This window comes from Oscillatoria sp. HE19RPO, from assembly GCF_024220515.1.
Lineage (GTDB): Bacteria > Cyanobacteriota > Cyanobacteriia > Cyanobacteriales > Laspinemataceae > Laspinema.
On sequence record NZ_JAMXOT010000051.1, the window covers coordinates 1 to 57,671 of the forward strand.

Annotated in this window: 45 protein-coding genes (1 of these 45 running past the window's edge); 24 read left to right on the forward strand and 21 right to left on the reverse strand. The window is 47.8% G+C overall.

The window, feature by feature from the left end:
- Nucleotides 1-125: 125 nt before the first annotated feature.
- Nucleotides 126-1,031 (reverse strand): hypothetical protein, encoded by a 906-nt coding sequence (locus NG833_RS05795; protein ID WP_254564362.1) that lies wholly within the window; start codon nt 1,029-1,031, stop codon nt 126-128.
- A 115-nt stretch (nt 1,032-1,146) separates the two neighbouring features.
- Between NG833_RS05795 and NG833_RS05800 the strand changes: the two genes are divergently transcribed.
- Nucleotides 1,147-2,052, forward strand: coding sequence for a metallophosphoesterase (locus NG833_RS05800; protein ID WP_254564363.1), 906 nt, complete (start codon nt 1,147-1,149; stop codon nt 2,050-2,052).
- A gap of 347 nt (nt 2,053-2,399) precedes the next feature.
- Here the strand turns inward: NG833_RS05800 and NG833_RS05805 are convergent, their stop codons facing one another.
- Nucleotides 2,400-3,242, reverse strand: coding sequence for a DNA adenine methylase (locus tag NG833_RS05805; RefSeq protein WP_254564364.1), 843 nt, complete (start codon nt 3,240-3,242; stop codon nt 2,400-2,402).
- Nucleotides 3,243-3,866: 624 nt separating this feature from the next.
- On the opposite strand from NG833_RS05805, the gene NG833_RS05810 reads away from it, so the two are divergent.
- The 7 genes from NG833_RS05810 (at nt 3,867) to NG833_RS05840 (ending at nt 8,610) form a co-directional block, all read left to right on the forward strand.
- Nucleotides 3,867-4,226, forward strand: a complete 360-nt coding sequence (locus NG833_RS05810) for a hypothetical protein (protein ID WP_015150844.1) — start codon at nt 3,867-3,869, stop codon at nt 4,224-4,226.
- Nucleotides 4,227-4,260: 34 nt separating this feature from the next.
- Entirely contained in the window at nt 4,261-4,650 is a 390-nt protein-coding gene (locus NG833_RS05815; RefSeq protein ID WP_254564365.1) for an ADP-ribosylglycohydrolase family protein, read from the forward strand.
- Complete coding sequence (locus NG833_RS05820; protein ID WP_254564366.1) at nt 4,592-4,819, forward strand: ADP-ribosylglycohydrolase family protein; 228 nt, start codon at nt 4,592-4,594, stop codon at nt 4,817-4,819. The genes NG833_RS05815 and NG833_RS05820 overlap by 59 nt, the downstream gene beginning before the upstream one ends.
- A 27-nt stretch (nt 4,820-4,846) precedes the next feature.
- Nucleotides 4,847-5,053, forward strand: a complete 207-nt coding sequence (locus NG833_RS05825; RefSeq protein ID WP_254564367.1) for a DUF751 family protein — start codon at nt 4,847-4,849, stop codon at nt 5,051-5,053.
- 605 nt (nt 5,054-5,658) lie between these two features.
- Entirely contained in the window at nt 5,659-6,087 is a 429-nt protein-coding gene (gene rbfA, locus NG833_RS05830; protein ID WP_254564368.1) for a 30S ribosome-binding factor RbfA, read from the forward strand.
- Between the two features lie 10 nt (nt 6,088-6,097).
- On the forward strand, nt 6,098-7,750 hold the full coding sequence (locus tag NG833_RS05835; RefSeq protein WP_254564415.1) for a glycoside hydrolase family 3 N-terminal domain-containing protein: 1,653 nt from the start codon (nt 6,098-6,100) through the stop codon (nt 7,748-7,750).
- Between the two features lie 629 nt (nt 7,751-8,379).
- Nucleotides 8,380-8,610 carry a DUF4327 family protein gene (locus NG833_RS05840; RefSeq protein WP_254564369.1) on the forward strand — a complete coding sequence of 77 codons (231 nt, stop codon included), beginning with the start codon at nt 8,380-8,382 and terminating at the stop codon, nt 8,608-8,610.
- 590 nt (nt 8,611-9,200) lie between these two features.
- On the opposite strand, the gene NG833_RS05845 is transcribed toward NG833_RS05840, so the two are convergent.
- The 5 genes from NG833_RS05845 to NG833_RS05865 form a co-directional block, all read right to left on the reverse strand.
- Entirely contained in the window at nt 9,201-9,599 is a 399-nt protein-coding gene (locus NG833_RS05845; protein WP_254564370.1) for a hypothetical protein, read from the reverse strand.
- A gap of 168 nt (nt 9,600-9,767) precedes the next feature.
- Complete coding sequence (gene proB / locus NG833_RS05850; protein WP_254564371.1) at nt 9,768-10,928, reverse strand: glutamate 5-kinase; 1,161 nt, start codon at nt 10,926-10,928, stop codon at nt 9,768-9,770.
- Between the two features lie 263 nt (nt 10,929-11,191).
- Nucleotides 11,192-11,716: a YqeG family HAD IIIA-type phosphatase gene (locus tag NG833_RS05855; RefSeq protein ID WP_254564372.1), complete on the reverse strand. Its 525-nt coding sequence runs from the start codon at nt 11,714-11,716 to the stop codon at nt 11,192-11,194.
- Nucleotides 11,717-11,942: 226 nt separating this feature from the next.
- Nucleotides 11,943-13,061, reverse strand: a complete 1,119-nt coding sequence (gene mltG, locus NG833_RS05860) for an endolytic transglycosylase MltG (RefSeq protein WP_254564373.1) — start codon at nt 13,059-13,061, stop codon at nt 11,943-11,945.
- Between the two features lie 504 nt (nt 13,062-13,565).
- Nucleotides 13,566-14,147, reverse strand: a complete 582-nt coding sequence (locus tag NG833_RS05865) for a DUF3727 domain-containing protein (protein WP_254564374.1) — start codon at nt 14,145-14,147, stop codon at nt 13,566-13,568.
- A gap of 564 nt (nt 14,148-14,711) precedes the next feature.
- Here NG833_RS05865 and NG833_RS05870 point away from each other — a divergent pair.
- Entirely contained in the window at nt 14,712-15,743 is a 1,032-nt protein-coding gene (locus NG833_RS05870) for a RodZ family helix-turn-helix domain-containing protein (RefSeq protein ID WP_254564375.1), read from the forward strand.
- A gap of 48 nt (nt 15,744-15,791) precedes the next feature.
- Here NG833_RS05870 and NG833_RS05875 read toward each other — a convergent pair whose 3' ends face one another.
- Nucleotides 15,792-16,400, reverse strand: a complete 609-nt coding sequence (locus tag NG833_RS05875; RefSeq protein WP_254564376.1) for a DUF3611 family protein — start codon at nt 16,398-16,400, stop codon at nt 15,792-15,794.
- Nucleotides 16,401-17,754: 1,354 nt separating this feature from the next.
- Here NG833_RS05875 and NG833_RS05880 point away from each other — a divergent pair.
- Nucleotides 17,755-18,162, forward strand: coding sequence for a PadR family transcriptional regulator (locus tag NG833_RS05880; protein WP_254564377.1), 408 nt, complete (start codon nt 17,755-17,757; stop codon nt 18,160-18,162).
- Nucleotides 18,163-18,467: 305 nt separating this feature from the next.
- On the opposite strand, the gene NG833_RS05885 is transcribed toward NG833_RS05880, so the two are convergent.
- On the reverse strand, nt 18,468-19,760 hold the full coding sequence (locus tag NG833_RS05885) for a tetratricopeptide repeat protein (RefSeq protein ID WP_254564378.1): 1,293 nt from the start codon (nt 19,758-19,760) through the stop codon (nt 18,468-18,470).
- Between the two features lie 575 nt (nt 19,761-20,335).
- Here NG833_RS05885 and dnaX point away from each other — a divergent pair.
- Nucleotides 20,336-23,554, forward strand: a complete 3,219-nt coding sequence (gene dnaX / locus NG833_RS30940; protein ID WP_254564379.1) for a DNA polymerase III subunit gamma/tau — start codon at nt 20,336-20,338, stop codon at nt 23,552-23,554.
- Nucleotides 23,555-23,639: 85 nt separating this feature from the next.
- On the opposite strand, the gene NG833_RS05895 is transcribed toward dnaX, so the two are convergent.
- Complete coding sequence (locus NG833_RS05895) at nt 23,640-25,061, reverse strand: glycosyltransferase family 2 protein (RefSeq protein WP_254564380.1); 1,422 nt, start codon at nt 25,059-25,061, stop codon at nt 23,640-23,642.
- Nucleotides 25,062-26,342: 1,281 nt separating this feature from the next.
- Between NG833_RS05895 and ebsA the strand changes: the two genes are divergently transcribed.
- The 3 genes from ebsA (at nt 26,343) to lepB (ending at nt 30,812) form a co-directional block, all read left to right on the forward strand.
- Complete coding sequence (gene ebsA, locus NG833_RS05900) at nt 26,343-26,723, forward strand: type IV pilus biogenesis protein EbsA (protein WP_254564416.1); 381 nt, start codon at nt 26,343-26,345, stop codon at nt 26,721-26,723.
- 174 nt (nt 26,724-26,897) lie between these two features.
- Entirely contained in the window at nt 26,898-28,001 is a 1,104-nt protein-coding gene (locus NG833_RS05905) for a DRTGG domain-containing protein (protein WP_254564381.1), read from the forward strand.
- A gap of 177 nt (nt 28,002-28,178) precedes the next feature.
- Nucleotides 28,179-30,812: a signal peptidase I gene (lepB, locus tag NG833_RS05910; protein ID WP_254564382.1), complete on the forward strand. Its 2,634-nt coding sequence runs from the start codon at nt 28,179-28,181 to the stop codon at nt 30,810-30,812.
- Nucleotides 30,813-31,141: 329 nt separating this feature from the next.
- Here lepB and NG833_RS05915 read toward each other — a convergent pair whose 3' ends face one another.
- Nucleotides 31,142-32,581 (reverse strand): carotenoid oxygenase family protein, encoded by a 1,440-nt coding sequence (locus NG833_RS05915; RefSeq protein WP_254564383.1) that lies wholly within the window; start codon nt 32,579-32,581, stop codon nt 31,142-31,144.
- Between the two features lie 80 nt (nt 32,582-32,661).
- Here NG833_RS05915 and NG833_RS05920 point away from each other — a divergent pair, with 80 nt between their 5' ends.
- The 3 genes from NG833_RS05920 to NG833_RS05930 all read left to right on the forward strand — a co-directional run bounded on the left by NG833_RS05920 (nt 32,662) and on the right by NG833_RS05930 (nt 34,532).
- Nucleotides 32,662-33,168, forward strand: a complete 507-nt coding sequence (locus tag NG833_RS05920; protein WP_015150823.1) for a hypothetical protein — start codon at nt 32,662-32,664, stop codon at nt 33,166-33,168.
- A gap of 324 nt (nt 33,169-33,492) precedes the next feature.
- On the forward strand, nt 33,493-33,984 hold the full coding sequence (locus NG833_RS05925; protein WP_254564384.1) for a YajQ family cyclic di-GMP-binding protein: 492 nt from the start codon (nt 33,493-33,495) through the stop codon (nt 33,982-33,984).
- A gap of 95 nt (nt 33,985-34,079) precedes the next feature.
- A complete protein-coding gene (locus NG833_RS05930) occupies nt 34,080-34,532 on the forward strand; it encodes a YidH family protein (RefSeq protein WP_254564385.1) in 453 nt (150 codons plus the stop codon).
- A 309-nt stretch (nt 34,533-34,841) separates the two neighbouring features.
- Here the strand turns inward: NG833_RS05930 and cbiD are convergent, their stop codons facing one another.
- From cbiD to NG833_RS05945, 3 genes are all read right to left on the reverse strand, one after another.
- The gene (cbiD, locus tag NG833_RS05935; protein ID WP_254564386.1) at nt 34,842-35,912 is read right to left on the reverse strand and encodes a cobalt-precorrin-5B (C(1))-methyltransferase CbiD; all 1,071 of its coding nucleotides are present in this window, start codon (nt 35,910-35,912) and stop codon (nt 34,842-34,844) included.
- A 58-nt stretch (nt 35,913-35,970) separates the two neighbouring features.
- Nucleotides 35,971-36,858, reverse strand: coding sequence for a tetratricopeptide repeat protein (locus NG833_RS05940; protein WP_254564387.1), 888 nt, complete (start codon nt 36,856-36,858; stop codon nt 35,971-35,973).
- Between the two features lie 478 nt (nt 36,859-37,336).
- On the reverse strand, nt 37,337-37,801 hold the full coding sequence (locus NG833_RS05945) for a hypothetical protein (protein ID WP_254564388.1): 465 nt from the start codon (nt 37,799-37,801) through the stop codon (nt 37,337-37,339).
- Between the two features lie 633 nt (nt 37,802-38,434).
- Between NG833_RS05945 and NG833_RS05950 the strand changes: the two genes are divergently transcribed.
- On the forward strand, nt 38,435-38,755 hold the full coding sequence (locus tag NG833_RS05950) for an RNA-binding protein (protein WP_254564389.1): 321 nt from the start codon (nt 38,435-38,437) through the stop codon (nt 38,753-38,755).
- Nucleotides 38,756-39,155: 400 nt separating this feature from the next.
- On the opposite strand, the gene NG833_RS05955 is transcribed toward NG833_RS05950, so the two are convergent.
- The 3 genes from NG833_RS05955 to NG833_RS05965 all read right to left on the reverse strand — a co-directional run bounded on the left by NG833_RS05955 (nt 39,156) and on the right by NG833_RS05965 (nt 45,161).
- Entirely contained in the window at nt 39,156-39,674 is a 519-nt protein-coding gene (locus NG833_RS05955; protein WP_254564390.1) for a hypothetical protein, read from the reverse strand.
- 4 nt (nt 39,675-39,678) lie between these two features.
- Nucleotides 39,679-42,822: an efflux RND transporter permease subunit gene (locus NG833_RS05960; protein ID WP_254564391.1), complete on the reverse strand. Its 3,144-nt coding sequence runs from the start codon at nt 42,820-42,822 to the stop codon at nt 39,679-39,681.
- A gap of 179 nt (nt 42,823-43,001) precedes the next feature.
- Nucleotides 43,002-45,161: an efflux RND transporter periplasmic adaptor subunit gene (locus NG833_RS05965; RefSeq protein WP_254564392.1), complete on the reverse strand. Its 2,160-nt coding sequence runs from the start codon at nt 45,159-45,161 to the stop codon at nt 43,002-43,004.
- 266 nt (nt 45,162-45,427) lie between these two features.
- On the opposite strand from NG833_RS05965, the gene NG833_RS05970 reads away from it, so the two are divergent.
- A complete protein-coding gene (locus NG833_RS05970; RefSeq protein WP_254564393.1) occupies nt 45,428-46,336 on the forward strand; it encodes a cation diffusion facilitator family transporter in 909 nt (302 codons plus the stop codon).
- On the opposite strand, the gene rppB is transcribed toward NG833_RS05970, so the two are convergent.
- Both rppB and rppA read right to left on the reverse strand, forming a co-directional pair.
- Nucleotides 46,337-47,677 carry a two-component system sensor histidine kinase RppB gene (rppB, locus tag NG833_RS05975; RefSeq protein ID WP_254564394.1) on the reverse strand — a complete coding sequence of 447 codons (1,341 nt, stop codon included), beginning with the start codon at nt 47,675-47,677 and terminating at the stop codon, nt 46,337-46,339.
- A gap of 21 nt (nt 47,678-47,698) precedes the next feature.
- Nucleotides 47,699-48,409 (reverse strand): two-component system response regulator RppA, encoded by a 711-nt coding sequence (gene rppA / locus NG833_RS05980; RefSeq protein WP_254564395.1) that lies wholly within the window; start codon nt 48,407-48,409, stop codon nt 47,699-47,701.
- Between the two features lie 363 nt (nt 48,410-48,772).
- Between rppA and NG833_RS05985 the strand changes: the two genes are divergently transcribed.
- On the forward strand, nt 48,773-49,102 hold the full coding sequence (locus NG833_RS05985; RefSeq protein WP_254564396.1) for a four-helix bundle copper-binding protein: 330 nt from the start codon (nt 48,773-48,775) through the stop codon (nt 49,100-49,102).
- Between the two features lie 811 nt (nt 49,103-49,913).
- Here NG833_RS05985 and NG833_RS05990 read toward each other — a convergent pair.
- A complete protein-coding gene (locus NG833_RS05990; protein WP_254564397.1) occupies nt 49,914-50,207 on the reverse strand; it encodes a hypothetical protein in 294 nt (97 codons plus the stop codon).
- A 73-nt stretch (nt 50,208-50,280) separates the two neighbouring features.
- Here NG833_RS05990 and NG833_RS05995 point away from each other — a divergent pair, with 73 nt between their 5' ends.
- The 3 genes from NG833_RS05995 to NG833_RS06005 all read left to right on the forward strand — a co-directional run bounded on the left by NG833_RS05995 (nt 50,281) and on the right by NG833_RS06005 (nt 52,302).
- Nucleotides 50,281-50,487, forward strand: a complete 207-nt coding sequence (locus NG833_RS05995; protein WP_254564398.1) for a hypothetical protein — start codon at nt 50,281-50,283, stop codon at nt 50,485-50,487.
- A 205-nt stretch (nt 50,488-50,692) separates the two neighbouring features.
- Nucleotides 50,693-50,980 carry an NfeD family protein gene (locus NG833_RS06000; RefSeq protein WP_254564399.1) on the forward strand — a complete coding sequence of 96 codons (288 nt, stop codon included), beginning with the start codon at nt 50,693-50,695 and terminating at the stop codon, nt 50,978-50,980.
- A gap of 473 nt (nt 50,981-51,453) precedes the next feature.
- Nucleotides 51,454-52,302 (forward strand): M48 family metallopeptidase, encoded by an 849-nt coding sequence (locus NG833_RS06005; protein WP_254564400.1) that lies wholly within the window; start codon nt 51,454-51,456, stop codon nt 52,300-52,302.
- 239 nt (nt 52,303-52,541) lie between these two features.
- On the opposite strand, the gene NG833_RS06010 is transcribed toward NG833_RS06005, so the two are convergent.
- Nucleotides 52,542-53,576: an AI-2E family transporter gene (locus NG833_RS06010; protein WP_254564401.1), complete on the reverse strand. Its 1,035-nt coding sequence runs from the start codon at nt 53,574-53,576 to the stop codon at nt 52,542-52,544.
- Between the two features lie 843 nt (nt 53,577-54,419).
- On the opposite strand from NG833_RS06010, the gene NG833_RS06015 reads away from it, so the two are divergent.
- Nucleotides 54,420-57,671 carry the 5' portion of a S8 family serine peptidase gene (locus tag NG833_RS06015; protein WP_254564402.1) on the forward strand. The gene runs 2,517 nt beyond the window's last position, so only the first 3,252 of its 5,769 coding nucleotides appear in the window; its start codon is at nt 54,420-54,422; its stop codon lies beyond the right edge, outside the window.

Sequence of the window (57,671 nt, forward strand, 5' to 3'; positions counted from 1 at the left end):
CGCAATGCTTGCGCCCTCCGGAGGGCGCAAGCATTGCGCCCCTACAATCTACACACCTTGACAGGGCTACCCCTGAAGGGGTTATTTAAGGACTTGTTGCAGTTTTAGCTAACTCCCTAAACCCCTCATTCTTGCTGCCGTTTGACAATAATCATCCTTGTCCCAACCACGGGACTGCGAGCTACCAAATTCCCTTGAGAATCGGCAATTTCCACCGTTCTAAAATCCAATTCTTTCCCCCGCACGAAGATTTGCTCGGCTAACTTATCTTGGCGAGAGGCGGTGATGTTGTACCACTCATCGCTAATCCGAACGAGCAACTCAGAGGCCCCAAAATTGGCTTGAATCGAGGCGATCGGAATATCTGCATCTTCAGTTACTTGTGCAACTTGGCTCTGAATCGCCGCAATGAGGGTTTGTTCCGGGGTTAAAGGAGCGGGTGGCGTTTCCACCACAGGAGGCGCTTTTTTAGGCTTGGGTGCCTCTTTCGGGGGGATGACTGGGGGTGGTTCTTTCTGAACTGGAGGGAGTTTCGGTGCTGGGGTGGGAACCTCGGAAACCGGGGGGAACTCCGTCGGAGGCATTTCCGAGACTTCTGATGAGGCAGGAGGGGGAACTTGTGCCACTTCTGCGGGTTTGGGGAAGAGGACGCTGGTTGTCGTCCAAGTAATTACTACCACAATCAAGGCGATCGCCCCAGTTAATCCCCAATCGGACAAGGTTTGATTGAGTGCTCTCGGCAACAAGGCGCGAATCGGCGCTAAAATTTGGGATAAAACCGTCGGTTGCCGTTCTACCCCAAGACCCTCTATCCTAACTTGGGCGGGAGTCTCGGATGGGGGAATCGGTTCCGCTTCCAGAGTCTCGACGACCCCTTCTAACAGTTGAATCATCGATCGCAACGTGGCGATCGCCAGTGCTTTGAATCCCGATGGCGGAGGTTTCGGCGCAGGCGGCACAGGTGGAGACGAGTTTGCCGGTGTTGGGATTTGAGGGTCTGACTCTGGTGGAGTTGGCGGATCTTGTGACATCTTTTTCTAGGCGATCGACAAAGACAACAGGGAATACTGTAAAGGTGCGGCCATCCTTGGATTAATCTATCATTTTGTTTGAAATGTCCCCTAATTCTTGCAAATTCCCGAACCAATGAACGTGACACGCCGAGAATTTTTACTGGCTGGACTTAGTGCCTTAACCTTTGCTATCCTAGGCAAATCTCTCAGGGGGCTAACGAAAGAGAGGTCAGAGACTGAGTTGGATTTGATACCACCATCCCCAGATACCTTGCTGCTGCGGTTTGTCGCCGTGGCAGATACGGGTGCGGGTAATGAGGGTCAATATGCAGTCGGACGGGCGATCGCCCGTTACCATGAGCATAATCCTTTTGATTTAGTCTTGCTCGCCGGAGATAATATCTACAATCATGGCGAAATTGAGAAAATAGAGCGCGTTTTTGAGCAACCCTACCGATCGCTCCTCGATGCCCAGGTTAAATTTTATGCCTGTCTGGGCAATCATGATATTAGAACGAATAATGGCAACGATCAAGTCCAATATCCGGGCTTTAATATGCAAGGGCGCTACTATAGTTTGCGCCGAGATCAAGTAGAGTTTTTTGTCCTGGATACCAACCGAAATGCCAATTGGCAGAGTCAGTTACCTTGGTTAGAGACTCAACTCCAACAGAGTGATGCACCGTGGAAAATTGTCATGGGACATCATCCCCTCTATACCTCTGGGTTACATTTAGGCAGTCGATTCCTCCGTCGGAAACTGATGCCTTTATTCCTAGAACATGGGGTGGCACTCTATATTAATGGACATAATCATAACTACGAACGAAGTCGGGCGATCGGGAATACCACCTATTTAACTTGTGGTGCCGGTGCAAAAACCCGCCGGGTGGGACGTTCCAGTTGGACGGCGCGATCGGCGAGTCAACTCAGTTTTGCTGCCGTTGAAATTTACAGCGATCGCCTTCACATCACCGGCATTGACCAAAATAACCGAACCTTCGACCGAGGCGCGATCGCAATTCTAAATGATGTGTAAATAAAATAGCGAGCAAGATGCTCGCACTCCTTAGCAATCTTAAATGATGTGTAAATAAAATAGCGAGCAAGATGCTCGCACTCCTTAGTTTCCCCCCCCAGAGTTCAATCATTTCCCCCTGTTCGTAGTAACGACTTCAGTCGTTTCCCCCAGTTCGTAGTAACGACTTCAGTCGTTCCCCTTCCAAGAGTTCAATCATCCCCCCCAGTTCGTAGTAACGACTTCAGTCGTTCCCCTTCCAAGAGTTCAATCATTCCCCCCAGTTCGTAGTAACGACTTCAGTCGTTCCCCCTCCAATGTTTCCTCATCATCCCAACCCAACAACCCAACTTCATCCCCTATCCCAATCAATAGGAAGTCACAACCACTTCAGAAATTTTCCCCCGATGAGTTCCTTTAGAATTAATCGATCGCGCTGCGGAAACTTCATGAATTGGAAACTCCTCATAAAGCTCTCGAATAAACGGACAATCCGAATTCGACAGCATCACTTTCACCCCTCGACTCGCCAGTTCCGCAAACACATCCCGTAACCGAAATTGGTCCTCTTCATCAAAATTATAGCGACTATACGACGTAAATTGACTTGTATTACTCAGAGGATAATAAGGCGGGTCAAAATAGACAAAATCTTGGTCAGTTTTGGCCTCCTCCAGCACCTTATAAAAATCCCGAACTTCTAATTGCACAGATTGCAAAGCCTGGGAGTCCGCCCGCAGTAACTCCGCATTACAAATGGTGGGATTTTTATATCGGCCAATCGGCACATTAAATTGCCCTTTAGAATTTTCTCGATACAATCCATTAAAACAAGTTTTGTTTAAATAAATAATTCGAGCGGCTTTTTTGACTGGCTTTTGGTTTTTCTGAGCTCTAATTTTATAATAATATTCAGAATTATGTTTGCGGTGATGAGATTCTAACTCTTTGATTAAAGCCTCTACGTCAGTTTGGACGCAGCGATACATATTAATCAACTCTTCATTGACATCGGATAAAACAGCCTGAAACCCCGAAGAATGCGCTTGAAATAGATAGAAAAAAACTGCCCCACCCCCTAAAAATGGCTCGTAATAGTTTGTAAACTGCGGGGGAAATAGGGGTTGATATTGTTGAAGCAGTTGGGTTTTGCCCCCAGCCCATTTCAGAAAAGGGCGCGGTAAAACTGTTAATGTAGTCGGATCGTTCATCTATACCTAAAAGTGTAACTAATTTTGTAGCAACGTCCTCCCTTTTGGGTGAACCGAACTCAATTGATGAACTCAAGGATTGCCCTTGATATTGTTTTGCGGGAGTTGGGAGAGGGGAAATAGGGGTGATCCGGTTTGGGCGATCGCACCCCAGGAAACGAATCCCCTCAACGATACCTCCCCCCCTTTCCTGCATCACTCCCGCGCCCTTGCCTAGGCAATTCTGTCGCAATTTGGGGCTGTCTCAATCCCAACCCAACTCCAAAAGTTCATGAATCCCTAACATACCACGATCGCGACTAGAATTCTGCGGTAGATCCCCCGGGAAAAACCAGGAGTAATCATTGATACGACAGGTGAAAACCGATTTTGGCATAATGGGTGTGGAACCCCCATTCCTTCAACGGGAGTGACCCACTCCAGAAAGGACTTCGCCCTCGAATTGTCTCAATTCGTATCAAAACCTTGAGTCCTTTCGGTCTAAAATAGATACGCCCACTGCAATGAGATGGCAGTACAGCGGGTTGAATCAGTCAGATAGATCCATCCTTTCTCCCGAAAGCGCGATCGCTGCTTCAACTGAGTCCTTGCTTACGATCATGTATTTTCCAGGAGGTTTTCCAGATGGATTCTCAGGATGTTATCCAAGCTATAGATCGCATTTTACCCGACCCTCAAATCTTTGAAGATGTCAATAATATGTTGCAAAAATACCGGGCTTCCGGCCAGAAAAAAGTTCAACTAGAAGATGAAGATATCAGTGTCGCCATCCCCGAAGGGGTGCAAATTGATATTGTAACAAAAGCCTTTTTTAATGAATATTTTGATATTAATTTAGGAACAGGGTATCGGGTTCAGGTGGCAATGGGCGGAATTCAAAAACAAAAACGCGGCAGAGTCTATCCAGAACTCTGTTTTGCTACATTATTTTATGATGCCACCGGAAAAATGTTAATGATTGATTTTCATCAAAACATGATATAATTAATGGCTTATATAGAAAATTAATCTAATATAAATGAGCAGGCCAAAGGTATCCCGTTTAGAACAATTTAAGGGCTGTTTGATTGGACAGTGCCTCGGTGATGCTGTGGGCTGCCGTGTTGAAGGCTATGCTGAAGAAGTTTGTCAAAATTATGTAAATTACGAACTCAAACCCAAGCGAATTCGAGACCGCGATCGCTTCCCCTTTCCCTTTGGTCAATACACCGATGATTCCCAACTCGCCCGCGAACTCATCCAAAGTTACATCGCCTGTGGCCAATTCGACCCCGCAGACTATGCTCAACGCATTGGAGCAATTTTCACCGAAGAACGCATCGTCGGACGAGGACAGCCTCTATTCCTTCTTGAAAACCCCCGAGGATTACTGGGAAACCATCTGCACTGCGATTATCGTAGGGGGTGACGTGGACACCACCGCAGCGATGGCCGGGGCAATTTCCGGGGCCTATCTCGGATTGGATGCCATTCCCCGGGAACTGGCGGTGAATCTCAATGACCAAGGGACTTGGAAATTTACCGAACTGGTGCAACTCGCGGAACAATGCTACGGGGTACAATGCAAACAGACTTAGCCGCTCCTGTTCAGAATCTGAATTTTTATGTTTGATGACTTTTGGAGTAATATCCTTCGCTACCCGCGCTATTTTGTCACGATCATTCTGGGTATCTTCTTTGCCCTGTTCGGTTGGGTTAAACCCCTGTTGCAAAAACCCGTGACTGCGATCGCCTTAGTCACTTTAGTGGTGACTGCCCTAATTTTTGTCGGATTGACCTTACGAGGGATGTTGGGATTGGCCGTAAGCTAGAGCATCGGGACAGTTTTGTTTAGATCCCAGGGATCGGAAACCGGGTTTTTGACCCAGATTTTGCCTCAAATTTAAGTACACCTCCAGTCCCCTCCCCTTCGCAAGGGGAGGGTTAGGGTCTTACAAGGGTAGGTTTTTTAGGCGGTAAATTTTTCAACAAGTTTTGGGTTCTCTTAGCCCTCCCCTTGGCAAGGGGAGGGTTGGGTGGGGTCCTCTTTACCCTAGATTAGAGGAAAGAGGTTTAATCCTTTACCTAATGAGGGTTTCATCGCCAATTCGGGTATCAAAAGTGGGTTTTTTGCGAACTGGGTGGACCCCACCCTAACCCTCCCCTTGGCAAGGGGAGGGGACCGGAAGGAAGTCCCCTTACTCTTAGGTAAATCACCCTGAACGTAAAAAATGTACCTTTGTAAGAGGGTTAGGGTGGGGTCCTCCTGACGTGGCCTAAGCCAAGTCACGAGGAATGAGTGGGTGAAGGGTGTCGGCGGTGACGCGGTTTGCTGTTGTAGCGGTAGCACGGATTAAAACTCTACACTACAAACAGGTGGATGCATTCAAATGCCACCTAAACAGATGAGTACCATGCAAACAAGGGAATCAATATTATGGCTACCGATCGTCGAGTAGAGCGTGTCGCGTCCTTGATTAAGCGCGAAGTCAGTTTAATGTTAATCGGCGACATTAAAGATGACCGAGTGGGTGCGGGAATGGTGAGCGTCACCGATGTTAATGTCTCCGGTGACCTCCAACACGCCAAGATTTTCGTCAGTATCTATGGCAGTGACGAAGCGCGGGCCGAAACAATGGAAGGGTTACAAGCAGCCACTGGATATATCCGCAGGGAACTCGGTCACCGCGTGCGATTGCGTCGGACTCCAGAGGTGATATTTTTAGAAGACCGATCCATTGAACGCGGGACGCGCATCCTAACACTGCTCAATCAAATCAGTGAAGAACGCAAACAGCATCATCCCGAGGGGGATGAGGAAGATGTGGATTTAAACGAGAGCGAAATTTCAGAAACTGAGGGTTAAATCTGTGGATATGTCGGATCTGATCCCGGCACTGCCGGATCTCGAAACCTTATCGTTAGAAGAACAGGTGGCGCAGTTGTTCGTCGTGCGAGCATCTGGACATCTGTTTGACCACCAAATCGAATATCCTGATTGGGAACCCCCAGCAGCACAGTTGCAGAAGCTGGTGCAGGAACAGGGCGTGGGGGGCGTGATTTTGGTGGGAGGCAGTGCGGGTGATTTGATGTTGCGATCGCAGCAGTTGCAATCCTGGGCGAAATATCCCCTGGTGATCGCTGCCGATATCGAGGAAGGTGTCGGACAGCGATTTGCTGGTGCAACTTGGTTTCCCCCGCCCATGGCGATCGCCAAGATTGCTGCAACAGAACCCTCGAAAGCTCAGGGTTATGCCACAGCAATGGGAGCCTATACCGCCCAGGAAGCCCTCGCCGTCGGGATTAATTGGGTCCTCGCCCCGGTGGTGGATGTGAATAACAATCCCGAAAATCCGGTGATTAATGTCCGTGCCTTTGGGGAAAATTCTGAAACTGCCAGTGAGTTAGCCCTAGCGTTTATGCGCGGTGCACAGAAATATCCAGTCCTCACCTGTGCCAAGCATTTTCCCGGACATGGGGATACCAGTGTGGATTCTCATATCGAGTTGCCGGTGTTGCGCCATTCTCTAGAACGACTAGAGTCGGTGGAACTTCCGCCATTTCAACGGGCGATCGCCGCTGGAGTCGATGCGGTGATGAGTGCTCACCTCTGTATTGAAGCCTGGGACTCGGAATATCCGGCGACTCTTTCCTCAAAGATTTTAACGGGACAGTTACGCCAACGGTTCGGGTTTGAGGGGTTAATTGTTACTGATGCTTTGGTGATGGGGGCGATCGCTAAACGGTATGGTCCAAATGAAGCCCCAATTTTAGCCTTAGAAGCTGGGGCGGATATTTTATTGATGCCTGTGGACCCAGCCGAGGCGATTACTGCCCTCTGTGATGCGGTCAAATCCGGTCGCATATCCCGCGATCGCATTCTCCAATCCGTAACCCGCATTTGGAAGGCGAAACAAAAACTCTTCTCTCCTTCGACAGTGGTCAATCCTCCGACTTCCCCCACCGCCCAACTGATTAATTTGTCTACTCCTGGGGCGATCAACTGTGTAGAACAGATTTTGCGGGAGTCTCAGCAAATGGGGGGGTCTTTGCCTTTATCCGTCCCTCCACCGGAATCCGGGGAGTATAGGAATAATTTATTGGTAACTGACTCTCTGGTTAATAGTGCGTTTCTGAATAAACAAGCCCCGGCGATCGTCATGCCGAAGTCTCAAGGCTATCAATTTCAGGGCGTGGATTGTTCTACACCCTGCCGAGGGCAAGACTTGAAGGCAATGGGAACGGTCAAAACTTTACTGCAAGTCTTTATCCGGGGTAATCCGTTTGGGGGACCCGCCCAGGTGACCCGCCTTGCCCGGGAATGGCTGACTCAATTATTAGAAACGGGACAATTGCAGGCGGTGGTGATTTACGGGAGTCCCTACGTTTTGGACGAATTTAAGGCCCTGTTGCCTCCATCGATTCCGTTTGTGTTTTCTTATGGTCAAATGGGGGCCGCCCAGGCGATCGCCCTGGAAACTGTATTCGGACTGACTCCCACCCCCACCCAACCCAATCCGTTCTACTAAGGCGACAGATGAAATCTGCACCGGGAGTAAAAAGCTTGTATTGCTTTCTATTGCTACAGTTACCGGCGCTACCGGCATCGGATTTCCATCGGATCTAATCTAGTTTATTCCTAGAAAGCGGTGATCCCTATCCGGTTAATCTCCGGGTGATCCGGAGTCCGGTTTTGATAGACCTTTGAAAACCCGCACCCTTGAGGGCGTCGGTTTTTATAGACTTTGAAAATCGGATTTCGGATCGGGACCGGCTAGAGAAGCAGCTAATCTGCTGAAGTTTATATAAAGTTGCTTCCACAAATATCCCTACAACTATCCCCCTGTATAAACTTGGGCATCTCCCTACTCTACTTTAGACTGAAATAATGCAATCATTAATCATTCCGAAACGGCCCGGGAAAGTACATCGAAAAAATTTATCTACCTGAAGGTGCATAATTCTTCATATTTTATTAAGATAAGTAGGAGTCAATTAGCGCGACAATAACAATGCTGCTGTATAGAATGTAACAAATACCCGAGAGACAGCCCAGTAGTCTCCCGTCTTCAACGAGCTATTATGAATTATTCACCTAGCTGGGGGGTGGTCACAGATATACCGTTGATTAAAGAATCTATCTAGCGAGGTTTTAAAGATGGCTCCATCTACATCTACCGTTCAATATTCCATCGAGTTTATCAAAGAAGAAGCTCGAACCTTGGTCAAAAATGGCTTTGTGGGCCGACAACAACCGATCTATACCCTCTGCCAATACATCCCAGCGCGGGAATGGGCCGTGGTTGAATCTGAATTAGAAAAATACGATTTCTTACTGCGCGATCGCATTGTGGATCTCATGGGTCGCGAAGACTGGGACAACGATTAAATAAAAAATGGTACATCATATCAAACAAGAGGACTCCTGTCAATAACAAGTTAAATCAATTTGACTTTTTATTGACAGGGCATATCCCGATCTAAACCAGAAGTGGTTTACGCTGAAATTCCGGTGGTTGTGCGATCGCCTTCTGGCCTCCTCCGGAGGTCGTTATACGGAAAACCCCAGGCCACGAATTCCCCTTCTGGTTTTAACCGGACACTCAACAGCCCCAAGCAAGACTGAAAAATTTTTCCCGGACATTCCCTCACCTCATCCCCTGACGTCTAGTCTAGGGTTACAGTAGAGGGAAGACAAACCCGGTTTATTCACAAAATTTTAGGCCAATGAAGGCCAAAAAAAGGGCCAGGAACCCAGTGTCTGACTCTACAGATCTAACACTGTACCGGGTTCCTACTTGTGCTAAGTATTTGAGCTGGACGCCCCTCTGGGAACCGAGAGCGCCGGGACAGTATCGGGAAGACAACAGGGTTTCTGGATCAACTGTGTTACGAATCAGCAGTTGGCTGTCACAAAAACCGGGTTTTGGTCCCTAGGCTTAAAGACCATACCGGCGTTCTCGCACCCAGAGCTTAACGTTACGAATCTTTCTGCTGTAAATTTTCTAACTCAGACCGCAACGCTGCAATTTGAGCGGTTAAGTCTTGTAAATCTTGGTAGACTTCCGGATTAGTTGCCGAAGTAGGCGGGGATGACGGAGGCTCAGAACTTGGCGCAGAGGGAGTGGCAGAGGATGGGGGTTCCCCGGGCGATCGCTGATGATCGATCAGGGTATCCACAAAATTGCGGGCTTCCCGTTCGGTCAGTTCTCCTTTTTCAGCCCATTTTTTGGTCAAATCCTTGGCATCTAGTTTTAAATCCGCCAGATTTTCTTCTCGTTTTTGGGCGTCTTGAATGCTTTCGAGTAGGGAAGCCGTCGCGCCTACCCCAACTCGAAATCCGGTTTGTAAAAATTCCATAACGTTATCGGGGTTCATCGTCTATGTTCTTCCGTGTTGTAGAAGTATTTTTAGTGTAACGACCTACAAGAGATCAGAAACCGGGTTTTTGACTGGGATTGGGGGTTACATGGCAAGGATTTTGTAAAAAACCCGGTGGTCTTCTCTTGAGGGGACCGGCGTCCTCAAGCAACAGTCAAGCCGCTTTCAGTGCAGGGGGTCGGTGTTGTTCAACTCGGCGGCATCGCTACTGGAACCGCTTAAAACTAAGTTATCCCGGTGGATTACCGTGTCGGCAACAATATAACCTAAAATTTCGGGAATTTCATCAGACTTTCGTCCGCGAATGCGATCGAGTTCGTCACTGCTATAGTTAACCAGTCCCCGAGCAATTTCCCGACCCGAGCGATCGCACAGTTGCACCGCATCCGCCGCCTCAAATTCTCCGAACACCTCCAGGATACCTGCGGCGAGGAGAGACTTTCCCCCTTGACAGATAGCCCGCACTGCCCCTTCATCTAAATAAAGTTTACCCGAGGGAATCACCGCATTAGCCAGCCAGCGCTTGCGGGCGTTACTCGTGCTCTTTTGCGGTGCAAAATGGGTGCCGATCGCCTCCCCCTGCAAAATCTTCTCCAAGTTACGCGGGGATTGAGACGAGGTAATCACCGTGCGGACTCCGGCACCTGTGGCAATGCGGGCCGCCTCAATTTTAGTCATCATTCCCCCAGTCCCCCAATTGCTGCCACTGCCTCCGGTTTCCACCTGTAACTGCCGCAACTCATCGAGATGTTGAACCAGGGTAATCGGTTGGGCGTCGGGATGGCTGCGGGGGTCTGCGGAGTAGAGGCGATCGACATCGGTCATCAGAAACAGCCATTCCGCTTCGACTAAGCTGGCAACCATTGCCGAGAGGGTATCATTGTCGCCGAATTTGAGTTCTTCGGTGGCTACTGTATCATTTTCGTTGACAATCGGGATGACCCCGAGGCGGAGTAATTCTTGAAAGGTGTTGTAAGCGTTGACGTAGCGACTGCGTTGGACTAAATCGCTGCGTGTGAGGAGGACTTGGGCGATCGGCTGTTGCAGGGTGGTAAACAGGTCATCATAAACCCGCATTAAACGGCCCTGACCGACTGCAGCCACCGCTTGTTTGAGGGCGATCGTCCGGGGACGCTCTTTTAATCCCAGACGAGCACAGCCGACCCCCACGGCACCGGAGGAGACTAAGATGACGCGGTGCCCTTGGTGACGGAGGGCGCTGAGGGTTTCAATCAGGGCGGCAATGGTGGCGATCGCCAGGTTGCCAGTGCTCTCCTGGGTGAGACTAGAGGTGCCAATTTTGACGACTAGGGTTTGCAGGTTCATAAAAAAAGCGCGATCGTTGGGGATGAAGTCCGGGTTACCAGTGGATGACCGGATCCAATTGTAAAGCGCCCGCCTTGATTTCGGTGAAGGCAGGCGCTTGGTTTTTATAAAACTGAATGATCGGGAGGGCCTTGCTCAAGGCTACCCCCTATAAACTCATCTTGATGCCGCTTGATAATTTGGTGTCAGCCTCAATATTTTAAGATGCAAAGATGCAGCGCTCTATAGGGTTTTTTAAAGGGGTGTTCCAGCTCAATGACCTATTACTTCTTCTGAGCGAGGGAAGCGCCGAGGATTTGAGATAACCAGACTTCCAGCGATCGCACCGGATGCTTGGTTTGCATGATTTCCCCGGGTTCCACCATCGGTTCTACCAAAATGGTAAACATTCCCAAGCGGTTACCAGCGAGGACATCGGTAAAGAGGCGATCGCCCACCATTGCCACCTTTTCCACCGGCAGATTCATCCCCGTCACCGCCTGTCGTAACTTGCGCCGCGAGGGTTTGGCTGCACCTGTAATATAGGGCAGATTTAAAGAGCGAGCAATCCCACCGATGCGAGCTTCACTGATATTATTGCTAACCAACCACAAGGTAGCAACCGGGCGAATTTGTTCAACCCACTGCCGGAGATACTCAGACACTTGAATTTCTCGAAGGGGGACGAGGGTTTCATCCACATCCAAAACCAGACCCTTGAGGTCATATTCTTTAACGATTTCTGGTGTCAGGCTTAAAATTGAGTCCCCTAAAAATAAATCGGGCTCTAAAAGTTTTCCCCAAGACATAGTAATTGACCTTCGCTGACTAACACTAACCACCGCCCTAGAACCTGCCGTGACCCAATAATTTGGTTTGACAGCGCGATCGCCGGGTTCACCAGGATGCGTTTTAGAAACGGCATTCCCCGCAGAATGATTTTGACATATTAAGGTGGCATAGCCCACGGCGATCGCCCTCAATTCTCAGAAATCCCCCCAGGAGCTTGTGCGAAGGGCTACTGGGGGAATATCATTACCGTAACGTCGGGTCCCGCTCATCCCAGATGGCATCTTGAGCCGCTTCATGTTCAGCTAAGGTGCGACTAAAAATATGGGTGCCATCATAGAGGGCCACAAAATAGAGATATTCCGTCTCTTCTGGGGCTAAAGTGGCTTCTAAACTGGCAACTCCAGGAGCAGCGATCGGGGTCGGGGGTAAACCTGCATTCAGATAAGTATTGTAAGGGTTAGGGGTGTTCACCTGGGCCAGGGTTAAGGGTTGATCTTCCGTTTGTCGGATATTTAATCCATATTCCACCGTCGGATCAGCACCCAGAGTCATCCCCTGTTTGAGGCGGTTGGTAAAGACACCGGCAATGCGATGGCGTTCCGATGCCACCACGGACTCTTTTTCCACAATACTCGCTAAGGTGACCCATTCTTTGAGACTGAGATTGGTTTGATTTTGAGGGTTTTGATAGACTGGGAGAGCCACCTGTTCAAACCGATTCAGCATGGGTTGAATAATTGCTTGCGGAGTGATATTATCCGCGCGCAGCTTGTAAGTATCCGGGTATAAAAAGCCTTCTAAATGGGGGATATCTTTAGGAAGCCAGGGATATTCAGCCCAGGGAATTTCCTGAGTGGCGGCGAGAAATTCTTCAGCGGTAAAAAAACCTTGAGACTCGAAATGTGCAGCCATTTGCCGCAAATTCCACCCTTCGGGAACGGTGAAACTCAGCTGCATGACTTCCCCATTCCAAATTTTTTGGGCGATCGCCTGCATCGGCTCATCGGGAGAGAGTTGGTAGGTTCCCGCCTTGTAACCTCCATCTGGGTTTTGGCGAATTAACCACCGAGTCCACATATTCCAAGCATTGGCGGACCGAATTAAACCCTGTTCTTCGAGTTTAATGCCGATGAGTTGTCCAGGTTCCCCGGGGTCAATTTTTACGACTTCCAGCCGATTGTCTGGGACGACAGAATCCCGAGGTAAAGATTCGGATACGGGTGCACTAGCCGATAGCCACCACCGCCAACCTTGCCATGCACTGATTCCGATCGCAGCGCACAGGATAAGCGCCACATATAACAACCAATTTGTTTTTCGTTGACTCGCTGCTTTCATCTTCTGGTGATCTGTAACAACCATGATGGGATGCCGCGAAGATCGTGGGGGATCTTGCCCGGATGGAGAAGCGATCGCCCGCCATCACCCCGAAGGGATCTTGGGATCTTCATCGCGGCATTTATCTATTCCAGGGTAGTCTTTAATCTGTGAATTGATAGACTCCACATCCGACGGTGAATTCGGTTTTATGTTCTCCTAGAGCTTAGACCACTCATAGAGCTAGAGGGTACTCTCCACAGCCAGGGATCTTTTGCTTTGTGCATCGAAGCACCTGATTCCCTAAAAGTTGGAGTCGCCTTTGTTGGGTCCAGCAAGAGTCAAGCGGGCGACGACTCTGAGTCTGAGTCAAATCCGAGTTGAGAAGATCCGATGCGATCGCCGATCCACCCTGATGTTCCATTAGTTCAAGCTGCTGAGCCCGCTAAAAATTTTTTTGAAATGGGACCGATCGGGCTTCAATATTGATTCGAGTCCCACATCTCTTGGGGTTGCTGAGTCAGACTGAGGACAATCTTTGTTTCGTCCTTATTCGAGTTCTTCAAACAACCGTTCTTCGATCATGCCTTCTAAAGTAGACATCATCGGTTCGAGTTCCTGTAACTCCTCATCGGAAAGTAACTCAGGGTTTCCGTCTTCATTGAGGCGCGCCAAAATGAAGACGGGGTCTAAAGGAGAGTAGATGGCATACTCGGCTTCTTCATGATAAAAACTGGCTAACCACTGAAGTTCCTCATATTCTGCCGCTTCACCTAGCTCATCATCACTGATTTCCTCTTCCGTAAATTCCGGAAGATCGCCACTAACCGTCAGAGTAATAGCGCTGCGTTTGAGGGTGAGGTTTTGTTCTTCGAGAACCGCTTTAGCCGTATCAAAAATAGTATCTACTTCCTCCTCACTAATCGGAATGGGTTCATCATCCTCATCCTCAGCTTGCCATGCGAAAATTTCCACCGGCGTATCAATGGGAGTGAGTAAAACGTAAGTATTGTCGTTTACTTCTACCGAATGTTCGATGTAACAAGATAGCGATCGCCCGGACTCATCCGTCAAAATTGTGGATGAAGTGTGGGATTGCCCATTCTCTTTTGATGATTCCGATCGGGACATGACAGATAATAGGAAGATAAAGAGCAGTAGCGAGGAGCAAAACGGAATCAGAAAACCGGAAAACGCCCTTCCCGCATTTCGGTCGAGGCGTACAGGTTTTTTGATTGCCCTAAACCCAGGAAGAGCAAATCCTAGGGCAAAACCAGAATATCACGGGAGCGAGCCGATCCGATTTCTATTTTGTGGAGTGGGACTCTTGGCGATCGCCCCGGTGCGGGTTGGGCAGATTGGGGGTCAGTCATCATCCTGGGATCAAGCCGAAACGGGCCATTCTTGAGGAGAAACGTTGGATGGCGAGAACGGGACCCGGGAGGAGGAATCCCTTGCGGCAGTCGCTCTTTCCATGTGCTGATTGTCACCCTTGGAGGGAGCGTTCCATCCGGAAGGGGTACAAATCCCCGGAATGAAGATACTCAGATAAAGGTTCTCCCTAAATCCCGGTCTAGCCAGACTTGAGTCTAACTTTGGACTCAACTCAACATTTTGGGCCAAGACAGGATTGCGGGTTAACTGTTCTGTCATTTCAGTGACTCATCACTGCCGTCCCCGGATTTAACGAGTATCATGGCACTTGAAACCCTCTCCCAGGCCACACTTCCTCCAGAGGAACTGACCGCTATCCTCACTCAAATTGAGTCGGAACTGTATCGGACAAAAGTTTATCGCACCGCATTGGGATTCCTTAAACAGAGACTCGGTGAGTCGGCTGATGGTTCCTCTATGCTGCTACAAGCGGTGGCTAAAAAAGCGATTTGGCTGACGCTTAAGCAATGGATTTCCCCGGTTCAGGACGATTCAGAACCCCTAAATGAGTCTGAGTCGATCGTGGATGACCTAGACTTATCTCAGAGGTCCGGCGATCGCCAAGAGTCCCAGGCATTAGAGGACATCCGAACACCGGAAAGCCATTCCCCATCCCTTGGCGATTCAGAGCCCGCCGCGATCGCCCGGAAGACACCCTCTTCCTTGTCGTTACCCGCTACAATCAACCCCTTTCACCGGCACAAAAAACAGTTACAAGCTCAACAGCAAGCCCAAATCATTGCCCAGCAACAACAATGGGCCGATCGCCTGACTCAAATTGGGCAAGAACTCCAAGCGGCACGCTGCGATCGCGGGTTATCGATTCTGGAATTGCATAAACAGACCCTGGTTCCTTGCCGTCATATTGAAGCGATCGAGAACGGCTATCTATCCCAGTTGCCCGAAGATGTTTATGTGCGGAGTTTTATTCATAAAATTGGGGATATCTTAGACTTAGACGGAGCGAGACTGGCGAATTTTTTACCTGTTCCCCCGAAACAGAATGCACCCATCCCGTCCTGGCACCATCAGGACTTTAACCTAGACTTGAACGTCAGTCCCCTGCATCTGTATGTCGGCTACACCGCTCTCATGGCTGGGGCGATCGGGGGACTCGGGTGGATGAATGGGCAATCTGCTCCCACAATCGTGCCAGAACCAGACCCAACTTTAACTGCCCCCGCGAGGGATTCTCGTCAAGGGGTGCTGCCGATGCAAACACCGGGGATTACCTCACAGGCGATCGCCTGTGCCGTCTTTGAGATAGCCCCACCCGAAGCCCTAGAGTGGTAACCCCGTCTCAGGAAACCTCGACCCCATCCCACCCCTTGGACGAGGGTTTCAGGGTTCCTTCTGGGTATTAACATCGATCCAGTTGAGTAACCAGAGTCCCGTGACAAGCCCGATAAAGTGGGCCACAATGGTATGGGTATTGGCCAAAACCACAAAAATATCCAAGGCTTGAATAAAATCTTGGGGGCGCAACGCCGTCACCAGGGAACCACCGCCTTGGTACTGGAGGGCCTTGGCTAGGAGGATACCGCCAATCGCTTCGGCGGCAATTAGGGTAAAGGACATCCCGGCTAAATTGACCATTAAACCCCGACGCACGATTTGCACCGTCTTCACTCGACCAGGGCGCAGCTTAGAATTTGCAGAACTAAGCTGTTGAGATAGACGAGTATAGCGATAAGCCCAATAGATACTCAGTCCGAGGGCAGCCAGTCCCAGAACTGCAAAAAAGATACCCGGCGCGATGCTGACATTACTGGTTCTGGCTGCTTCGCGGGGTCCCGGAGATTCAATCAAAATTGCAAATAAGAAAATCAGTCCGGCAACAACGGCGAGAACTAACTGTGTCCAAAAACTGATCCAGCCGATTCTGCGTAAGGCAGGGATGACGCGCTGGACGGGGGGTGGAAGTGCTTTAAAGTCTGTTTGATTTGACATACGCAGAACGCAGTTACCGTTTTGGAGCGTTGAGATTGATGACTCTTGCTCAATCATAGAGCACCGCACCTCCGGATTGCCGTTGGCCGGTGATATTGAGGTGCAATTGCTGTATTTGCCCTGTTTATTTTAAATTAACTTGTAAAGAAAAATAGAGAACAAAAAAACACCGATGCGCGTCAGCCCATAAAGAATGCATCTTTTCGGCAGGCGATCGGCCCATTGGTTTGGGTAAATTCTGAGCATCTGGGTTTTTTTAGCGATTTGTCTGAGCACTATCTGATGATCCGTGCTGGAAATTGGGGTGCAACTCAGGCCAAGTTTCAGGGGAACTTGACTTGATCCGTGGGAGAAGATGGCGATCGCCGGTAACCGGGTTAACCCAGTCCCGGTTGACTACCCAGATTTTCAAAGAAAAATCGGGGTAAAATGCCCGCAGGGTTCATGACTACAAGCTTGTCTACAGGCTTTCAACGGGGGTGCGGTATCACCGACCCCGAGTCACAATCCTACAGCTGAAGCAGATTTAAGACTTCAACAGGTTCTGATTGAGCTGTGGATTGATTGCTCCAGTCGGCCTAGGAAAGAGGAAGGGTGCGCTCAGGTTTGAGAAAATCAAGCCATCTTCTGCCTGAGTCAATTCCGCCGACTGAACCACAGACTAACCCGAACGATCGCAGGGGTTGATGATCCATCCCTCGGTCTATCTGGGTATTAACAGGGGTGCAAATTACTACTAATAAATCAGGGCTGGCTTGCCGTTAGAGATAATTTTTAACAAGTTTGGTTCTAACGTTCAAGTCCTCAGAAGTTGTATTTATTTTATTTGGGTGCTGACTTTCGCTGATTCCCTCAGTAAGAGTCTGTATAAAAAAAATTGAGAGCGGATGTTTTGCGAGTTAGCTGGTAATTTTCCTGGCTGAACTCTCTCTGAAACTCGCTTGAACCAGATGGCGGCAATCAGACGAGGTTACGATCCTTTTGTTCCGGTATTATAGGAAGTTATTTAAAACTTTCTGCAATACAAATTATCTGAAAATTTGGAGCAACTTTCTTCTGGTACTCCGATTCTAGTTCAGGCAATTAAAAAAGGATGAATTCTCATTCACTCTGTGCCGACTAACTGGCTTCTTTGGCAGTTTCATCCAGCAACGCATCTATACCGAAGGGAACAAAATAACAAATCTTCAATCTTCCCGACGCTCGGGACGGTATCTGGGTTGACTTTGAGTTGACTTTGAACTGTAGATTTTTCACCACTCAAGAGAGCGGTCAAGCTACGAAACGTCAATCTTTCAGTGCGTCAATTCCTGTATCAATTGGTATTTTAAGGGGTATTCAGCGGGTAACTCAAATGAATTTTGAAGAGATCTATGACTTTTTTCAAAACCCTCCGCCGATCTATCTGAATAAAGAACTAACCGTCTGTTATGTTCTCTCAGTGTTATTGACGGGTGACTCTTATGGCACAGAACTGATTCAGCAATTAGAGCGGGAATATCCAGCCTATCGACTTTCGGATACGGTACTCTACAGCGCTCTGAAATTTTTAGAAAATGAAAGAGTCATTAAGGGTTACTGGAAAAAGGTTGAAGGCCGGGGAAGACCCAGACGAATGTATCAGGTTCATCCGGAATTCCAGGGACAAGCTCATGATTTCGCTCTACTCTGGCAACAGTATGCTCTTGAAGGTCACGGCATACCGAATTCTCCTCCAGATCACGTCCATTCCCATGAAAACAAGAACCAGGGTACGGGTTGAATCGGGAGGAGGGGAGATGGGGGAGATGGGGGAGATGGGGGAGATGGGGGAGATGGGGGAGATGGGGGAGATTTTCGTAGTAACGCCTTCAGGCGTTATCCTCTTATTTTCTTAGTAACGACTTCAGTCATTCCTCCCCATCCTCCCCATCCTCCCCATCCTCCCCATCCTCCCCATCCTCCCTCGGGAGGACCGTAATTCGTCCGGTGATGGGTGCGGCCCTTGCATTGCCCCGATCCGGGATGTCCGGTTAAATAATAGGTCCCTGTTATCCCGGGACAAGCTAGGTTAGGCCAGTCGCCGTCCTAGCTTTTTTTCATGTCTAGCATTGCAGCATTCCGATATCTCCAAGCAGTGGGGTCATCGGGTCGCAGTTGCAGGGCCCGTTCATAAGCGGCGATCGCCTCGGGAATCCGATGTAACCTTTCCAGGGTTTGACCCAGGCACAACCAGCCATGATAATCATGAGACTGGATTTCCAAGAGTTTCTCAAAGGCGGCGATCGCCTCGCCATACCGATGCAGATTCCCCAAAGCGGCCCCCCGATTAAACCAAGCGGCAGCATAGTCCGGTTGCAAGTCCAGGGCTTTATCATAGGCAGCGATCGCCTCTTCATACCGCTGCAAATCATAAAAAACATTGCCCCAGTCATACCACCCTCGATGGGATTCTCTATGGATTGTCAGGGCTTCTTCATAAGCGGCGATCGCCTCCTCCGGTTGCTTTAACTGCATCAGGGCCTTCCCTCGGGCACAAGATTCCTCCGGCGTATTCGGTTTCATCCCCACCGCCGACTCAAAATCCGCCGTCGCTGCTGCTAAATCATCCACAGCTTTATAGGCTAACCCCCGCTGAGTCAGGGCCGCCACAAACTCGGGTTTTTGAGCTAATGCCTCGGTTAAATGGCCGACTGCCTCTTGATACAGTCCCATGCGGTGACAAACCAACCCGAGTCCATACAAGACTTCTGGGTGATTGGGGGAATGGGTTGCCGCTTGCTCAAACGTGGTTAACGCCGAGGGATATTGACGGCGATCGAGATGAATCTGTCCCAGTTGTAAATAGTGTTCTAGGGTAAATTCCGAGGCGGGGGTAGCTGGGGATGGAGTATTTGCTTCGCGATCGAGCAACTTTTGACCAATTTCTCCCGCCACTGTCGAGAGTTTGCCACAGTTTAACGCTCCTAACTGCACCATCCGCCTTGCTAATTCTTGATTGGGGACTGGGGAATTCAGCAGACGAGTGCCAAATTGCCGTAACCAGAGTACATAAGCATCAGAACTCTCAATCTCCGCATCCTTGAGATTAACTGTAGAGTCTGGTCCTATTTTCTCCAGAAATTGGGTAACCTGAGCTTGACTCCAGCCCCGATGCACCCCATCAAGTAATTCAGAAAAGAGAAATTCGTACTCTGCCGCAGAGAGAGGTTTGGTGGGTTGGTGACGAGGACCCGTGAGCGTCTGGAAGCGAACTCGGTTTTCCGGCTTTTTCGGGAAAGATTGAGGAGGCGATCGGCGAAACCACTGTTTCCACAAGCGGATAAGCTGCTGCCAGATTCGGCCCAAAGTTTTCCCAACCCGTTGCATGAACTGCATCATTGATAAATTTATCCCTCTGTCCCTACGGATTTCTTTTCTATTCCCAGTCCCACCCCATCGCTGCATTTTTCCGATGCTGGCAGCGTGTTGCCTTCACTCTCATCAAACCTGCCTGCGACCTGGCCAGAGCCTATCCCGGGTCAATGGGGAGGCGCTCCAGCCCAATCCTAAACCGCCTCTTCTGCCACCGATATCTATCTATAGGGTTAGGAAGGGAATAGGCCGGTGCTATTCTATTTTAGAATGGGGATTGGCGCTTTTCCCTTTAAAATTGCAGATTGGGAGCCTTTTTCTTCCGGTCAAAAAAGGCAAATTTTTCACAACCGAGGGAAACCAGCAGAAAGAGGGACCCTTGATACGGAATCCGGTTGTCAAAGGTCTGCAAAAACCCGCAGGCTGAAGCCTGGGGCTATACGGACGAAGCCCGCCTGCGCGGGCTAATACAGAAAATCGACTTTTACCAACCGGATCTGGTAACCCTGACAACCCTCCTGCTTGCTTTTGTAGTGTCTAAAAAAGTCTGTTCGCTTCCCCCCTATTCTTGTTCATAGATATCCCAGAAAGTCTAAAATCCTATGATTCGTATTGTTACTGATGGCTCATGTATTGGTAATCCAGGGCCTGGGGGCTGGGCTGCAATTATTATTCGTGACGGTACAGTAGAAGAAATTGGGGGTCACGATTCTCAGACTACCTCTAATCGAATGGAATTAATGGCAGCTATCGAAGGACTGCGCCACCTATCGACTACTGAACCAGTGCATATCCAAACAGATAGTGACTACCTCCTTAAAGGCATAACTGAATGGTTACCCGGTTGGAAAAAAAGAGGATGGAAAACTGGAGATAAAAAACCTGTAGCCAATCAAGAATTGTGGGAGGAATTGGAAAAACTTACGGGAAATCACGTCACTTGGGAGCATATCAAAGCTCATGCTGGACATCCAGAAAATGAGCGGGCTGACAGACTAGCGAAGGCTTATGCCAAGGGAAAAAAGAATCAGAGTAGTACAAAAATTTTTGACCCCCCAATTGAAGGGGATTCTGGAGAGCTTAGTCAGGAATCCTACAGCAAAAGTTTAACAGGTAATCAACAAGTTTTCGCGCCATCCATGCCATACGAACCGCTACATCACAAATATCGCCCCCAAACCTTTGCGGATTTGGTGGGACAAGAGGCGATCGCCACCACCCTAACCAATGCGATTCGCCAAAACAGAATCGCACCCGCCTATTTATTTACCGGACCCCGAGGCACCGGCAAAACGTCCAGCGCCCGGATTCTCGCCAAATCCCTCAACTGCCTCAACTCCAACGGTCCCACCGAGACCCCCTGCGGTGAATGCGAAGTCTGTCGCACCATTGCCAGAGGAACCTCATTAGACACCATTGAGATTGACGCCGCCAGCAATACCGGAGTTGATAACATCCGTGAACTCATCGAACGCGCGCAATTTGCCCCCGTACAATGTCGCCAAAAAGTTTACATTATTGATGAATGTTTAACGGGTGATACCCTGGTGCAAACTGCTGAGGGGTTGATGAGAATTGATGACCCTTCTCTGCAAAACCAACAGGTTCTCAGTTATAACGAATCGAACGGGAACTGGGAATGGAAAAAAGTCCTCCGCTGGCTAGAACGGGGGGAACGACAAACACTGATTATTAAAACAGGTAATCGAGAAATCCGATGCACCGCCAACCATCTGATTCGGACGGAAAACGGCTGGATAGCTGCCGGGAAAGTGAAACCGGGAATGAACATTCTTGCGCCTTCAGTGAGCCAGAAAACCGTCAACAGCGAGAGTAAAGCCAAACTACCCTCGCCCAGCTTGAATCTATCTAGGCAATTAGTTGCAGTAGGTGCGGGGAAAACGCAGATACTACCCGAAACAGGATTGACGCATATTTTCCGAGGGATTCCTAAATGTAGAGGCGATTCGCGAATCGCCTCTACATTCCCTATTCAATCCCATGAATGGATTACAAGTTTGGAGAAGGTCGAATCTGTTGCAATGGCAGATCCGCGTCAAGTTTACGATATTGAAGTAGAAACTCATCATAACTTTGTGGCAAATGGACTGTTAGTTCATAATTGCCATATGTTGAGTACGGCTGCTTTTAATTCGTTGCTCAAGACTTTAGAAGAACCACCCGATCGCGTGGTCTTTGTCTTAGCCACAACGGACCCCCAACGAGTTTTACCGACGATTATTTCTCGCTGTCAACGATTTGATTTTCGCCGGATTCCTGTAGCTTCAATGGTTCAGCATTTGAAGCATATTGCGGGCAATGAAACCATTAATATCAGCGATGAAGCGGTTTTGACCGTAGCTCAAATTGCTCAGGGGGGATTGAGGGATGCAGAAAGTCTCCTGGATCAGCTTTCGTTATTGGAAGAACAGGTTACCGTAGAGCGGGTTTGGGATTTGGTGGGGTCGGTCCCGGAGCGAGATTTGATTCAGTTGTTAGAGGCGATCGCTGCCGATAATCCAGAACAAGTCCTGGATAAAGCCCGAGAATTGATGAATCGGGGTCGAGAACCCCTGATTGTTTTACAAAATTTAGCCGGGTTTTATCGGGATTTATTAATTGCTAACACCGCCCCCAATCGTCCCGATTTAGTTGCCGTTACCCCTCCAACTTGGCAACAGTTATGTGCTGTGGCTCAAGACTGGGAAATGCCGACTATTTTAGCCGGACAACAACATTTACGCAGCAGCGAGGCGCAAATTAAAAATACCACTCAGCCGCGTTTATGGTTAGAGGTGACTCTGTTGGGATTATTACCCTCGGCATTAATTACACCGACTCAGGGACGGCAAGAAACATCCAGTCGAGGGGGTGGGAATGCGGCATCACCAGGGAGAACCTCTGCACGTCCTTCCTCTGCTGAGAATGTCCCTCAGTCTCCCCCAGTACAGGGGATGAACCAGGGGAGTTCCGTTGGCGCTGCCTCTCCCCAGGAGAATCGCCAAGCCTCTCCCCAGGAGAATCGCCAAGCCTCTCCCCCACCATCGGCACCGATTCAGGGGTCTGGTAACCCGCAACCAGCCGGTGTAGAACCGAGTGGCAACCTGGAACAAACCTGGCAAACTTTGATGGAATACCTGTCTCTGGGAAGCAAAGCGCTGTTGCAGCAACATGGACGGCTGATTGCGTTTAGTAACAACCAAGCTCAGATTGCGATTCGCTCGGCGAACCTGTTTAAGATGGCTCAGAGCAAAGTATCGGATATGGAAGCTGCCTTTTTTAAGGCGTTTAATCTGCGAGTTAAAGTGGTGATTCAGGTATCTGGGGAGGGACCGCCTCCGGCTTCGGCTGCGATCGCCCCGAGTCATTCAGAACCCCCCTCCGCAAGGATGGAGCCACCGCCGACTCCGATGGGCAATGGACAGGCCAACTCCACCCCACAAAGCCCCGTAAATCCCGAAAATTCACCGCCTCAATCCCCCCCTCAAAATCCCCGAATTGAAACGGGTAACGGGCCAGAAAATCGCCCTCCGGTGTCCGTTGGGGCGACGGGAAGACGGGATATTCCCCGAGGTGAGGAGACGGATGATGATGAGGTCATGCGGGCTGCTCAACGATTTAGCAACCATTTTAATGGGAAATTAATCAGCCTCCCGGATGACCCGGAGGCAAAGGCTAGGGCTCAGGCAATTGAGGCAGAATTTAGCCATACCTGGGATGTTCAAAACCCGAGCTCTGAGGAGGAAATGGGGGGAGTTGTAGAGAGTCCCAATCCTGCTGATGATTTAGAAGATGACCCGTTTGGGGGGTTGGATTTTTGACGGGATAGGATTTAAGCCTGTTTTCCCAGCAACCCCACAATGTAGGGGCGATTCGCGAATCGCCCCACAGGGTCAGGCGGGAGAATTATGCAGGTAATTCGCCGCTGCCTTGATGAACAGTTTTCACCCATTTGAGCTGTTTGGGACGGACCGAAATCCGGAGGGTGATGCTAGAAATCACCACCACCCAATGCAGGAGGTAAATGATACCCCGCACAGTTTGGATGAGGGTTTGGACGGGTGATGCGGGGCGAGATTTGGCGATTTGAGCGGTTTGTCGTTCAATGCGCCGGAGCCCAGTAAACATTCCCACCAGGGAAAGACTCATGGCAAGGGTGGTTAGGGGGCTGTAAATGGGGAAATGTTTGAAGCCGATCGCCAGGATTAAATCGGGGATTGCGGCTGCCGGGAGGAAATATTGGATTATCCAAAAGGCCAACATATCCCAGGATTTGGAGTTGGGGAGGCGATCGCTGAAAATTAGCCGCCAATAGTCTAAATAGCGCTGATATCCCCCTTCTCCCCAGCGATTGCGTTGATGCCAGAGGGCCAAAGGACGAGTCACGCCCTCTTCTTTCACCGGGACGGTGATAAATTGGACATCCCAACGGTCCAAATGCAGCCGCATGGTCAAATCTAGGTCATCGGTGATGGTTTCTTCGTTGAATCCGCCACAGCGATCGAGGGCTTGACGGCGGATAAATTGACCGTTACCGCGCAGTTCCCCAATGCCACCGACGGCGATGCGTTGCTGTTGGAAATAGCTATCTAAGGCCATTTCTGCCACTTGTCCCTTGGTCCAGAAATTGACCGCAGGATTGGCGATCGCCTTCCGCATTTGCACGGCCCCCACTTGGGGCGGATGGAAGGTTGGGAGGACTCGTTGCAGGAAGTCTGGGGAGACTTGAGCATCGGCATCAAAAACCCCGATAAATTCTCCGTGAGTCAGGGGAATGACTTGATTGAGCGCCCCCGATTTTCCCCCCGTGGCATCGGCAGAACGCCGAAAAACATTGAGGTTGTCGTATTTTTCGGCGAGTTGCTGTAACACCTGGGGGGTGCGATCGCTGCTGTTATCGTCGATCGCCCAAACTTCATAGCGATCGCGGGGATAATCCAGATTGCACAGGACATCAATCAGCTTACTAATCACGGCTTCTTCGTTCTTAGCCGCTACCAGCAAGGAAACTTGGGGCCAGTGTTCCTGGTTTTCCGGGTCCAGGGGTTGTGGGGTGGGAAAGGCTTTCGCCCGGACAATCCGAATCGCATGGAGTGCTAACAGTGCCGTAAAGCCCAACACCAGCCAATATCCCCAAGAGAGGAAATGAAGGACAAGGGTGAGAATAGAAATCCCCAATAACAATACAGCAGCTTTGAGTCGGCGACCCAGATACCCCGGATAGGAAAAGTCTTCGACCTGATCAGAATCTTCAAAAGCAGACAAAATCAAATGAAGAGGCTCGAATTCCTCGAAGGAATTGTTTTCGGGCCAGGAATTGGCTGGCATAGTTTACTTAGGTAAAAAAGCAATACAGGTTCAGTGGTTTCTCAGCCCCTAGACTCCAGGGGGTGACAGGGATTCCGTGGGAAATGCCAGTCAGGATGAAAGGCGATCGGCCCCAGACTGCGGTTTCCGTTAGGGAATCCTCGCCCTCGATGTCTCTAAGGCTTCAACGCCAGTCGAAACAGGAGCGTTAGGAGCTTAGAGAAACCTTAATGTTGTTTTATTGTATCCTTGATTGTTATTTTTCTACCTCGTTGCTGCAATTGAGCCGGATTCAGCCTTCTAAAAAAAATGTTCGTAGTAACGACTTCAGTCGTTACCCCGTGACGAAAGCGGATGCTTTCGTCACGCACCCCTCTACGCCGCCTCCAGTGATAGTGCGTGTTATGGCATCCGCCATAACACGCAAGCAACGACTGAAGTCGTTACTACGAACAATCAGAAACCACCCAAGTCTTTCTCTAGGAAAAATGTTTGTAGTAACGACTTCAGTCGTTATCGCGTGACGAAAGCATCAGGCCAAGTCACGCACCCCTCTACGCCGCCTCCAAGGATTGTGCGTGTTATGGCATTCGCCATAACACGCAAGCAACGACTGAAGTCGTTACTACGAACAATCAGAAACGCCTCAAGTCTTTCTCTGGGAAAAATGTTTGTAGTAACGACTTCAGTCGTTACCGCGTGACGAAGGCGTAAGGCCAAGTCACGCACCCATCTACGCCGCCTCCACTGAGTCCGCAAGAGGAGGGTTAGGGTGGGGTCCCCACTTCACGAGGAAAACCCACATTAACAAACCACCTCCGGTCCCCTCCCCTTGGCAAGGGGAGGGTTAGGGTGGGGTCCCCATGTTACGGGGAAATCCAAAAGCTCAACTGCTCACCCCATCATAAGTTTCACCCCTACAGACTCCGGTCCCTTCTCCTGTGTCTTGGGGTAGGGCTGTTTCATTCTCAAATTTTCCCGACACTGTAAGCATTACAGCCCAAGGGTTTTCGGCATTATTTCTTAAGTTAAAGCTAAGAAAAAGAGACCACCCCGTCCCTTCGGGACACCCCTCCAAGGGAGGGGAATCAGCCTGTATCCTTCGCCAGACAAAGGTTAGCGACAACACAAAAATCAATTTTGCCGGGAGAATGAAACAGCCCTACTGGCCAAGGGGAGGGCGGGACCCTAAAACTTGCCAAAATTGATGAGGATAAGGGAATCATGACCGGAAGACTTAAATTCCCCACCCCCTTCTCCACTACACTTTTTATTGATACTGGACTAGAAGGAGCAGCGAGCATGGGTAATAACCTCGATCAACTTCAGCCTGCTGACAATCGGGAGATAGGGGTCTATATCCCTTACTACCAAGGCAATAAACGAGCGGTGTTACCGAGAGCGATTAGCCTTTATCGTCAAGGGAATTTGGAGGGTGAGCGCAAAATAGAGGGCGGTGAGAATATTCCATTTGTAGCAAGCTGGCACGTTTCCTCTCTCCCGGCTGATCTGACCCGGTGTCGCATCCAGTTTGATGGCAATGCTGACCTCAGCTATGAGGTGACGATGGCAAATTTTGAGTTTATCGACCACTTAATCGATGTGATTATCAGTCATAAGCGATACCATTCGGTGGATTTTTCTAAGGGGTTCTATCGGAAGTTGCTGCTACTGGATGACTAGAATAAAGACTAACGATTAGCTAAGACCCGCACCCTGAAGGGTGGGGCACTTGCGGACGAAGCCTGCCTACGCAGGCTAGTACAGAAAACTGACTTTTTACAACTGGATTTGGGAGAAGACCTCATCTGAAGACCCAAACCAGACTATCAACACAAGAGAATAGGGAGTGAGTGCGTGCCAACATCTGCCAAATCAAAATCTAAATATCTCGCGATCGGATCAACTCGGCCTTATAGCGGTAAATCCTCGATTATCCTAGGCATGGCCCAGCAATTCCAAGCTAAGGGGCTGGATATTGCGTATTCTAAGCCCCTGGGAACTTGTTTCAGTGAATTGGGAAATGATGGGATAGACGAGGACCATCGATTTTTAGCCAAGACTTTGAATCTGCCGGATAATCGACTGGGGGAGACCCTGCTGTTTTTAGATGCGCCGACCCTGGAGAAACGTCTGCAAGGTACCGGACAAACGGACTACTCTGAGAGTCTGGTGAATTCGTTGGAAAAACTCGGGGGAGATTTAACGATTTTAGAGGGGGCTGGGACTTTAGATCAAGGCCGGTTATTTAATTTGTCGGTGCCTAAAGTTGCCAGTCTGATTGAGGCGTCGGTATTGTTGGTGGCGCGCTTCCACTCGATGTTAGATGTGGGGGAACTGCTATCGGTTCAGGACCGCTTGGGCGATCGCCTCCTAGGAGTGGTTCTCACGGATATCCCGGAAGAAGTTATCCCCAGTGCCTCGACGATTCTGCGTCCGTTTTTGGAAGAACAGGGGATTCGGGTGTTTGGGTTGCTGCCAAGGAGCAATTTGCTTCGCAGTGTCAGCGTTCGAGAGTTGGTGCAACGGCTGAATGCGGAAGTGCTCTGTCGTCCCGATCGCCTAGATTTGATGGTGGAAACCCTGAAAATTGGGGCGATGAATGTCAACTCTGCTTTAAAGTATTTCTCCCAAGCTCAAAATATGGCGGTGATTACCGGAGGCGATCGGTCAGAACTTCAACTGGCGGCCCTGGAAACCTCCACCCAATGTCTGATTCTCACCGGACATATGCCACCGAGTCAGATGATTCTCAATCGCGCTGAAGAGGTCGAGGTTCCGGTTTTATCCGTTGATTTGGATACTCTGAAAACCGTGGAAATTATCGATGAAACCTTCGGTCAAGTTCGCCTACATGAACCGATTAAAGTGGAATTTATGCGAAAACTCATGTCAGAGCATTTTGACGTAGACCGCTTGCTGTCTATTTTAGGTTTGGAACCTGTACTTTCTGGGCGGTAAAAGGAATAGATTAACCGCACCCTAAAGGGTGGGGCTATACGGACGAAGCCCGCCTGCGCGGGCTAATTTTTAATTAAAAATTCCTAGGGAATGCGAGCATCTTGCTCGCTATTGTTCTTTTCGTGCAAGATGCTCGCACTCCAACAGCGAGCAACCACTATTTGCGAGGGGGATGTCATGTCAAATCAGCAAAATCGATTTTTTCGGTATCTTCGGTTGGCGTTTGTGGCCCTGGCATTTGTTCTCTATCCTTATTTTATCAACCAACTGCCTCCCTTGCCGGAGTGGATAGGGAATGTGCCAACCCCAGTGGCAATTTGTGGGGCGATTGTTTTTGCCCTCATTGTTGTGGTTGGACCGGAATTATTAAATGTAAAAGAAACGCCCCCGGAAGAGTTATGGCGTAAACTTCTGCAAGAGAATCAGAAACTCATTAACGATCGCCTGAAAAATTCGCTGGATCAAGACAGCCATATTCCTATCACCACTATTGATTCTCCGGGTGATTTGGAACGACCCCGAAGGAAAGCGCCTCAAGAATCATCCGTCAAGGGGTGGAGAACGTGGTGGCAAAATTTGCAGCCTTCCGCCAGTTTACCAAAAGCGATCGCTGATAAATTGCCTCTAATCAAAACTCGGCGAAATTTGGAGAATTTACAGACAGAAGAAGTCACCCAATTATCACCCAGTAAACCGATTGTAGAGATTTTCAAGGAAGCCAACAAGCGTTTATTAATTTTAGGAGAACCGGGTAGCGGCAAAACGACAGAATTGCTAAAATTAGCCCAAGCATTAGGAGAAGTAGCCGAGAACAATCCCAAAGAACCTATCCCATTTATTTTTGAGCTTTCTGCTTGGCGGGGAGAAAGGATGCTGGATTGGATGGTGGGAGAAATAGTGGCACAGTATGGACTAAATCCAAAGTTATGCCGGGAGTGGCTGATTTTTGACCGCATTGTGCCGTTGCTTGATGGTTTGGATGAGTTGGGAGAGGAACGAGCAAAAGAAGCAATTCGGGCGATCGATGCATTACAAGCGGATTATCACAATCAGCAAAAGGCATTAGTTATCTGCTGTCGAGTCACAAACTATGAAAGAATCACCGATAACAACCGTCGTATCCGTTTAAAGGGAGTCGAACGAGCAGTCAGGCTTTGTGAATTGACTGATGACCAGATTGAAGGGTATTTAAAGCAGCGTAAAGCAGAACATATTTGGGATGAACTCCAATCCAATTCTGGGTTAATGGAGTTAGCGCGGAATCCCATGTTATTAAACCTTATGCCTATTGCTTATCCGGATGAATTACCAGACAACCTTCCTCAAAACTCCCAAGATTTCCAAAGCCGACTGTTTGACGCCTTTTTGCATCGAAAACTCTCTTCAACCCTTGCAGGCTACGACCCAGAAAAAACTAAATATTATTTAGCATGGTTGGCTGCAAGTATGGGCCGAGAAGATATTAATCAACGGGAGTTTTTGATTGAAAGGCTGCAACCAAATTGGCTAGAAACTCAAAAACAGCGAAATCAATACTCAAGGATTAATAAGCTGATACTTGGACTGATTGGAGGACTAATTTCAGGACTGATTTTAGGGCTGATTTTAGGGCCTGTTTATGGGCTAATGGGCGGGCTGATTTTAGGGCCTATTTACGGGATAATGGGCGGGCTGATATCTAATTTTGATTCTATTGACTTAATAGAAAAATTTGATATTTCTGGGAAAAATTTGAAAAGGGCATTTCTTGTGGGTTTATACTATTCAGTCATTTTAGGAATCTTTTTAGGACTGATATCATGGTCATATTACTGGCTAATTGGAGGGTTAGTTTACGGACTTAATTACGGGCTGATTGAAGGCTTAAAAACCGACATTAAAATTAGAAAGTTTCCTAATCAAGGAACCAGAAAAACTGGTTGGAACTCTCTAATCACAATGGTAATCGCTATTCCTTTTTGTTTCTTAATTTGGATTGTACCTCGTTGGGCTACAGGACAGGATTGGGACTGGACTGGAACCTTGAGTGTGGGAGGATTTTTGGGCATTTTCTTTGGGTATTACCTTGGCGGTGGGAAGGCATTTATTCAACACTTTACTTTGCACTGGGTGTTGTGTCATCACGGACGCATTCCCCGAAATTATGTTCACTTTCTGAACGAAGCAAGTGCCTGTGGTATTTTAAAGCAATCTGGGGGCCGATATCGGTTTTATCATGATAAATTCCGAGAGCATTTAGCCTTTACCATTCAGTTGAAAGTTGAGCCAGTATCATCCCGTAAAAAATATAATTTTTTTGGAGTTTCTTTACAGGAGATAGGAATTGTATTTACCGCGATTTTATTAGCGGTAATTCTGACTAACACTTTTGGATTTAACCCCGATTCAGTGAGTGCCATGAATCCGCTCATCCAAACTAGCGATCGCGTTTTCTTCGATCGCCTAACCTATCCTCGATGGCGACAGCCCCAGCGCTACCAAGTTATTAGTTTTGCAACTAAGAACTTAGAAGAGAACTTCTCCAAGCACTTCGCCTCTCGCCGCATCCTTGCCCTGCCTGGTGAAAGGTTAGAAATTAGCTCCGGTCAAATCATTCTCAATGGCAAACCTTTGGATGATAACCGGATAAAACTTCCCTCGGATTTCAACCAGTCACTCATTACCCTCGCGACTGATGAATATTATGTGGTGGCAGACAATTTGAATTATGCCAATTTTGAAACCTTTGGCGCGGTAGTTCCTCAGCAGAAGATTAGAGGTCAATTAATCCTGCGTGTTTACCCCTTCGATCGCCTTGGACTGATTCGCTAGTTTTAGGTGAGGATGGTGCATTCCAGGGAAGATTTTGATTGTTGGTCAAAGATTTGGGTGAGTCGCAGGATCCGGCTAGGGTTTAAACCGGCGCTGGTTCTCTGGAGGCAGAGCCTCCAGAAGTGTGTGACTCGGCAGAGCCAAGTCACAAGGAGATTTGGGTAGGTACGCGGCTATTTGCATTGTTTTCCCTCTTAGCCTGCGTAGGCAGGCTTCGTCCGTATAGCCCCAGGCTTCAGCCTGCGGGGCTATTTCTATTTGCATTGTTTTCCCTCTTAGCCTGCGTAGGCAGGCTTCGTCCGTATAGCCCCAGGCTTCAGCCTGCGGGGCTATTTCCCCGCATTCCAAGTCCCATGAAACCCCAACGGAATCACCCCCGGCAACCCTAACCGACATTGCGGTTCCTCTTCCAACCTATCGCCATCAAAAATCCATACCTGACTCTGATGTTGGTTCGCATCATAAACCACCGTTAAAACCCACCCTTGTTCAGCCCGATCGCCATCTGGTGCATAAATCGGTTCACTCGGATAACAGTTCTCTGGAATAGGGGCCTCGGTCAAATGGCCGGTTTGATAGTCGAACCGCCCGATCGCCCCCACAGGTTCTTTCCCTAACTCCACTCCCTCTCGATGCAAGGATAAATAGGTATAGCGCCACTCCTGTCCCACTTCTCGGAAATCTACTGTGGGAAACTCACAGTGGCGATCTATCATCGTCTCTGTCTCCATCACTTGGACAGTCTGGGGATTCACTCGGACTCGGCAGAGGGTCCCTTTGGCTGCTGTCTCCGTCTCCAAGGTGGCAAACTCTTTGAGATATTGATTCGTCTGGAAATCCTGATAGCGCACCACATCTAAGCTAATCTCTCCACTGCCATTCACGGCACCATTGCCAAAATGCCACTGATACCAGGGTTCCGCTTCCCCCCGACTCACCAGTTCTAAACTAGAACGGTCAATCACTAAAATTTGAGTCCCTAACTCGGGATGCCAGGTTAAGGAATCGCTAAAACTTTTCAGGTGCAACAGGACGGGTAACGCCGACATCCGTACCGGGGGAATCACAAAGATTAAATAGGGTCCCGCCATCACAAAATCATGAATCAGGGGCATTCCCTCTAGGTCAAAAGCGGCCTGTTGTTGGATTTGGCCCTGGTTGTTGCTGCGGTAAACGTGCAATTGGGCGTTTTTTCCCGGGGAGACGCCAAAATTATAGATTTCCCCGGTTTGGGGGTCCCGTTTGGGGTGGGCGGAATAGCCCCAGTTCGGTGCCAATCCGCCTAAGTTGTCCAGTCCGAAGGTTTCTAGGGTTTCTAAATCTAATCCGTGGGGATGTCCCCCTTCCCAAAGGGCTAAGAGTTTGTCCGGGAGGGCAATTACCGAGGTATTGGCGGGATTTTTCATTCCCTTGCCGAATCGTTTCCAGATAGGTCCCGGGGGGAGGGTGCCATATCCGCCAAATTGCAGGCGGCCCTCGGCTTCTTCGGCTTGATATCCGGCGGTTTGGACGTAGCGGTAAAGGGCGCGGCTGTCCCTGCCGGTAAAATGAACACCTAAAATTGCTCCATCCCCATCAAACCAATGTCCCACGCGGTTTTCCCCTCGGGTGAGTCGGGCTGGACCATTGCGGTAGAGGGCTCCGCGCAATCCGGGGGGGAGGGTTCCAGCGATGATTTTGAGGGGAGTGGAGGGAAATTCCTGGGCGGGGGTGGCGATCGCCTTTGTCCAACTTTGCTCTCGGATTTCGGGTTTGCTAATCGTTTTCATGGCTATTTTTAATCTATTTATCGTACTTGGTCTTATCTTTGCTAAAATAACTGCGTTGTTCTAGTTATTTCTTACCGTCTTTGAGTCAATCAATAGACACATCACCCGGGATCGATACTCTGGCGCAAGAACTGGCCTCGATCCAGCAAACGGGTTCTAAACGGATTTCCCTCTTGGGTTCCCGTCATGTTCCGATTACCCATCAAGCGCTCATTGAGCGAATGACCTATGCTTTGGTCTTGGAAGGGAATCGAATTCTGACCTCCGGTGCCACGGGCACCAATTCTGCTGCGATTAAAGGCGCGATGAAGGCAGATCCGAATATGCTGACGGTAATTCTCCCCCAAAGCCTGGATCGTCAACCCCGAGAGTCGCGCAAGCAACTCGAAAAGGTGATCCACTTGGTGGAAAATCCCGCGAATGACCATTTATCCTTAGCCGAAGCCAGTGCTTTGTGCAATTTGGAAATTGTCTCTCGCTGTCAGCAGTTAATCTGCTTTGCATTCCATGATAGCCACACGCTATTGCAAACTTGTCAGGATGCGGAGGAACAACGCCGACTTGTGACGTTGTTCTATTTTGATTAAGGGCATCCTCGTTTACCTAGGCTTGACCCTGCGATCGGATTTCCCATTTGGCGTTTGGATCCGCTTGTGTCTGCTCCCGTTTTACTCTAAAATTTCCCCCGCGAAGAAGAGATGAAACTGCCGTTGCCTAGGTCAGTTATTGTTTAAAGACTCCCAGGCAATGGCCCCGAGGCTACTCGATTCGTCTAAGTTCCGGAAGAACGTTGCAAGGCGAACTCACGGAGGCGATCGCTGATGTCTGGCACTGGCAGTTTGTCCCCCTCTTCGAGTGGTTTCATGTTCTAGTAATTTCTAGTTGTACAGATAATTAGTCCCGTATTATTCATGGCTTCAACGTATTCTTTTGATATTGTCAGCGATTTTGACCGCCAGGAACTGGTTAATACCATAGACCAAACCAATCGCGAAATTACCAGCCGTTACGACCTGAAAGATACCAATACTACGGTTGAACTTGGGGATGATGAAATTGTCATCAATACTAATAGCAACATGACGCTAGAGGCGGTTCAATCGGTACTGCAACAAAAGGCGGTTAAGCGGAATTTATCGTTGAAAATTTTTGAGTATGGCAAGGAGGAATCCGCCAGTGGTAACCGGATTCGTCAGGTGATTAAGCTCAAAAAAGGCATCGCCCAAGAGGTGGGTAAACAAATTACCAAGTTACTTAGGGATGAGTTGAAGAAGGTTCAAGGCTCAATTCAAGGCGATGCGGTGCGGGTTTCTAGTAAGTCTAAAGATGATTTGCAAGAAGCGATGCAGTTGATTAAACAAGAAGATTGGCCGGTAGCGTTACAGTTTACCAACTATCGGTAATTGGGTAGGGGGAGAAGTTTCTGGGAAACCGATCGCTATCTGTAGGGGCGAGAAAGCGAATCGCCCCTACAAATTAGGGGTTAATGGGAGTGGCAATGACTCAGGAAAAAATAGACCGACAACGAGAACATCAAGCTAATGAACGGACGTTTTTGGCTTGGTTGCGGACTTCCATTGGTATGATTGGCTTTGGATTTGCGATCGCTCGTTTTGGTCTATTTTTACGGGAGTTGCAAGCCAGTGTGACAGGTGAACCGGAATCTGTACCGGCGATCGCCATTGATTCCCAAACTCTGGGAGTGGCATTGGTGATTATGGGAATTATTTTTATTCCCCTCTCCGTCTGGCGCTACAATCGGGTTTTTCAACAAATCGAATTCAGCGCCTATCGCCCGAGTCGCTGGATGGTGTGGTTAACGGCAGCAACCGTGATGATTGTCGGGGTTCTAACGATTCCCTTCGTGTTGTTGCGCCACTCTTCCCGGGAACCGATTCCCCTATTGGAACAGCAAAGTCAGGAAAATATGAGGGGCGATCGCGATCGATAGCTGACCCCTGAAGGGGTCACTTACAAGGGTAGGTTTTTGACGAGGTAGTTTTTTTCAAGTGTTGCTTGTTCATAGCCCTCCCCTTGGCAAGGGGAGGGTTGGGTGGGGTCCTCTTCGCCCTAGATGATAAGAAAGAAGTTTAATCCTTTACCTCATCAGGGTTCCGTCGCCAATCCGGGTATCAAAACTGGTGTTTTTGCGAACTGGGTGGACCCCACCCTAACCCTCCCCTTGGCAAGGGGAGGGGACCGGAAGTACCCTTACTCTTAGGCAAATCTCCATAAACGTAAAAAATCTACTCTTGTAAGTTCAGGGGTTATCCCACCGGCAAGGCTTGATTTTAGTAATAATTTCCCCTTTCCGGTCAAATAAAATAGTGCCAACTTCTAAAGCCGTATCGGCATATTTTTTAACATAATTCTGAGCATTCTGACTAATTTTATCGGCTAAGTTATTAAAAACTAAATCAGCCAATTCTCGTTCTTTAATTTCAAAATAAGCAGCATCAGCAGTTTTAGCTTGTAAAACCGCTTCTACCGTCGCTAAATCTCCACCCGCCTGAACCACTGCGGCGCTAAGAATTTCTAATTTGGCATCGGCAATATGGCTGGAAGTGTTAAAAATTCCCCCGGCTAATTTAATCAGTTTTCCCTGATATCCCAGTAACAGAACTGATTCTGCACCCCGCAATCCGGCTTCAACTAACAGCGCCCCGATCCAATTTCCCGTTTGTACAATGCTTGATTCGGGAATACCTAACCGTTGGGCGACTACTAGACCATTATTCCCAATGCAAAAGGTTAAATGAGGGGAATTTTTGACCTTGCACTGCAAATTCTGCCGAAATTCATCAAGATGATCGGCAGAGGACAGGGGTTGAGAAATTCCACTGGTTCCGAGTAAAGCGAGTCCTTCTAAGATGCCGAAAGCGGCGTTAGAAGTCCGGCTGGCGAGTTGTCGTCCTTCGGGTAAAATAATAGAGACAACAACGGTTTTATTGTCGGGAATTAAGGGGAATAAATTTCGCTCAAACAGTTGCCGCGCATAGTGATAAATGGCGGGTTCTCCCGTTTCGGTTTTGCCTAATCCTTCCCCAGCTTCTAGGATTAAGGGTTGAGTTTGGCGGGGGGTCCATTTCACCCAAGCCCAAATGGGAGTATTTCGAGTCAAGTCCAGATTATCCCCTGGATCGCTGAGGGCGATCGCCAAAGCGGACGTGCCATCAAGTTGAGCGACTTGATGGATGGGAATCTCGACGGATTCGGGAATTAGGTCAAGGGTGACAGTTTTGGGGGCCTCTGCACTGGGAGAAAGCACCATCAGGGCCGCTTTCGCCGCAGCAACGGCGAAAACGGGTAGGGTGTAGCCGGTTTTTGCCATGTTAAGAGGGCCAAGGACTGAAATAATGAATATTTAAGTTTACGGGGACGGGTGGAAATTAGGGAAGATTTTTGCTAATGGGAGACTCGATACTGAGATTCGGTTTAAGTTCGTAGGCTTTATCATAACTGGCGGCAGCGCTACGGGTGCAATCTAAGGCTTCTAGGGCCAAGGCTCGATAATACCAGGCTTCGGCATTTTTGGGGTTGAGATTGACGGCTTTATCGAGGCTGACGATCGCCTCTTCATTGCGGTTGAGTTCTTGAAGCACGACTCCGCGATTGTACCAAGCCCAATGATAGTTAGGAAAGGATTGTACGGCTTTGTCGTAGCTGGCGATCGCTTCGGAATATCGCTTTAACAAGTATAAAGTGTTCCCACGATTGTTCCACACTTCGTAGAAGTCCGGTTGTGAGGCGAGGGCTTTATCGTAACAAGCGAGGGTTTTTTCCGTCAGTCCCATGCTTTTGAGGGCCAGTCCTCGGTGATACCAGGCGCGGGAATAGTCCGGTTTGAATTCGATCGCCCGATCATAGCTGGCGATCGCTTCGTCATATTTACCTAAGTTCCCCAAGGCAATGCCCCGATTATTCCAGGTGCGATGATGATCCGGTTTCAGGCGTAAGACGCGATCGTAGCTCTCAATGGCTTCTTGGTGGCGTCCGCTGTCATCGAGGGCGTTGCCACGATTGATCAGGGCCTGGTAACAGCCTGGATTGAGCTCTAGCGCCATGTCGTAGCTTTTGATGGCAGGATTAGTCCGCCCCAAGTTGTACAGTGCATTGCCGCGACAGTACCAGATTTCATCTGTATTGGGTTCTAGTTCCAGAGCTTTGTCATAGCTGGCGATCGCTCCTGTATAGTTTCCCGCTTCACTCAGGCTTAATCCTTTCCGAAAGAAAAACTCAACCTCTAGGCCCTTAGCACAAGTTATGAAATTTGACATCTTTCTTTTGGGAGACGTTTTTAAGATGATGTTAGCCAGGATACCATATTTTCTAGCGGTTGGGAAAACTTTAATTCTAAAATTTTCTGAAGCAATTTAGGGGCCTTTAAATCTGAAGCCCCCATTGCTCATACGGCTCTCCCCTTGATTATATCCAGGTTTGCGCGGTATTTTTGCAGAAAATTTGCACTACCCCGGTCCGGGATCTGAAGGGTTAACCCAGACGAAGGCTAGGGAGAGAGTCAGGAAAAAATCATAATGGAGGATTAGATGTCAAGAGCGTTGGGTAGAAATTTTGTAGCCCCAAAAAAAAAGAAGCACCGCTGTGCTCCTGTCCCGAATGCATATCTATAGATTTATACCTATCGAGATGCATTTCATAATAGAGTTCATAGATGTCACCCCTAGGCTATATAGATAGAACAAACATCGGAAACATCAAATATTCGCGCCGAGTCAGGGTTGCGGTGAGCATTGCTTAGGAAAGCCAACCCCATCGACTGCCTTGGGACTGAAGTAGAGTGACGGAGGAAGCGGTTTGTTGCGGAAACAGGAGAGAGGAAAGATCCCCAGAGAGTTTTTCGTATTCAGCCTCGCGCAAGTCCATGAGAATTTCCCGAATTTGTCCCACATTGGGGTTATCAATGAAGCGATCGCGAACCGCTTCTACAGCGCGATCGAGGGCGAGATCGGCTTCAACATCATTTTGAGCTAATCCTAATTCGGCGTAGAGATTGTTGAGTTCTACTCGTAAGGGGTCTAATTCCGGGGAGTCGGGAAGCTTGTTGAGCAATGTGGCGATCGCCGCTTGGTTTTCCTGCGCAACCACCGAGGATGACTCCTGATTGTAAGTTGGGATGGAGATAATCTCAGGGTTTTGGTCAACCGCTTGTGCTGGGGTAAAGACCATCAGGGTTGAGATCAATAGACAGGATACACACATTTTTCCTTTCCTCAATATAGAGTAGTGTTTCTAGATCTTGGTGAGTCTTTCAGTTCAACCATGAGGCTAACCGGACTTTGACACAGAGTCTAGCAGGAATGCAAAAAGAATGCAGAAGCAGTTACCATCAGCGGTTCAGAACTTCCGCAATGTTAGCAATGTCACCCGAACTGTAGGCAGGATAGGAAGTGACCCGACTCTCTAGGGGGGCGATCAAACAGTTCCAGGCTGGAAAGGGCCGCAGATCCAGGGGGGCCCGGTATGCTGTTTCCAGCATTTTCCCTCGTCACTTCCTCCGGGTTCAGGGGTAAGAGGTTCCTAAAATCACTCAAGAACCCTGGTGGGATTTTGAGGGTTGAGGGATTGATGCGGCGAGATTTATCCTCAAAAAAGAGGCGATCGCCCGGGAATTTCAATCCCAGAAAATACCTAGAGTAAAGGGTTTCAGCCTATTTTACGAAAAATTACGGATGGCTTTGCCCAAACTGAAAAAACTGTGTTATTCTTATGGATGAGATTGAAATTCGGTTGCAGTGTTTGTTTCGAGTATTGATAGGTATTTCTCCCTTTCGTCTGGACAGGCTTCTCTCCGAAAACTTGACCTCTACATCCGTTGAATTTTGGAGTTAGTCCATGTCTATTTACGTTGGTAATCTCTCTTATGAAGTTACCCAAGAAGATCTGAGTGCCGTATTCGCAGAATACGGTTCTGTTAAGCGAGTCAACTTGCCCACCGACCGAGAAACGGGTCGTGTGCGCGGCTTTGCGTTTGTGGAAATGTCCACTGAAACTGAAGAAACCGCTGCGATTGAAGCCCTTGATGGGGCTGAGTGGATGGGTCGCGATATGAAAGTCAACAAGGCCAAACCCCGTGAAGACCGTGGCTCCTTTGGCGGCGGCGGTGGTGGCGGTGGTCGTGGTGGCCGTCGCAATAACTTCTCGAAAGGCTACTAAGTTTAGATTAGTGGAACTCCAAACGATGAAATCTCCCGAATGATAAGGTTACAGGCACTGAAACCTTCGGTGCCAGGATCCTCTAGTCACAATCGGAGAGTTTTTTTCTGGAAACCCATAAGATGAACCCTTTTCATTTTATAGCTTAACCCGAAAAAGCTCAGATATTCAATATCTGAGCTTTTTTATTGGCTTTAACCTTTAACTAAGGGGATTGCACAATATAAATCATTCAAACGTTCAACGTCCCCCCTTCAGGGGTTTCTTTAAAGATGACTCGGTGAAGGAGTCACTACCAACATTTTGGAGGTTTGATTTTTTGGAGTTCCCTAAATGTAGAGGCGATTCGCGAATCGCCTCTACATTTAGGGTGGATTTTCAACGGATGCGCAACTCCTGCCTACTCCCGATTGAATGCAAACCGCCCATTAACTTTTTCCCCCTGAATATCCGTGAGAATTGCCACCTTATACTCCCCAGATACTTCCGCAGGTAGGAAGGCGGCATAATGTTCCCCGGGTTCGTCATAGGCTAGTTCTAGGGTTCGTTGTTCCCCAGTGGGCGTTTCCACCTGCGCGGTAACCGTAGCACCGGGAATCGCTTCGTGAGTCTCTTCGGTTTGTAGATAAAAATCTAATTGGACTCCTCCGGGCTCCGGTAACGCCACGAACTCTAAATGATACGGACCGACTTTAATCTCCTGTACCCCTTGGGTCAGGGGTTTTTCTGGGGTCGTTGCCGGGGGTGTTGCTGTGGTTTCCGTGGGGGTTTCCATCTCACTTTCTAGCACAGTTGAGTCCGGTTCTCCGGTTCCACAGGCGGTTAACCCGATTAATCCCAGACTAACGGCAATACAACCTAATTTGAGCGATCGCCACATTTTGAGTTCTCCTTGAGTATGACCTTCTATTCTTGACAATAGCTTAAGAATTCGTAACGGGTTTCACTCCATCATCAAACCGTTCCTCCCTATTTTCTATAGAAGCTTGTTTCGGCTTTAACCTCCGGCCAAATTGAGAATAAAGCGCCGGAATTACTAACAAGGTTAACGCCGTGGAACTAAATAATCCCCCCAAGACCACCACCGCCAAGGGTTGTAAAATCTCCTTTCCGGCCCCGGTTCCGATCGCCAAGGGTAACATCCCTAAAGCTGAAGTTAAAGCAGTCATTAAAATCGCCGTCAACCGTTCCATTGAACCCTGAAAAATTACCGATTTGAGCGGCATTCCTTCAGCGAGTTTAGAATTATAATTATCCACCAATAACAGCCCATTGCGGGTAGCAACCCCAAACAAGGTAATAAATCCCACCATCGAAGCGACAGAAAGAACACCACCCCCCAAAGCAACGGAAAAAATTCCGCCGGTAATTGCTAAGGGGAGATTGAGCATAATCATCACCGTACTCGCTAGAGATTTAACTGCAAAATACATTAAAATAGCAATCACAATCAGGGCTAATGACCCAAATATTAGGAAGTTTTGGGTCGCCCGTTGTTCTGCTTCAAACTGTCCCCCATATTGGATAAAATATCCTGCTGGAAGTTGCACCGATTCGCGAATCTTTTCTCTAACTTCCTCTACAATACTGCCTAAATCTCCCTTAGAAACATTGGCCGAAACAACAATTAAGCGGGAGACATTTTCCCGGTTAATGGTATTAGGACCCGTGCCATAATCAATCCGGGCGACTTGGGCGAGAGGAATTTTTGTACCATTAGGGGTATCAACTAATAAGTTGCGAATGGTATCTAAATTGTTGCGAAAATCTTCTTTTAGCCAGACGACCAAATCAAACAATTGTTGTTGTTCTAGCACTTGGGAAACAACCCGTCCATTCAAGGCGGTTTCCACCATGTCTGACAAGTCCCCCACAGTTAATCCATAGCGGGCAGCAGCAGGGCGATCAAAGTGAATTTGCACCTGACGGATGGGGACTTGGGGTTCGAGTTGCAAGTCTACTATGCTGGGAATATCCTGCATCACATCCCGGACTTGCCCCCCCAGAATGCGGAGTTCCGGGAGTTCAGGACCGAAGACTTTGACGGCGATCGCACTTCTGACTCCGGAGAGGACTTCATCCATGCGGTGAGAGATAAATCCGCCAATGCTGGGGGCAACTCCCGGTAATTTGTCGAATTCTTCCCGTAACTTGGCGATCGCCTCTTCCCGATTTTCTATCCCCTCATCACTCAACTCCACATCCAAATGTCCTAAGGTTACGCCCCCAGCATCAGCATCTCCCGGTGCTCGTCCTGATCGCATCTGTACCCAACTAAACCGGGGGTCATCTTTCAGGGCATCTTGAATCGCTAAACCCGCCCGATTAGTCATTTCTAAAGATACTCCCGGATAGAGGACCATTGCATTCATTAAAGATCGTTCCTGAAACTCTGGTAAAAACACCCGTCCCAAGGATGGCAAGACAATCAAAGAAGCAATAAATGCAGCCGTAGCTATCCCTATAACCAGAGTGGGCAATTGAATCGAAAATTGCAATAAAGGCCGATACAGTCGTTCTGAAACCCGTGAAACCCAGGTTTCTTCTTCCGGTAAGGGTTGAGAGGCTAATAAAAACGCACATAAGGCCGGGGATAGAGTCAATGCCACAAAGGTTGAGGCGAAAATCGACACTAAATAGGCCACTCCCATCGGTGCAAAAATTCGCCCTTCAACGCCGGTTAAGGTGAAAATAGGGGCAAAGATAACGGCAATAATGATCGTAGAAAATACCACACTGACCCGCACTTCTACCGAAGTATCATAAACCACTTGAAGCGGAGAAACTGGATTCTCTGACGCTTGGTTTTTTCTTAGCCCTCGGTAACAGTTTTCCATATCTACAATGGAGTCATCTACCACGGAACCAATGGCAACGGCCAGTCCGCCCAGAGTCATGGTATTAATGGCTTGACCGAAGAGATTCATCACCATTAATCCAATAATTAAGGATAAGGGAATGGCACTCAGGGTAATCACGGCAGTGCGCCAATTCATTAAGAACAGAAACAGAATAATTGAAACGATGATAATTCCATCTCGCAGAGAATCGCTGACATTTTTAATAGAAGCATCAATAAAATCCGATTGCCGAAAGGTGACCATTATCTTGACATCGGGCGGTAAGCTTGCCTGGAGTTCTGAGATCGCCTCCTCCACCGCTTTCGTTACTGTTGGAGTATCTGCTAGGGGTTGTTTATTCACCATCAGCACCACGGCAGATTGTCCATTCACACTCCCATCGCCCCGTTTCAAGGCAGCCCCAATTTTTACCTCGGCCACATCTTCTAATAGAATGGGCGTACCATTACGGGATGTTACCACAGATTTTTGTAAATCTTCTATGGATTCTATCCGCCCAATTCCTCGGATAATTAATTCCCGGTCTGGACTCTGTAAAAAACCCCCAGCCGCATTGGTGTTAGCTGCTTCCGCTGCCTCTTCAACTTGAGTTAAAGACACATTATAAGCCTGTAATTGTACCGGGTCCGCTAAAACCTGATATTGACGAACATCGCCGCCATAGGCAATGGCTTGAGTCACTCCTTGGACTGCCAGTAACCGATTAATAATATCGAGATCGACCCATCGTCTTAACTCCATTAAGGTGGTTTCTCCCTCTCCCGTCACCGTAAAGGCATATTGAAGAATTGTGCCAATCGGAGAAGACATCGGAGAAATTTGTGGCGTTTCCACCCCTTCGGGTAATTTACTGACTGCTTGCTGCAATCGTTCGGTGACTAATTGCCTCGCTTGATACTCATCAGTCCCCCATTTAAAAATCACTTTGACCACCGATAGTCCGATTCCAGAAGCGGATCGCACGGTTTCTAATCCGGGAGTTCCATTAATGGCACTTTCAATGGGATAGGTGATCAAAGATTCCACCTCTTCCGGGGCTAATCCGGGGGCTTCGGTTTGAACTTCCACTTGAGGAGGAGCAAAATTGGGAAACACATCTAAGGGCATTTGGGAAATTGTATGAATGCCCAAAATTGTGACAATTATCGCTCCAATCACGACTAACCATCGCTGGGCGATCGACCATTTCAGGATACTATTGAGCATTGATCACTAGGGGGTAATTTTAATGTTTATCTGCGAGGTAAAATTGAGGAAAAATTACAAGCAAACTCTTGATGATAACTTTCCCAAAAATAGAGCTTTACATCAAGTGTTTTTTTTAATTACCTTAAATTTTATTGTTAAATTTAATTCTTTCACTATTAATTTATCCTGGTGTATTTTTATTTTTGATTAACATGATGATTATTTTTGACTAGAACTGGCAGTTCGCAAGAGTCACCGCTCTCAGACTCAGGCAACTCATACCCTTCTGGGGTAAAATTGGGGTCCGGTGCAGTTGGTTTTTTCACCACTTTAGTGCGCCGTCCCAACCAAAATGCACCGGCTGCGATCGCCCCTGCTAGAGGTAGCCATCCCCACTGCATTAACCCTGATGCATTCATCTCAGTTGCCTCAGTTTCGGTTTCTTCGGCGTGATCATCGCCGCTATTACTGCCCCCTCGGAGGGATTGGGCGTAGAGTTGCATCGCCCCTTGGGTGACAATGCGATCGCCCGCAAATAATCCATCCTTGACCTCAATTCGCTCTCCAAATTTCTGCCCCAGTCTCACCTCAACCGGCTGGAATTGTTGTCCATTTTGGACATAAACCACCGGCAAATTATTCACCTCTACAATAGCACTTTCCGGAATACTGGTTACCCCTTCGCTGGTTCTATTTGTAGCAATTTCTAACTCAGCAAACATTCCCGGTTTTAATTCTCCCCCCACATTATCTACTTCCGCCCTCACGGGAATCACTCGGCTTTCTCCTTGGACATCGGGGGCAATATAATCAATTCTTCCAGTAAAGATGCGATTGGGAAAACTTGCGACTCTAATATTGACTTGTTGTCCTATTTTGACTTGGGGTAAATCTTTTTCATATAGATTGGCGGTGGCCCCCACCCGCGCCTGATTTTGGATTTTCATTAAAGTCGTTCCGGCTGCCTCCACCGATTGACCCGGGGTAATCTCTCGATGAGCAACTACGCCAGAAATGGGAGATTTCACGGTAACGGTTCCCTGTTCATCCGGCGTAATATTTAACTGATTTAGGCGAGTTTGATAGGTGCGATCGCTCAAGTTAACCTGATATTTAGCGGCTTTTAATTCCGCATCCGCTCGTTTTAATTCGGCTTCTGCTGCAATCACCCCTTGGCGACTTTTCGCCCGAGTCAGTTGCCCTCGCGCTTCGGCTAATAAATCTTCAGATTCCCGCAAATCTCTTAACGGTAAATCTACTTCAGCCCGTTTTACTTCGGCTTGAGCTTCCAGTTGTCCCAAACGGCTTTGAGCGCGGGCTAATTCGGTTTGCGATCGCGCTAATAATTCTTCTGATTCCCGCAAGTCTCTTAAGGGTAAATCGATTTCGGCTCGTTTCACTTCGGATTCGGCTTCCAGTTGCCCTAACCGACTTTCAGCGCGTTTTAAGGCAGATTTTGACGCCGCAAACTGGGCTTCGGAATCCAGCATCTGACGGCGTGGAATTGCCCCTTGTTCGACTAATTCCCGATCCCGTTCAAACCGTTCCTGGGCAACATCTAATTCCGTTTCCGCTTGAGCAATTTCGGCTTCTGCAAGTTCCATTTGGCGCTGATAGTTTTCTCGGGCAACAGAAAGCACTCCGCCTTCTTCCACTAACTGCCGATCTCGTTCATAGCGAGACTGAGCAATTTCTACTTGTTTCTGCGCTGCAGCAATTTCCGATTCTGCTAATTCCACTTGGCGGCGATACCCTTCTTCTGCGGCGGTTAATACCCCGCGTTCCTCCACCAAATTCCGATCCCGTTCATAGCGCGATTGAGCTGTTGCCACTTGCTGTTCCGCTTGGGCCATTTCTGCATCAGCAATGGTTACCTGTCGTTGATAATTTTGTTGTGCCAGTTGCCAATTTGCCTCAGCTTGCTTGAGATTAGATTCAGCTTCTGCCTGGTTTTGGAGTGCATCGACTCGCAAAGCTGCTAATTCTGGACTTGACAAAATTGCCACAGCATCTCCCGCTTGAACCGCATCTCCCGGTTGCACTAATAATTCAATGATTTTCCCGGCGATCGGTGCAGTGACCTCTACAGTTTGATTGGGTAACGTTTCAATTTGTCCTGTGACTTTGATTCCTGTATCCATCACCGATTGTTGCACGGGTTCCACTAAAATTCCCATGCGTTCAAGGGTTTGAGCATCAACTTCAACTCCCCCAGGTGTGTGGCTGGCATCTGCACCTCCTTCAAACTCATTTCCATGTCCATGTCCAGGACCAGCTAAAACTGGCGTAGGCGTCATCACAAGCAGGATAGCAGCCAGTAAGGTCGGGGTTAGGTTAGAGTAATTGAGCGATCGCATAAGTCGAAGGATCTACTAATAATGGTGAATGATATTTCACTTACCCAGCTTAACAGGGAAAAATGAAATGGGGATGAAATCTCAGGCGATCGCCGTATGCCAGCCACTCCAGGGAGTTTTTCATCATAAATCCTCCCGTGGGAGGATTCGGCATCTGTAGCGATCGCCGCTAAACTTGTAAAAATTCATACTTATGTGCATTATGAGGAAGATAGCGCTTTAGCGCAACTAGAAACTCGTCCATCTAACCTTTAAAAGGATTCCAAATGACTCATCACCATCATAATCATACCCACGCGAACAATACAACCCGTAACATAAAATTTGCCTTTTTGCTGAATTTAGGCTTTACCATTTTTGAACTGATTGGCGGTTTCTGGACAAATAGCCTTGCGATTATGTCAGACGCCCTCCACGATTTAGGCGATAGCTTTTCCTTGGGTTTATCCTGGTATCTAGAAAAATATTCCCAGCGAGGCAGAACCAATAAATATTCTTATGGATATCGCCGCTTCTCCTTACTTGGTGCGGCAATTAACGCGATCGTGTTAAGCATGGGGTCGCTAATTATCTTATCCGAAGCGATTCCAAGACTGTTTAATCCCGAACCTGCTGACGCTCAAGGAATGGTTTTGTTTGCCATTGTCGGTGTCATCGTTAATGGAATGGCGGTTTTGCGGTTGCGAGGGAGTCAAGGCATGAGTGCACGGGTGGTTTCCTGGCATTTACTCGAAGATGTCCTCGGTTGGATTGCTGTCTTAATTGTCAGTATCGTGCTGTTGTTTTCTAACCTATACATCCTCGATCCGTTGCTGTCTATTGGGATTACCCTGTACGTCCTCTACAATGCCCTGCGAAATTTAAAATCAACCGTAGAAATTTTTCTCCAAGCTACCCCTTCTAATGTTAATGTTAAAGAAATAGAAACGCAAATTTGCGAAATCGAGCGGGTCAAATCCACCCATCACACTCATGTTTGGTCACAAGAAGGAGAAAATAACGTGATGACGACTCATGTAGTGGTGGATAAAAATGCAACCAAAGCAGAAATTTTGGAGGTAAAAAGGCGGGTAAAAGATATTGCCACTCCAATCGCTTTAGAACATATAACGGTAGAAATCGAATATGAAAATGAAGAATGCAATCTCAGAGAGCATGAGGAGCCTCATCATTAGTTACTCCAAAATCGGCAATCGTACCGTAAACAAACTGCCTTTATTAAATTCGCTGTAGACTTGGATATTGCCGTGATGAGTTTTGGCGATCGCCTGAGCAATAGCGAGTCCCAAACCTGAACCTCCGGTATGGCGGGCGCGGTCACTATTCACCCGATAAAAACGGTCAAAAATCCGGTTTAAATCTTGAGGATGAATTCCAATACCCGTATCTTTAACCTGAATAATGGCATGGCGATCGCTGACATCTAAAATTAGAGTAACTTCCCCTCCTGATGGAGTATATTGAATTCCGTTACTGACTAAATTAAACACCAGTCGATAGAGTTCTTCTTCATTCCCTTTCACCCGGACTACCTGCTGAACTCGAATCTCTTTCCTGAGCTTGACTTTGGAGGCGATCGCCAAGGCGGCGATTTCTTCTTCCACATCGCTAATCACATCATTTAGACAGCAATGGGAAGATTTGATGGGGAGTTCTTGTTGATCCATTCGGGATAATAATAACAAATCATTCACAAGTTGAGAGAGGCGTGAATTTTGGCGATCCACGGTTTTTAAGGTATCGAAAATCTCCTCAAAATTAGGGCTTTGAACTCTTAAATTTGATTCAACTGTGGCTCGAATTGCGGCTAACGGCGTTCGTAATTCATGGGCAGCATCGGCGGTAAATTGCTGAATTTGACGATAGGACTGATAAATCGGCTGCATGGCAACTCCCGCTAATCCCCAACTGGCAGTACCCACCCCTAATAAAGCAATAGGTAATCCGATTAACATCATCACTTTAACTGCCCCTAAATAGTCATCAAATTCTTTCAAACTTCGCCCCACTTGCAAACTTCCCCAATCTCGGCCATCTTCTGTATGTAAAACGACAGAAATTTGATGAAATCGAGTCCCTTGACTATCCGTGAGAGTTTGCCATATTTCTGCATTTTCTACCTCGGATAATCCATCAGAACTAACTCCCGCTACGGCGATTAAATTGCCGGTTAAATCGAGTAATCGAACATAATAATTCCCTTGATGAAGCGCCCCGAACGCGTGTCGTTCCCGATTAAGTTCTCGGTCCCAACACTGCTCATCTTGAGTAGATAAATCTGGCAAAAATCGGCCCATTTCGGGCTCTAATTGTGCTGGTTCTTGCAATACGGTTTCCAAACTATTATGGAGGGCCCCGGCAACGGATTCTAATTCGCGATCCAGGGTCATCCAATGGGCGTGGGCGATCGCTTCATACATTCCCCACCCACATAACCCCAAAATCACCCCCATAACTCCAGCATACCAACAAGCCAGTTGTAAGCGAGTTTTTTGAAAAAGTTGATTGTGATTCACGCTGTTTTATTCCCCTTTGGTTTAGTCTTCAGCTTTGAAGCGATATCCCAATCCATACACCGTTTCTATGAGGCGATCATAACCCTGTTCGGCGAGTTTCCGACGCAGCAGACGCATTTGGGCGGCGACTACATTGCTTCCGGGTTCTGACCCCAATTCCCACAGCCGATCCAAAATGCGATCGCGGGTAATAATTTGCTGAGGATGACGCATCAAATATTCTAACAACTGAAACTCTTTATTGGTCATAGAAATAGCGACAGGTTCCCCGGTTTTCTGATGGCAATAGAGGGTACGAGTGCCGTAATCGAGAGTCAGATTTCCCACCTGAATCTGCTGGGGTTGCAATTGAGGCGATCGCCGCTGTAATGCCCTCAACCTTGCCAATAATTCCGCCATCCCAAACGGTTTAACTAAATAATCATCCGCACCAGCATCTAACCCAGCCACTTTATCTTCCATACTATCTTTTGCAGTTAGCATCAGTACAGGTAAAGCACTGCCCGAAGCCCGCAGGCGCTTACACAATTCTATCCCTGATAATGCCGGTAATAACCAATCAAATATCGCCAGGGTATAGGGGGTTTCTACAGGTTGCAAGCTATAACTCTCAATATAATCATAACCCTCTTTCCCATCCTTAGCCCAGTCTACCACGTAAGCTTCCCGCTCTAGGGTCCGTTTAATCGCTGCCCCTAAATCGGGTTCATCTTCTACTAAGAGTACCTTCATATTGACCAACCGTTCTCTATTCCTCTCTATGATACTATAACCCTGGGATATTCAGTTATGCGAAGCTATTTGAAATTGTTATATTGACAACAATTAATAAATAATCGTTCTCTCTGGATTTCATAAATATAAGTTTTTATTTTTGATTTCTTCAAATCATACCCCTACAAATTAAATGATTTTTATCCCGGGCTTCCCTGAACAAATCTTTTGCAGGGTATAACCTGAAAGTGAAACCAAGATGAAATTGGCATCCGCCAGAAGAGATAGAACTTTATCCACTCTTTAGATAGAGGATATTGCCACCCTGCACCGATAATGTAGAGGCTAGAACTTCATCGGAAACAAAGGAGGAAAATTTTCATGCCTCATGAAATTAATCAATCTAGTATAGATGCGATCGTGAATTGTGCTATTCATTGCGAGCATTGTGCCGACGAATGTATTGGCAATATGCCCGATTGCGCTCGCTTATGCCGAGATTGCTCTCAAATGTGCTGGACCATTGCCGGGTTTATGAGTCGAGGTTCTCAATTCATTGAACAAGTCTCTCGCGCCTGCATCGACATCTGCGAAGCTTGTGCGAAAGAATGTGAAACCAATGACAACCCACATTGTCAAAAGTGTGCGGAAGCCTGTCGTCAATCCCTGGACGTATTCAAGAAGATTTCAAGCGTTGCCGCTGGTCGATAATATCTCTGTGTTTATAATCCAAAATACACAGCAAGACAGCTTTTCGGAGATCTCGCTGGGTATTTTGGGTCGGTTGTGCGTTTGGCTTCTTGACACTCAGTCTCCTTCACGGTGCAATTCTTTGGAAAACCCTAATGTTTGAGGGACTCATTAGGGTTCTAGGGGAGTGGAGTAGAAGCCAGAACCTCTCTGGTAGTTTATACTTAATATGAAAGGTTTTTGAAGGTGTTAAACAGACTCCATATTACCCTCTCTACTGCGCTTCAGACCGTGACCCAGAAGGCACGGAACTTCCAATTTAGATTATAACTCAATATAGCAAAAAATAACATAAAAACCCTGAAACAATTGCTCTGTATAGAAACTGACTCATAGAGAAAGCCCTTTGGTGTAATCAATCTTATCTTGAGAATCGTTTATAGGAACTAGAAGAAATTCTAATTATGGAAAGGGCTGAAATTTGACCATTTCGCTTAAACTAGCGCTTATAATTAAACCCACTATCTAATCAGCTTCAGTAGGGAGAGTTTTATGGTGCTATCAAATTGGTTTGAATTTATCCTTTTGACCTTATTTAATGCAACGATATGTGTATTATTGCCTAGAGTTCTTACCTTAAATTGGTCCCAGATTTTCAGTCAACTGAAGGGACAAAGTAAGCGACTCCCCAACCTGAGGGGGGAAGATGTTGCTAATCCGGGATTAGTCTCGTCATTAAAACCCACATCCCTGCACAATCAGGTACAGTGATGATACTTTGATGAAAATTGGCCAATGGGGAACGCTTCAGGTTTTTTAGACTCGGTTATTTCTAGTCCGAGGCGCGATCGCTTCTATCGCTTCTGTTTAATGGCGAGATGGCAATTTTGACCAACAATTCCAATCCGGTGGAATCGATTCGGTTTGATGCCACACCCTGTAACGTCAACGCCTTATCCATTCTAGGATTTAAACCCTGAAGCCCTCCCCTAGACCCTGGCGCATTCAAGCTGAAAAACTCGGTAAATTTTACTCGGTCAACGAGACGATTTTGATACCCGAAACTTGGAAAATTAGCATAAAATAGCAAATAGGGGAATTTGTAACCAAAGCGTTCGATGTTCATTGAACGCTCTATTCTCCTGGAATGAACCCAACAGGTGCTGGGCGATCGCAGATGACCCAAACTAGGAGGTATTATGGACGAAAAGAAGCCACAGTCAGAACCTCTGCGACGATTTATCTCCCCTCAACAGTTGGGTTTGGTGGCATTTATGATTTTATTTTGGGCGATGGTCCTTCATTACACCCTGCGGCAATTTTGGCAGACTCAGGATGATTGTCCGGTGATTGTCCAGCAGTCCAGCGCATCGGTTCGCAATATTAAAGGATGTGTTGAGGAGTAATCGTCCGATCGCCTGTTCTGAAATGTGGCAGTTCGGGAAATGCACAAGTCCATCAGCAAGGGTTGACTCGGATTGGGGATTAACTCCGATCAAATCGCCTCCAAAACATCCGGATCCAGCAACCAATTCAGAGAGTGACACGAGAGTATCCCCAAGAAATTAGCAAGCATTTTAGGGTGGGATTGTCGCGTTCAACTGAGATCCCATGTTTAGTTTTTTAAACAACCTCTTTGCTCCCCATCCCACCCGAATCAAAGAATATCAAGACCCCAACTTAAAATATACTCTTGGCAGACCCGGAGAAATTGGCATTGTGGATGAGATGATTCGAGGCCCCTATATAGCCGGGAGAGTCCATTTTAGAGGCAGTTATTGGCCTGCGCGGTGCGATCTCGAAGTTGCGATCGGACCCGGAGAACCTGTTCGCATTGTCGGCATTCACTGTATTACCTTATTAGTCCAACCTGTGGGAGTTTTTGAAGAACCCTGTTAATCTCCGGGCGATCGCAATTTTGGCGAACCCTCGAACCTCAGATCCTCTGGCGTTGGGCCCATTCCGAGTCACCCTCCTCTTGAGCTAATTCCTTCTTTACCCTTCAGTTCTACAAACCCCCGGGGAGGATTCTGAGGGATGGTGAATGGCAACCTGCCTCTGAGCAGATTCGTCAATGGATCAAGAGGCAGGCGATCGCTTATGCTGGAAGTAGACTGAATCAACCGGCCTTAAACAGTCCAGGAGTCTTGAAAATATCAAGGTCTTTGGTTGAGTCGTAAAAGATATCAGACAGGACTGACGCCGGATGTTTTAAGAGGTCACTCCATCTGTAGAGAGGGCAGTCTATCAATTGCCCAGATGATCGGACAAGGGGATATCTCAGTCCTGGAAGCATTGCGATCGCGGTTAAAATACCTGAGATCAATTCCAACCTATCAGTCCTGTTTGTTCACACATTCCTCACATTAATTATGTTCAACTTTTACGCTTGGATTTCTCATCGAGTTAATCGTCGCTGGATTTACCCGATTATTTCTGCGATTATGGCGATCGCCTTAATCTTCAGTTCATCCTATCCGAGTTCGGCAAAGAACCCCCGGAGGTTAATTGGGCCGGGACTTGAGGTACTCCAACTGAGTACCATGTCCGATGCCCAGGAAGTTGCACTGGGTGAACAAATCAACCAGCAAATTCTCAGTCGTCAATTTAAGCGATATGGAAATACTCAAATTAATAACTACGTTAGGGAATTAGGCGAGCAGTTAGCAGCGCAAAGCGATCGGCCCAATCTTCCCTACACCTTCCAGGTTGTTGAGGATGACAGCATTAATGCCTTTGCCACAATGGGCGGGTTTGTTTATGTGACCACAGGGCTTTTGAAAGCCGTGGATAATGAAGCGCAATTAGCGGGAGTGATGAGTCATGAAATTGGCCATATTGTCCATAAACATTCCATTCGGCAAATGCGCGAAGTGATCATTGCCCGAGGGTTAGCAGGTGCTGCCGGTGTCGATAACAATATTGCGGTACAACTCGGGGTAGAATTAGCCCTCCGGTTGCCTCGGAGTCGTCAACATGAATATGAGGCCGATCGCGGGGCTTTAGCCATTCTCATGGATGCCGGTTACTCCCCTCGGGGTCTCGTTCAATTTTTTGAAAAACTCCTCGACAAACCCTCTCCACCGACCTTTTTAAGTACCCATCCCGCCAGTAGCGATCGCATTGCCGCCCTCGAACAAATGATTCCTCCGGATCGGGCAAATCAAGGAATGGGTTTAGATGAAGCAGCCTATCGAAACAGAATCCGTCCCCTGTTATAATCCCTCAAACATTTTTCTTTAAATTCCGATTAACCGGGTTATCAAGCCCGGTTTTTTTATGAGAAACTTTTCTGAATTTAATTAATACCCAATCCGGTTGTAAAAAGTTGTTTTTCTCTTAGCCCGCGCCCCCTGGCTGAGTCTCTGTAGCCCCACCCTTTGCTTACGGAACGCTCATAGAACAGGCTGTGGGTTTGTTTCTATAGACCTTTGATAACCGGATTCCGGATAAGCACTTATTAGTCTCCCTTCATTTCATCAATTTTACCTAAGCTAATTAATACACCACTAATTGGAATTGCTAAAAATATTCCTATCAATCCTGCAACTCTAGCTCCAATCAATAACGCTAAAAACATAATAACTGGGTTGACATTGATAGAATCTTTCATGATTCGCGGCATGAGTAAATTTTCTTCCACCTGTTGCAGCAAAATACAAGTAACTAATACTTTGATACTCAGCCAAATTCCTTGGGGTAATAAAATCAGCGAAATTAAACTAATTCCTATAGTTGCCCCAATTCCCGGAATTAAATCAAAAAGTCCGCCCACTGCTGCCAAAATTAAAGCATAAGGAATATCAATAATGACAAACACCACAAAACAAGAAATTGCAAAAAATATGGATAAAATTAACCGCCCCCAAAAAAATCCCAGAAAATTTTTCTGAATAGCCAGGGTAACCTCTCTTCGCCAATGAGAGGGGAAAATTTTTAGAAATAAATCCCAAATTTCTCTGCCATCTAACAGCATGAAAAACGCAACAACGGCTATTAAAATCAAATCTACCAAGTTAGATAATATTTTTTGAACCGTCATTAAACCTACCCCAATTCCTGCCAAGGCTTCCTCGCGCAGACGGTTTTCAATGGCGGTTAAATCTAATTCTAAATTCCGGCGCGCTAAGACTTCTTGGATGTAGTCTAATAAATCCAATAGACCCTGTAAGAGTTCAGGAGATTGTTCCAGGAGTTGTTGAGCTTGGGATAAGACAGAGACCCCTAGAGTAATCGTGAGTCCCCCAAATATGAGAATACTGGTTAGAAAAACTATAATAACTGCAAGATTATGGGGAACCCATCGCTGAATCCATTTGACAGGATAATTCAGCAAAAAAGCTAGAATAGCCGCAAAAATAAAAATAACGATAACGGTTTCAAAATATTCTAAGACTTGAATAATCGCCCAACCAAACGCGATTAAAAGCAAGTAACGTAAAATTTTATTATTGTTGAAGTGCGCCCCAATATTTTGCCGAGAGGGTTTGCTCATTGTTTTAGTATAACAACTTTTAGAATAGGAAAGTAAAAAATGCCCGACTTGGTAACTTGAATTCATGAAAATACAGGAAACAACCCATCAATAGGTTATACTTCCGCAGTTGGGAAGTAATGGATGGTTTTAAAAATCATGGTTTAAGTTTACCTCAAAAATTGTTTCTCTCTTTTCCCGATAAATCGAATAAATTGGGGATGAACTCACCCGGTTTATACCGGAAGTAGGGGAGGGTCGGTTCGCGTTCCATTGGGCTTATGATTAGGAATTATGGATTATTTTATCATAATTTTGACCCATACATTTTGGGAAAATTCCTCAAGGGTAAAAGTACAGGATTTGCTCAGACAGGAGGAATCGGGTCAATCCGCGATCGCCGAGGAAAATCCATCATCAGGAAATCTGCATCCGAAGCCAGAGAACAAGAATTACCACTGTAGAGGGATGTCACGAGATAAAAATCGTGAATTCCATCACCTCCCCATCCTGTGGAGATCCGCTTGATCAACCTGTGGTGACCCCAGACCCTCAAAAACGGCGATCGCCCGGTGAACAACCCTGGAGAATTTGGGAAATTTAGCTTCTCTTCAAAAAATTTCTGGAAGTGCCATCGGGTAAGGGTTTTAGGAGAACAGCATCTCCGGAAATGAACAGGTTCACCGCAAAAATCGCGAGCAATCTGCATAATTTGCCCGAAATATTCCTAATAAATAAATCAGAGGCAACACACAGGAGAGTGGGTTGAACAGATTCACCCGAAAAAGGGCGAATCGCCTAAGCAACCCTAGCTTTCAACCCCCTTGTCTCTGTCAAATCCAGATCACCAGGAGTAATCTACTCATGTTCAACTTGTTTTTTCGGTCTCAAAAGCGTCCAGAAGCGGAGGGGTTCCAACCCCAATCCCGACGGTATCAAGGTCCAGCGATGCGTCTGGAAGAAATGAGAACCCCTAGCGGTATCCTCATCGATGACACGGAAACCACTGAGGATATCCCCGGGGTTGCCGATACAGAGTTAGATTGGGATGTCCTCCCAGAGGATAGCGAACAGGCAGATGAATTTTCCGGGGATGAGACTGACCCTGATGGGGTGGATGTTGTCTCCGATGGCAGTACAGAAGCGGATCTGGCGGATGCAGAGTTAGAGGAACTTCCCTATTTAGAGATTGATGCCGACGAACCCAGTGGCGACACCGAAAGTGACTTCGTAAGCGATACCACCGATCGGGGTGAAGACGAATTCGACGAGAGTTTCCCAGAAACAACCGACGAGATTGACTCGGCAACCGACTCGGAGGACGAGGAACTTGCCTGGATCGACAGTGATGCCGAAACAGAGGACAACACGGGGGATGAAAGTGCGATCGAGACTGAGGTCGAACTGGACAGCGAACCTACCGAGGAGGTAGCGGAATCGGTCGAAACCGTAGCAACTGATGAGACCGATGCGGAAGTCGCTGAAGCAGATATCCTCGCACAAAGCGATGAAACTGAACCCCTCGACACCGCCAGCAGTGAGGAAGGAGAACCCGTTGATGCACAAATCACAGAAGTTGCAGCAGACGATCCTGAGATAGAGACCGACCCTGATGACATTGCCGAAGAGGCGATCGCGAATAGTCTGACCGAGGAAGAGAGTGAACCCTTCTCCACCGAGGAAACCGAGGAAGAGAGTGAAACCTTCGTCACCGACGAGGTTATAGACAATGACACCGAAGACAGCGTAACCCCCGAAACCGCAGAAACCACCGATAGTGAGACCAGCGAAACCGACGAAACCACTGAGGATAGTGATACAGAAGAGAGTGAGACCGAAGAGAGTGACTTGGTAGCGGACGCAGACTTGAGCAATCTGCAACCTAAATTTGAGTCCGGGACATTCACCGTGGGAGAAACCGGAGAAGTCGAGGTAGATTTCCTGTTTGACGGGGGTGCCTATAAAGGACAAGTGGCGATCGTTAGTTTGTCCGGAATGGAAACACTTGATCCCAACTCAATGGAGTTTTTCCAAGAAGCAATTTCTCGCGCTGCCAGTAATTCCGAACTGGGTTATACCATCATTGATGACCCTAGTGAAGGAGCCCGATTTAAAGGAAACTTAGGCGAAGCGAATTATAATTCGGGAGAGTATCAAGGGGTAAAGAGCTTTTCCATGCGTCCGGGAGATGAATTTTTCCTAGTTTTAGTCCCGAATGGAAGCGTCGAACAGGTTTTAAATAATCCCAATGCTGGAGGTGCATTGCGTCCTTTATTCTCCCTGGTTACTGCAAATCCCGATGATGGATATCACTTCGGACAAATTGCCGATATCACCGGGGATGGCAGTGCCTTTGCTTGGGAAGATATCCGGGTCGATGGAAATAGCGATCGCGACTATAACGACATCATTTTACAATTCCGAGGAGCCAAAGGTAACGCCGCATTAATGGATGATGTCGTCGCCGCAGGCAAAGATTGGCGCGGCAGCGATTTGGGTCAAGCATTGATTGAGTATGTTAAAACTTATGTCACCCCCGATCCACCGGATTTTGATGCCGCAGTCGAGGACTTATTAGCCAACTTAGAAGGTCTGTTTGATGAAGTCGATAGTTTCGAGGAAGATTTAGACAGTCTCCCGGATTCAGATATTTCAGAAGAGATTTCCCTAGAGGAAGAAACTCCGACTGAAGATGAGACTGAAGTCGCTGATGTCGTTGATGAAACTGAATTAGAATCAGTCACCGATAGTGAAGATGAAACTGAAGTCACCGAAGTTGTTGACGAATCTGAATTAGAAACAGTCACGGAAGTCGTTGACGAACCTGAATCAGAAACAGTCACCGATAGTGAGGATGAAACTGAAGTCACCGAAGTTGTTGACGAATCTGAATTAGAAACAGTCACGGAAGTCGTTGAGGAACCTGAATTAGAAACAGTCCCCGAAGTCATTGATGAAACTGAAGTTGCTGATGGGGTTGACGAATCTGAATTAGAAACAGTCCCCGAAGTCATTGATGAAACTGAAGTTGCTGATGGGGTTGACGAACCTGAATTAGAAACAGTCACCGCAGTTGTTGATGAAACTGAAGTTGCTGATGGGGTTGAGGAACCTGAATTAGAAACAGTCCCCGAAGTCATTGATGAAACTGAAGTTGCTGATGGGGTTGAGGAAACTGAATTAGAAACAGTCACCGAAGTCGTTGATGAAACTGAAGTTGCTGATGGGGTTGAGGAAACTGAATTAGAAACAGTCACCGCAGTTGACGATGTGGTTGACGAACCTGAATTAGAAGAAGTCACCGCAGTTGCCGATGAGACTACTTCAGAGAGTCCAGGAGAAGGGGAAGAAACCGAGACACCGGGATTCATATCAGAGGCGATCGCAGCGGAATCGGAATTGAGCGAAACCCCCCCACCGGAGGAATTTGTTGACACCGACCCGTTCTTTATTCCAGAGTTATCCCCCGCCGAATTGGCTAAATCCGAACTAATTTTCCGGTTAGAAAGCCTCACCGAAGTCTTAAACTTCCAATCCAACAACAGCGAAATATCTAGTTCAAATCCGGTCAATCCAGCCCTCATCGAACGCCTAGAAACCTTAACCCAAACCCTGCAAAATCAAACCCCATCTCAACCGATTAGCGACAGCACATTTGCCCTAGTTTATCGGTTAGAAGAAATGGTCTGGCAATCCTATCCCAGCATTCCAGTTGCAGAAACCAGTTTTAATTTTGCCCTAGAAAATCAGCCCTTAGTCGGGATTATTGACACCGGATTTTCCGGAAACAATCCCGATATTGACTACTCGCGCATCACCTGGGGACAAGACCATATTGATGGGGATAATGACCCCACAATAGCCTCCGGAGAAGGCAACGAACATGGAACACATACCCTAGGAATTATTGCCGCCCAACGAGACAATGACATCGGCATTGAGGGGATTAATCCCGATGCGCCAATTTGGGCCGGACGAGCCGTCGGTTCCGGGAAATGGGCCGAATCCCTTGTGGAATTCGTTGATGCAGCGCGGGAGTCTGGTCAACCGAATGCCGTCGTGAATTTGAGCTTAGATTTAACCCAGATTGATGCTCAGGGGAATGTCACCACCCGC

Bases quoted from the DNA above. Each gene is read 5' to 3' on its own strand.
- NG833_RS05795 (WP_254564362.1), bottom strand. From the start codon at position 1,031: ATGTCACAAGATCCGCCAACTCCACCAGAGTCAGACCCTCAAATCCCA.
- NG833_RS05800 (WP_254564363.1), top strand. From the start codon at position 1,147: ATGAACGTGACACGCCGAGAATTTTTACTGGCTGGACTTAGTGCCTTA.
- NG833_RS05805 (WP_254564364.1), bottom strand. From the start codon at position 3,242: ATGAACGATCCGACTACATTAACAGTTTTACCGCGCCCTTTTCTGAAA.
- NG833_RS05810 (WP_015150844.1), top strand. From the start codon at position 3,867: ATGGATTCTCAGGATGTTATCCAAGCTATAGATCGCATTTTACCCGAC.
- NG833_RS05815 (WP_254564365.1), top strand. From the start codon at position 4,261: ATGAGCAGGCCAAAGGTATCCCGTTTAGAACAATTTAAGGGCTGTTTG.
- NG833_RS05825 (WP_254564367.1), top strand. From the start codon at position 4,847: ATGTTTGATGACTTTTGGAGTAATATCCTTCGCTACCCGCGCTATTTT.
- rbfA (WP_254564368.1), top strand. From the start codon at position 5,659: ATGGCTACCGATCGTCGAGTAGAGCGTGTCGCGTCCTTGATTAAGCGC.
- NG833_RS05835 (WP_254564415.1), top strand. From the start codon at position 6,098: ATGTCGGATCTGATCCCGGCACTGCCGGATCTCGAAACCTTATCGTTA.
- NG833_RS05840 (WP_254564369.1), top strand. From the start codon at position 8,380: ATGGCTCCATCTACATCTACCGTTCAATATTCCATCGAGTTTATCAAA.
- NG833_RS05845 (WP_254564370.1), bottom strand. From the start codon at position 9,599: ATGAACCCCGATAACGTTATGGAATTTTTACAAACCGGATTTCGAGTT.
- proB (WP_254564371.1), bottom strand. From the start codon at position 10,928: ATGAACCTGCAAACCCTAGTCGTCAAAATTGGCACCTCTAGTCTCACC.
- NG833_RS05855 (WP_254564372.1), bottom strand. From the start codon at position 11,716: ATGTCTTGGGGAAAACTTTTAGAGCCCGATTTATTTTTAGGGGACTCA.
- mltG (WP_254564373.1), bottom strand. From the start codon at position 13,061: ATGGTTGTTACAGATCACCAGAAGATGAAAGCAGCGAGTCAACGAAAA.
- NG833_RS05865 (WP_254564374.1), bottom strand. From the start codon at position 14,147: ATGTCCCGATCGGAATCATCAAAAGAGAATGGGCAATCCCACACTTCA.
- NG833_RS05870 (WP_254564375.1), top strand. From the start codon at position 14,712: ATGGCACTTGAAACCCTCTCCCAGGCCACACTTCCTCCAGAGGAACTG.
- NG833_RS05875 (WP_254564376.1), bottom strand. From the start codon at position 16,400: ATGTCAAATCAAACAGACTTTAAAGCACTTCCACCCCCCGTCCAGCGC.
- NG833_RS05880 (WP_254564377.1), top strand. From the start codon at position 17,755: ATGAATTTTGAAGAGATCTATGACTTTTTTCAAAACCCTCCGCCGATC.
- NG833_RS05885 (WP_254564378.1), bottom strand. From the start codon at position 19,760: ATGATGCAGTTCATGCAACGGGTTGGGAAAACTTTGGGCCGAATCTGG.
- dnaX (WP_254564379.1), top strand. From the start codon at position 20,336: ATGATTCGTATTGTTACTGATGGCTCATGTATTGGTAATCCAGGGCCT.
- NG833_RS05895 (WP_254564380.1), bottom strand. From the start codon at position 25,061: ATGCCAGCCAATTCCTGGCCCGAAAACAATTCCTTCGAGGAATTCGAG.
- ebsA (WP_254564416.1), top strand. From the start codon at position 26,343: ATGGGTAATAACCTCGATCAACTTCAGCCTGCTGACAATCGGGAGATA.
- lepB (WP_254564382.1), top strand. From the start codon at position 28,179: ATGTCAAATCAGCAAAATCGATTTTTTCGGTATCTTCGGTTGGCGTTT.
- NG833_RS05915 (WP_254564383.1), bottom strand. From the start codon at position 32,581: ATGAAAACGATTAGCAAACCCGAAATCCGAGAGCAAAGTTGGACAAAG.
- NG833_RS05925 (WP_254564384.1), top strand. From the start codon at position 33,493: ATGGCTTCAACGTATTCTTTTGATATTGTCAGCGATTTTGACCGCCAG.
- NG833_RS05930 (WP_254564385.1), top strand. From the start codon at position 34,080: ATGACTCAGGAAAAAATAGACCGACAACGAGAACATCAAGCTAATGAA.
- cbiD (WP_254564386.1), bottom strand. From the start codon at position 35,912: ATGGCAAAAACCGGCTACACCCTACCCGTTTTCGCCGTTGCTGCGGCG.
- NG833_RS05940 (WP_254564387.1), bottom strand. From the start codon at position 36,858: ATGTCAAATTTCATAACTTGTGCTAAGGGCCTAGAGGTTGAGTTTTTC.
- NG833_RS05945 (WP_254564388.1), bottom strand. From the start codon at position 37,801: ATGTGTGTATCCTGTCTATTGATCTCAACCCTGATGGTCTTTACCCCA.
- NG833_RS05950 (WP_254564389.1), top strand. From the start codon at position 38,435: ATGTCTATTTACGTTGGTAATCTCTCTTATGAAGTTACCCAAGAAGAT.
- NG833_RS05960 (WP_254564391.1), bottom strand. From the start codon at position 42,822: ATGCTCAATAGTATCCTGAAATGGTCGATCGCCCAGCGATGGTTAGTC.
- NG833_RS05965 (WP_254564392.1), bottom strand. From the start codon at position 45,161: ATGCGATCGCTCAATTACTCTAACCTAACCCCGACCTTACTGGCTGCT.
- NG833_RS05970 (WP_254564393.1), top strand. From the start codon at position 45,428: ATGACTCATCACCATCATAATCATACCCACGCGAACAATACAACCCGT.
- rppA (WP_254564395.1), bottom strand. From the start codon at position 48,409: ATGAAGGTACTCTTAGTAGAAGATGAACCCGATTTAGGGGCAGCGATT.
- NG833_RS05985 (WP_254564396.1), top strand. From the start codon at position 48,773: ATGCCTCATGAAATTAATCAATCTAGTATAGATGCGATCGTGAATTGT.
- NG833_RS05990 (WP_254564397.1), bottom strand. From the start codon at position 50,207: ATGAACATCGAACGCTTTGGTTACAAATTCCCCTATTTGCTATTTTAT.
- NG833_RS05995 (WP_254564398.1), top strand. From the start codon at position 50,281: ATGGACGAAAAGAAGCCACAGTCAGAACCTCTGCGACGATTTATCTCC.
- NG833_RS06000 (WP_254564399.1), top strand. From the start codon at position 50,693: ATGTTTAGTTTTTTAAACAACCTCTTTGCTCCCCATCCCACCCGAATC.
- NG833_RS06005 (WP_254564400.1), top strand. From the start codon at position 51,454: ATGTTCAACTTTTACGCTTGGATTTCTCATCGAGTTAATCGTCGCTGG.
- NG833_RS06010 (WP_254564401.1), bottom strand. From the start codon at position 53,576: ATGAGCAAACCCTCTCGGCAAAATATTGGGGCGCACTTCAACAATAAT.